Origin of the sequence: Vagococcus sp. (genome assembly GCF_036639995.1) — a bacterium.
Classification (GTDB): domain Bacteria; phylum Bacillota; class Bacilli; order Lactobacillales; family Vagococcaceae; genus Vagococcus.
Genome location: NZ_JAVWHO010000009.1, coordinates 7,620 through 55,742, shown reverse-complemented (window position 1 = coordinate 55,742; position 48,123 = coordinate 7,620). Strand labels below are relative to the sequence as shown.

The 48,123-nt window shown below is 33.6% G+C and carries 48 protein-coding genes and 2 riboswitches; of the genes, 35 read left to right on the top strand and 13 right to left on the bottom strand.

Annotated features, from left to right (window positions below):
* Window positions 1-102 precede the first annotated feature (102 nt).
* The 8 genes from rpsF (at window position 103) to RR554_RS04580 (ending at window position 6,429) form a co-directional block, all read left to right on the top strand.
* Window positions 103-402 carry a 30S ribosomal protein S6 gene (rpsF, locus tag RR554_RS04615; RefSeq protein WP_332463210.1) on the top strand — a complete coding sequence of 100 codons (300 nt, stop codon included), beginning with the start codon at window positions 103-105 and terminating at the stop codon, window positions 400-402.
* Between the two features lie 43 nt (window positions 403-445).
* Window positions 446-967, top strand: a complete 522-nt coding sequence (ssb, locus tag RR554_RS04610) for a single-stranded DNA-binding protein (RefSeq protein ID WP_332463209.1) — start codon at window positions 446-448, stop codon at window positions 965-967.
* A 24-nt stretch (window positions 968-991) separates the two neighbouring features.
* Complete coding sequence (rpsR, locus tag RR554_RS04605; protein ID WP_086340744.1) at window positions 992-1,234, top strand: 30S ribosomal protein S18; 243 nt, start codon at window positions 992-994, stop codon at window positions 1,232-1,234.
* 140 nt (window positions 1,235-1,374) lie between these two features.
* Window positions 1,375-1,827 (top strand): 50S ribosomal protein L9, encoded by a 453-nt coding sequence (gene rplI, locus RR554_RS04600; protein ID WP_332463208.1) that lies wholly within the window; start codon window positions 1,375-1,377, stop codon window positions 1,825-1,827.
* 28 nt (window positions 1,828-1,855) lie between these two features.
* Window positions 1,856-3,217, top strand: coding sequence for a replicative DNA helicase (gene dnaB, locus RR554_RS04595; protein WP_332463207.1), 1,362 nt, complete (start codon window positions 1,856-1,858; stop codon window positions 3,215-3,217).
* Window positions 3,218-3,335: 118 nt separating this feature from the next.
* A complete protein-coding gene (locus RR554_RS04590) occupies window positions 3,336-4,628 on the top strand; it encodes an adenylosuccinate synthase (protein WP_332463206.1) in 1,293 nt (430 codons plus the stop codon).
* Between the two features lie 82 nt (window positions 4,629-4,710).
* Entirely contained in the window at window positions 4,711-5,583 is an 873-nt protein-coding gene (locus tag RR554_RS04585) for a DegV family protein (protein WP_332463205.1), read from the top strand.
* Between the two features lie 111 nt (window positions 5,584-5,694).
* A complete protein-coding gene (locus tag RR554_RS04580) occupies window positions 5,695-6,429 on the top strand; it encodes a C39 family peptidase (RefSeq protein WP_332467513.1) in 735 nt (244 codons plus the stop codon).
* A 57-nt stretch (window positions 6,430-6,486) separates the two neighbouring features.
* On the opposite strand, the gene RR554_RS04575 is transcribed toward RR554_RS04580, so the two are convergent.
* The gene (locus RR554_RS04575) at window positions 6,487-8,106 is read right to left on the bottom strand and encodes an ABC-F family ATP-binding cassette domain-containing protein (RefSeq protein WP_332463203.1); all 1,620 of its coding nucleotides are present in this window, start codon (window positions 8,104-8,106) and stop codon (window positions 6,487-6,489) included.
* A gap of 163 nt (window positions 8,107-8,269) precedes the next feature.
* Window positions 8,270-8,448: riboswitch (cobalamin riboswitch) on the top strand.
* Window positions 8,449-8,575: 127 nt separating this feature from the next.
* Here RR554_RS04575 and RR554_RS04570 point away from each other — a divergent pair.
* Genes RR554_RS04570 through RR554_RS04550 form a run of 5 tightly spaced genes read left to right on the top strand, consistent with a single transcriptional unit; the run spans window position 8,576 to window position 13,951 of the window.
* Window positions 8,576-9,691, top strand: coding sequence for an ABC transporter substrate-binding protein (locus tag RR554_RS04570; RefSeq protein WP_332467512.1), 1,116 nt, complete (start codon window positions 8,576-8,578; stop codon window positions 9,689-9,691).
* A 14-nt stretch (window positions 9,692-9,705) separates the two neighbouring features.
* The gene (locus RR554_RS04565; protein WP_332463201.1) at window positions 9,706-10,719 is read left to right on the top strand and encodes a FecCD family ABC transporter permease; all 1,014 of its coding nucleotides are present in this window, start codon (window positions 9,706-9,708) and stop codon (window positions 10,717-10,719) included.
* Complete coding sequence (locus RR554_RS04560; protein ID WP_332467511.1) at window positions 10,716-11,504, top strand: ABC transporter ATP-binding protein; 789 nt, start codon at window positions 10,716-10,718, stop codon at window positions 11,502-11,504. Before RR554_RS04565 ends, RR554_RS04560 begins: the two co-directional genes overlap by 4 nt.
* Complete coding sequence (locus RR554_RS04555; RefSeq protein WP_332463199.1) at window positions 11,497-12,327, top strand: nitrogenase iron protein NifH; 831 nt, start codon at window positions 11,497-11,499, stop codon at window positions 12,325-12,327. Before RR554_RS04560 ends, RR554_RS04555 begins: the two co-directional genes overlap by 8 nt.
* A complete protein-coding gene (locus RR554_RS04550) occupies window positions 12,320-13,951 on the top strand; it encodes a nitrogenase component 1 (RefSeq protein ID WP_332463198.1) in 1,632 nt (543 codons plus the stop codon). The genes RR554_RS04555 and RR554_RS04550 overlap by 8 nt, the downstream gene beginning before the upstream one ends.
* A gap of 41 nt (window positions 13,952-13,992) precedes the next feature.
* Here the strand turns inward: RR554_RS04550 and RR554_RS04545 are convergent, their stop codons facing one another.
* From RR554_RS04545 to RR554_RS04535, 3 genes are all read right to left on the bottom strand, one after another.
* Window positions 13,993-14,979, bottom strand: coding sequence for a polyprenyl synthetase family protein (locus RR554_RS04545; RefSeq protein WP_332467510.1), 987 nt, complete (start codon window positions 14,977-14,979; stop codon window positions 13,993-13,995).
* A gap of 27 nt (window positions 14,980-15,006) precedes the next feature.
* Complete coding sequence (locus RR554_RS04540) at window positions 15,007-15,531, bottom strand: Gx transporter family protein (protein WP_332463196.1); 525 nt, start codon at window positions 15,529-15,531, stop codon at window positions 15,007-15,009.
* A gap of 107 nt (window positions 15,532-15,638) precedes the next feature.
* Window positions 15,639-17,585, bottom strand: coding sequence for an NAD(P)/FAD-dependent oxidoreductase (locus RR554_RS04535; protein ID WP_332463195.1), 1,947 nt, complete (start codon window positions 17,583-17,585; stop codon window positions 15,639-15,641).
* A gap of 281 nt (window positions 17,586-17,866) precedes the next feature.
* On the opposite strand from RR554_RS04535, the gene pplA reads away from it, so the two are divergent.
* From pplA to menA, 3 genes are all read left to right on the top strand, one after another.
* Window positions 17,867-18,799 (top strand): extracellular electron transfer flavoprotein PplA, encoded by a 933-nt coding sequence (pplA, locus tag RR554_RS04530; protein ID WP_332463194.1) that lies wholly within the window; start codon window positions 17,867-17,869, stop codon window positions 18,797-18,799.
* A 111-nt stretch (window positions 18,800-18,910) separates the two neighbouring features.
* Window positions 18,911-20,023 (top strand): FAD:protein FMN transferase, encoded by a 1,113-nt coding sequence (locus RR554_RS04525; RefSeq protein WP_332463193.1) that lies wholly within the window; start codon window positions 18,911-18,913, stop codon window positions 20,021-20,023.
* A gap of 16 nt (window positions 20,024-20,039) precedes the next feature.
* The gene (gene menA / locus RR554_RS04520; protein ID WP_332467509.1) at window positions 20,040-20,981 is read left to right on the top strand and encodes a 1,4-dihydroxy-2-naphthoate polyprenyltransferase; all 942 of its coding nucleotides are present in this window, start codon (window positions 20,040-20,042) and stop codon (window positions 20,979-20,981) included.
* 123 nt (window positions 20,982-21,104) lie between these two features.
* Here the strand turns inward: menA and RR554_RS04515 are convergent, their stop codons facing one another.
* Both RR554_RS04515 and RR554_RS04510 read right to left on the bottom strand, forming a co-directional pair.
* Window positions 21,105-22,274 carry an iron-containing alcohol dehydrogenase gene (locus RR554_RS04515; protein ID WP_332463191.1) on the bottom strand — a complete coding sequence of 390 codons (1,170 nt, stop codon included), beginning with the start codon at window positions 22,272-22,274 and terminating at the stop codon, window positions 21,105-21,107.
* Between the two features lie 66 nt (window positions 22,275-22,340).
* Window positions 22,341-23,105 carry a DeoR/GlpR family DNA-binding transcription regulator gene (locus RR554_RS04510; RefSeq protein WP_332463190.1) on the bottom strand — a complete coding sequence of 255 codons (765 nt, stop codon included), beginning with the start codon at window positions 23,103-23,105 and terminating at the stop codon, window positions 22,341-22,343.
* A 295-nt stretch (window positions 23,106-23,400) separates the two neighbouring features.
* On the opposite strand from RR554_RS04510, the gene RR554_RS04505 reads away from it, so the two are divergent.
* The 5 genes from RR554_RS04505 (at window position 23,401) to RR554_RS04485 (ending at window position 28,046) form a co-directional block, all read left to right on the top strand.
* Complete coding sequence (locus RR554_RS04505; protein WP_332463189.1) at window positions 23,401-24,753, top strand: Na+/H+ antiporter NhaC family protein; 1,353 nt, start codon at window positions 23,401-23,403, stop codon at window positions 24,751-24,753.
* A gap of 1 nt (window position 24,754) precedes the next feature.
* The gene (gene mtnK, locus RR554_RS04500) at window positions 24,755-25,957 is read left to right on the top strand and encodes an S-methyl-5-thioribose kinase (RefSeq protein WP_332467508.1); all 1,203 of its coding nucleotides are present in this window, start codon (window positions 24,755-24,757) and stop codon (window positions 25,955-25,957) included.
* 16 nt (window positions 25,958-25,973) lie between these two features.
* Window positions 25,974-27,026, top strand: a complete 1,053-nt coding sequence (locus RR554_RS04495) for a s-methyl-5-thioribose-1-phosphate isomerase (RefSeq protein ID WP_332463187.1) — start codon at window positions 25,974-25,976, stop codon at window positions 27,024-27,026.
* Window positions 27,027-27,095: 69 nt separating this feature from the next.
* The gene (locus RR554_RS04490; protein ID WP_332463186.1) at window positions 27,096-27,755 is read left to right on the top strand and encodes an L-fuculose-phosphate aldolase; all 660 of its coding nucleotides are present in this window, start codon (window positions 27,096-27,098) and stop codon (window positions 27,753-27,755) included.
* Window positions 27,756-27,833: 78 nt separating this feature from the next.
* On the top strand, window positions 27,834-28,046 hold the full coding sequence (locus tag RR554_RS04485; protein ID WP_332463185.1) for a zinc ribbon domain-containing protein: 213 nt from the start codon (window positions 27,834-27,836) through the stop codon (window positions 28,044-28,046).
* Between the two features lie 63 nt (window positions 28,047-28,109).
* Here the strand turns inward: RR554_RS04485 and RR554_RS04480 are convergent, their stop codons facing one another.
* Entirely contained in the window at window positions 28,110-29,207 is a 1,098-nt protein-coding gene (locus RR554_RS04480) for a helix-turn-helix domain-containing protein (RefSeq protein WP_332467507.1), read from the bottom strand.
* Window positions 29,208-29,415: 208 nt separating this feature from the next.
* On the opposite strand from RR554_RS04480, the gene RR554_RS04475 reads away from it, so the two are divergent.
* The 10 genes from RR554_RS04475 (at window position 29,416) to deoD (ending at window position 40,271) form a co-directional block, all read left to right on the top strand.
* Window positions 29,416-30,414, top strand: coding sequence for a LacI family DNA-binding transcriptional regulator (locus RR554_RS04475; RefSeq protein ID WP_332463183.1), 999 nt, complete (start codon window positions 29,416-29,418; stop codon window positions 30,412-30,414).
* Window positions 30,415-30,540: 126 nt separating this feature from the next.
* Window positions 30,541-31,842 (top strand): pyrimidine-nucleoside phosphorylase, encoded by a 1,302-nt coding sequence (locus tag RR554_RS04470; protein WP_332463182.1) that lies wholly within the window; start codon window positions 30,541-30,543, stop codon window positions 31,840-31,842.
* A gap of 480 nt (window positions 31,843-32,322) precedes the next feature.
* Window positions 32,323-32,721, top strand: a complete 399-nt coding sequence (locus RR554_RS04465; protein ID WP_332463212.1) for a cytidine deaminase — start codon at window positions 32,323-32,325, stop codon at window positions 32,719-32,721.
* Window positions 32,722-32,777: 56 nt separating this feature from the next.
* Window positions 32,778-33,839, top strand: coding sequence for a BMP family lipoprotein (locus RR554_RS04460; protein WP_332463181.1), 1,062 nt, complete (start codon window positions 32,778-32,780; stop codon window positions 33,837-33,839).
* 55 nt (window positions 33,840-33,894) lie between these two features.
* The gene (locus RR554_RS04455) at window positions 33,895-35,445 is read left to right on the top strand and encodes an ABC transporter ATP-binding protein (protein ID WP_443081214.1); all 1,551 of its coding nucleotides are present in this window, start codon (window positions 33,895-33,897) and stop codon (window positions 35,443-35,445) included.
* On the top strand, window positions 35,438-36,514 hold the full coding sequence (locus RR554_RS04450; RefSeq protein ID WP_332463180.1) for an ABC transporter permease: 1,077 nt from the start codon (window positions 35,438-35,440) through the stop codon (window positions 36,512-36,514). The genes RR554_RS04455 and RR554_RS04450 overlap by 8 nt, the downstream gene beginning before the upstream one ends.
* A gap of 3 nt (window positions 36,515-36,517) precedes the next feature.
* The gene (locus RR554_RS04445; RefSeq protein WP_332463179.1) at window positions 36,518-37,471 is read left to right on the top strand and encodes an ABC transporter permease; all 954 of its coding nucleotides are present in this window, start codon (window positions 36,518-36,520) and stop codon (window positions 37,469-37,471) included.
* A gap of 79 nt (window positions 37,472-37,550) precedes the next feature.
* Entirely contained in the window at window positions 37,551-38,723 is a 1,173-nt protein-coding gene (deoB, locus tag RR554_RS04440; protein WP_332463178.1) for a phosphopentomutase, read from the top strand.
* Between the two features lie 13 nt (window positions 38,724-38,736).
* On the top strand, window positions 38,737-39,552 hold the full coding sequence (locus RR554_RS04435) for a purine-nucleoside phosphorylase (protein ID WP_332463177.1): 816 nt from the start codon (window positions 38,737-38,739) through the stop codon (window positions 39,550-39,552).
* 11 nt (window positions 39,553-39,563) lie between these two features.
* Window positions 39,564-40,271: a purine-nucleoside phosphorylase gene (gene deoD / locus RR554_RS04430; protein WP_332463176.1), complete on the top strand. Its 708-nt coding sequence runs from the start codon at window positions 39,564-39,566 to the stop codon at window positions 40,269-40,271.
* 44 nt (window positions 40,272-40,315) lie between these two features.
* Here deoD and RR554_RS04425 read toward each other — a convergent pair whose 3' ends face one another.
* Window positions 40,316-40,522, bottom strand: a complete 207-nt coding sequence (locus RR554_RS04425; RefSeq protein WP_332467506.1) for a hypothetical protein — start codon at window positions 40,520-40,522, stop codon at window positions 40,316-40,318.
* Window positions 40,523-40,613: 91 nt separating this feature from the next.
* Here RR554_RS04425 and RR554_RS04420 point away from each other — a divergent pair, with 91 nt between their 5' ends.
* A complete protein-coding gene (locus RR554_RS04420; protein ID WP_332467505.1) occupies window positions 40,614-41,036 on the top strand; it encodes a VOC family protein in 423 nt (140 codons plus the stop codon).
* A gap of 30 nt (window positions 41,037-41,066) precedes the next feature.
* Here the strand turns inward: RR554_RS04420 and RR554_RS04415 are convergent, their stop codons facing one another.
* The 3 genes from RR554_RS04415 to RR554_RS04405 all read right to left on the bottom strand — a co-directional run bounded on the left by RR554_RS04415 (window position 41,067) and on the right by RR554_RS04405 (window position 43,462).
* The gene (locus RR554_RS04415; protein WP_332463173.1) at window positions 41,067-41,573 is read right to left on the bottom strand and encodes a ClbS/DfsB family four-helix bundle protein; all 507 of its coding nucleotides are present in this window, start codon (window positions 41,571-41,573) and stop codon (window positions 41,067-41,069) included.
* A complete protein-coding gene (locus RR554_RS04410) occupies window positions 41,573-42,394 on the bottom strand; it encodes a MerR family transcriptional regulator (protein ID WP_332463172.1) in 822 nt (273 codons plus the stop codon). Before RR554_RS04410 ends, RR554_RS04415 begins: the two co-directional genes overlap by 1 nt.
* Before the next feature lie 309 nt (window positions 42,395-42,703).
* Window positions 42,704-43,462, bottom strand: coding sequence for a hypothetical protein (locus RR554_RS04405; RefSeq protein WP_332463171.1), 759 nt, complete (start codon window positions 43,460-43,462; stop codon window positions 42,704-42,706).
* A gap of 101 nt (window positions 43,463-43,563) precedes the next feature.
* Window positions 43,564-43,649, top strand: a riboswitch (SMK box riboswitch).
* Between RR554_RS04405 and metK the strand changes: the two genes are divergently transcribed.
* The gene (gene metK / locus RR554_RS04400) at window positions 43,647-44,834 is read left to right on the top strand and encodes a methionine adenosyltransferase (protein WP_332463170.1); all 1,188 of its coding nucleotides are present in this window, start codon (window positions 43,647-43,649) and stop codon (window positions 44,832-44,834) included. (Overlaps the previous riboswitch by 3 nt.)
* 64 nt (window positions 44,835-44,898) lie before the next feature.
* A complete protein-coding gene (locus tag RR554_RS04395) occupies window positions 44,899-46,368 on the top strand; it encodes an MDR family MFS transporter (RefSeq protein WP_332463169.1) in 1,470 nt (489 codons plus the stop codon).
* 76 nt (window positions 46,369-46,444) lie between these two features.
* Here the strand turns inward: RR554_RS04395 and RR554_RS04390 are convergent, their stop codons facing one another.
* On the bottom strand, window positions 46,445-46,852 hold the full coding sequence (locus tag RR554_RS04390; RefSeq protein ID WP_332467504.1) for a GNAT family N-acetyltransferase: 408 nt from the start codon (window positions 46,850-46,852) through the stop codon (window positions 46,445-46,447).
* 17 nt (window positions 46,853-46,869) lie between these two features.
* Window positions 46,870-47,685: an MBL fold metallo-hydrolase gene (locus RR554_RS04385; RefSeq protein ID WP_332463167.1), complete on the bottom strand. Its 816-nt coding sequence runs from the start codon at window positions 47,683-47,685 to the stop codon at window positions 46,870-46,872.
* A gap of 163 nt (window positions 47,686-47,848) precedes the next feature.
* On the opposite strand from RR554_RS04385, the gene RR554_RS04380 reads away from it, so the two are divergent.
* A partial coding sequence (locus RR554_RS04380; RefSeq protein WP_332467503.1) for a helix-turn-helix domain-containing protein occupies window positions 47,849-48,123 on the top strand: 275 nt, incomplete at its 3' end.

The following is a 48,123-nucleotide window of genomic DNA, read 5'->3' as shown; positions in this document are numbered from 1 at the left end:
GTAAGAATGTAGTAAAATTATGAAATGTGAGTAAACAAATTGTTTACTTTCCTTGTTCCTAAGAAATTTAGGAACCTTTAGTCCATAAGGAGGTGAAAATCAATGAATAAGGCAACAAACTACGAAATTATGTACATAATTCGTCCTAACATTGATGAGGAAGCAAAAACTGCTCTTGTAGATCGTTTCGATTCAATTTTGAAAGAGAACGGTGCAGAAGTATTGGAGTCTAAGTTATGGGGCAAACGCCGCTTAGCATATGAAATCCAAGATTTCCGCGAAGGAATCTACCATATCGTTAAAGTTTCTTCAACAGATGTTGTGGCTATCAATGAATTTGATCGTTTAGCTAAAATCAATGGCGATATTTTACGTCATATGGTTGTAAAAGAAGAAAACTAAAATGTTTCACGTGAAACATCAATAACGAAGGGGAGAACGACAAATGATTAACAACGTTGTGCTAGTAGGAAGACTTACTCGAGACCCAGAATTAAGATTTACATCTAATGGATCAGCTGTGGCTACATTCAACTTGGCTATTAATCGTAACTTTACTAATCAAAGTGGAGAACGTGAAGCGGATTTTGTTAATTGTGTTATTTGGAGAAAACCAGCAGAAACACTTGCTAATTATGCTAAAAAAGGTACTTTACTAGGTGTGGTTGGACGTATTCAAACTCGTAATTATGAAAATCAACAAGGTCAAAAAGTGTATGTTACAGAAGTAGTATGTGATAATTTCCAATTATTAGAATCACGTAATGTATCTGAGCAAAGACAGCAACAAGGCGGTTTTGGCAATCAGGATGCAGGAAGCAATTCTAATAATTTTTCTCAAAATCAAAACAGTCAATCATTTGGCCAATCTCAAAGTAAAAATGAAATGCCGAACTTCGATCGTGATAGTGATCCATTTGGAAGCTCATCACAGATAGATATTTCGGATGACGATTTACCATTCTAAAAATAGAATAGGAGGGGCAAAACAATGGCAGCTCAACAAAGAAGAGGCGGAAGAAAACGTCGTAAAGTATGTTACTTTACAGCTAACCATATCGATAACATCGATTATAAAGATGTTGAATTATTATCAAGATTTATCTCTGAAAGAGGTAAAATTTTACCACGTCGTGTGACTGGTACTTGTGCTAAACACCAAAGAAAATTAACTATTGCAATTAAACGTGCAAGAATTATGGGATTATTACCATTCGTTGGTGAAGAACAATAAAAAAATGAGACATTCACTTTATGTGAATGTCTTTTTTGTTTCACGTGAAACATTGATAAAAGTTTTATGAAACCTTATTATTATGTTAAAATGGTAAAGTAATGAATTAAAGTTTATATATAGATAAGGAGTGACCCTCTATGAAGGTTATATTTTTACAAGATGTTAAAGGTAAAGGTAAAAAAGGTGAAGTTAAAGATGTTGCTGTAGGTTATGCACAAAATTTTCTGTTAAAAAAAGGTTTGGCAGTTGAAGCAACAGCTAAAAGTTTAAGTGAACTACAAGGTAAAACAAAAGCAAAAGAAAAAGAAGATGCAGAAACTTTAGCTGATGCAAACAAGTTAAAAGAAGTCATGGAAGCAGAAGGCTTTGAAGTTATTATTAAATCTAAAGCTGGTGAAGATAGTCGTTTATTTGGTTCAATTCCTTCAAAACAAATTGCTGATGCTTTAGAAAAACAACATAAAATAAAAGTTGATAAACGTAAAATGGATTTGAAACAACCAATTAAGGCGTTAGGTTATACAACTGTACCAACTAAATTACATAAAGATGTTACCGTTAAGTTACGTGTTCATGTGGTTTCTGAATAAAAAAATAGGATAGGGGAATTATAAATAAATGGAACTTATCCAACAAGATAGAATTCCTCCACAAAGTATAGAAGCAGAACAAGCAGTTTTAGGTTCTGTTTTTTTAGACTCAGAGTCCATTGTGGAGGCTATGGAATACATAGAAGCAAAGGATTTTTATCGTAGATCCCATCAAACAATTTTTCAAATAATGATTGACTTAAATAATCGAAATGAAGCCATTGATGCTATTACAGTTAAAGAACAATTAGAACAGAAAAAAATGATAGAGGATATAGGCGGTGTTAGTTATTTATCTGAATTGACACTAAGTGTACCGACTGCAGCCAATGTAGGATATTATGCTCAAATTGTCGAACAAAAGGCGTTACTTCGAAATTTAATTCAAACAGCAACTGATATTGTTACAAGTGGATTTGAACAAGATGAAGATGTTGAAAGTATTCTAGATGAGGCCGAAAGAAAAATTTTGGAGGTCTCTGAAAAAAGAAATCGAAGTGGTTTTTTAGCAATTGCAGATGTATTGGGAGAATCAATCAATCAAATTGAAAGGCTATCTCAACAGGGCGAATCAATCACTGGTCTTCCTACCGGTTATCATGCATTGGATAAAATGACAGCAGGATTACAACCAGAAGAGTTAATTATTTTAGCTGCAAGACCTGCAGTAGGTAAAACAGCTTTTGCCTTAAATATAGCTCAAAATGTTGGAACAAAAACAGATCAATCTGTTGCTATATTTAGTTTGGAAATGAGTGCTGAATCTCTTGTTAATCGGATGTTATGTTCAGAAGGATTAGTAGAAGCTAGTCATTTAAAGACAGGGCAGCTATCTGATGAAGAATGGGATAATATTATTGTTGCCATGGGAAGTTTATCAAAAGCTAATATTTTTATTGATGATACTCCAGGAATTAAGATTTCTGAAATTAGAGCAAAATGTCGAAAACTTCACCAAGAACAAGGAGAGTTAGGATTAATACTAATTGACTACTTACAGTTGATTGAAGGAACTGGCCGAGAAAATAGACAACAAGAAGTTTCTGAAATATCGAGACAGTTAAAGAAATTAGCTAAAGAGTTGAAAGTACCAGTTATTGCTTTGTCACAGTTATCTCGTGGTGTGGAACAACGTCAGGATAAACGTCCCGTATTAAGTGATATTAGAGAATCTGGTTCTATCGAACAAGATGCTGATATTGTTGCTTTTCTTTACCGAGAAGATTATTATCGAAGTGAAGACGGAGAAGATGAAGAACCACAAGAAACAAATAATGTGATTGAAGTTATTATTGAAAAAAACCGTAGTGGGGCAAGAGGGACAGTCGAATTATTATTTATTAAAGAATATAATAAGTTTTCATCCCTATCACCAAGAGAAGAATTTTAATGTTCGTGTTTGAGTTGATTAAAAATGTTTTACAAAAATAACGTTCGATTTTATTGCGTATAAAAAATTTTTTTGTTAAAATAGTTAAGTATTTTAAATAATAGAATGGAGTGTTTATATGTCATCAGTTGTAGTAGTAGGAACTCAGTGGGGCGACGAAGGAAAAGGAAAGATTACAGACTTTTTAAGTGAAAATGCCGAAGTTATTGCGCGTTACCAAGGTGGAGATAACGCAGGTCACACAATTCAATTTGATGGAACAACGTATAAACTACATTTAATTCCTTCAGGTATTTTCTATAAAGAAAAAATTAGTGTCATTGGTAATGGTGTGGTAGTTAATCCTAAATCATTAACGAAAGAATTACAGTATTTAGCAGATCATCATATTGAAACAACGAATTTACGTATTTCTGATCGAGCACATGTTATACTGCCTTATCATATTAAACTTGATCAACTTCAAGAGGATGCTAAAGGGGAAAATAAAATTGGAACAACAATTAAAGGTATTGGCCCAGCTTATATGGATAAAGCGGCACGCGTCGGCATTAGAATTGCTGATTTATTAGATAAAGAAATTTTTGAAGAACGTTTGCGAGTTAATTTGGAAGAAAAGAACCGTCAGTTTACAAAAATGTTTGATTCAGAACCACTTAATTTTGACGAAATTTTTGACGAATATTATCAATATGGTCAAGAAATTAAAAAATATGTTACGGATACTTCAGTGATTTTAAATGATGCGTTGGATGATGGAAAACGTGTCTTATTTGAAGGAGCACAAGGTGTTATGCTTGATATTGATCAAGGAACGTATCCTTTTGTAACGTCATCTAATCCAGTCGCTGGAGGTGTTACTATCGGAAGTGGAGTAGGCCCTTCTAAGATTAATAAGGTAGTTGGCGTCTGTAAAGCTTATACTTCTCGTGTTGGAGATGGTCCGTTTCCAACTGAATTGTTCGATGAAACTGGTCAACAAATTAGAGAAGTAGGTCGTGAATATGGAACAACAACTGGACGTCCAAGACGTGTTGGATGGTTTGATACAGTTGTTATGAGACATTCAAAGAGAGTATCGGGCATCACGAACTTATCTTTAAATTCAATTGATGTATTAACAGGATTACCGACTGTTAAAATTTGTACAGCTTATGAATTAGATGGTGAAAAAATCTATCATTATCCAGCAAGCTTGAAAGAGTTATCTCGTTGTAAACCAATCTATGAAGAATTACCAGGTTGGACGGAGGATATTACTGGATGTAAAACATTATCAGATTTACCGGAAAATGCGAGAAATTATGTTCACCGTGTATCAGAACTTGTTGGTGTTAGAATTTCTACATTCTCAGTTGGTCCTGATAGAACACAAACAAATGTACTAGAAAGCGTTTGGGCGCAAATCTAATAGAAATAAATTAGGGAGAAGTTTAAATACTTCTTCTTTTTTGCTAGAAATGGTAGTAAGATGGTGTGAAGGAGGTAGTGGTATGACAAATAAATTTGATTTGTTAGTGGATTCTTGTTGTGATTTACCTTTAAGTTATTTAAAAGAAGAAGATGTTCAATTAGTTAGTATGATTATTAATTTAAATCATAAAGAATACATTGATGATTTAGGGAAAACATTTGATTATAATTGGTTTATGGAGCAACTTAAATCAGGAGAAATGCCAAGTACTTCGCAAATAAATATTGGTACTTATTCTGAAGTATTTAAACAATATATTAATAGTGATAAGCCTTTGCTATATATAGCTTTTTCATCAGAACTTAGTGGCTCACAAAGAAATGCTTTTTCAGCTTTGAGATTATTAGAAGAGGATAATGAGTCTGTTCATGTACACATCGTGGATTCAAAAGCAGCTTGCTTGGGAGAAGGATTACTAGTTAAAGAGGTTGTTAATCAAAGAAATCAAGGTAAGAGTCTAGAAGAAGTGTTAGCGTGGTTAGATGAAGCAATTAATAAAGTACACTCCTGGGTAACGGTAAATGACTTAAATCATTTAGAGCGAGGTGGCCGTATATCAAAAGCCTCAGCAGCTGTAGGAAGTCTGGTAAAGATAAAACCTATTATCAATGTTGATAGTACCGGAAAATTAGTGAGTGTAGGAAAAACAAGAGGTAGAAAAAAAGCCTTAGAAAAAATAGTGAACGAAACAAAAAGAACCATTTTAAATAGTGAAGAACAAACATTGTTAATTGCGTGTGCAGGAGATTTAGAAGCAGGAGAATATGTAAAAAAATTAATCGAAGAAATAATACCAGTTAAAGGTGTCGAGTTATTACCGATGGGACCTACCATTGCTAGTCATACAGGTTACGGAGCAATAGCTATCTTTTCATTTGGTATTGATCGTTAAAGAAATCGCAATGAGCGGTTTTTTTATTTTAAGTAATAAGTATCTCCTCTAGGAAAAAGTTCATATTTTTGGCATAATGGTAGAGAAGTATAAATACAGAGGATGAACTTAATGAAAAAAAAGGGCCCCATTTTTTTACTTGTGTTAAGTATGCTAACCGTTGTTTTTACATTCTTTTTCATGTATATGGACAACGTGTCTGCAAAACAAGAAAAAATTGCCGCAGAAAATAGAAAAAAACAGGCACTTGTCAAAAAGAAAAAAGTAGTCAAGAAATCTTATGAAGAAAAAGCTAATGAAAAAATTAATAATGGAAGTTTTTCTAATCGCATAAAAATACCCTTAATTCTTCAAACCGATGAAGAATGGAAAAAAGAATATTATGGTGTAGAAGATGGCGATCCTATTCAAAATACGTTAGAGATTAATGGATGTGCTATTGCCTCTTTAGCAATGGTTTCTTCTTATCTTGAACAAAAAGAAACAACCCCTTTAGACATTTTAGATTGGTCTGGTAATCGTTTTTTCTCTAAAGACCAGGGGACATCGTGGAGTATTTTTAATGAGTTTGCTGTAAAAAATGATTATTTATTTGAAGATTTGGAAGATAACATTGAGTTAGTAAAGGGGCATCTGAAAAAGGGACATCCTATTATTATTTCTGTTAAACCAGGGTACTTTACGGAAATTGGGCACATTATGGTATTGTCAGGCTACAATGAAGAAAAAAACACCTTTTGGTTAAATAATCCAAGCGACACAACAAAAAAAGGCCATTCGATAAAAGAGTTTACTCAAGAAGAATTACAGAAGGAAGCGATTCGTTATTGGGCTATTTATAAATAAAAAGCATTGCATGAAATCAGTTTTTGTCGCTGACTCATGCAATGCTTTTTCTATGTTTTAAAATAGTTTAGCTAGTTGTTCCTTCACTGTCTCATTATCTAAGAACTCATCATAGGTGGTTTCAGCACGGTCAACAACGCCATTATCAGAAACAGCAATAATTCTGTTGGCTGTAGTTTGAATAAACTGGTGATCATGAGAAGCAAACAGAATAGAGCCATTGAATGCGATTAAGCCATCATTTAATGCAGTGATAGATTCCAAGTCCAAGTGATTGGTTGGGTCATCTAAAACTAAAACATTTGCTTTTGAAAGCATTAATTTAGATAGCATACAGCGAACTTTTTCGCCCCCAGAAAGAACGTTAACAGATTTTAAAACGTCTTCTCCAGAAAATAGCATACGACCTAAGAAGCTTCTTAGGAATGTATTATCTGATTCTTCTTTAGATGCATATTGGCGTAACCAATCAACAATTGGTTGATCTGTATCAAATTCATGAGAGGTGTCTTTTGGTAAGTAAGCTTGGCTAGTCGTTACTCCCCAACGAATTGTTCCAGAGTCAGGTTCCATTTCTCCCATAATAATTTTGAAAAGAATGGTTGTTGTAATGTCGTCTTTAGCAATAAACGCAGCCTTGTCATCTTTTCTAAGAGTAAAAGAAACATTATCTAAAATTTTCTTACCATCAATCGTTTTTGAGATATTTTCAACTTGCAGTAAGTCGTTACCAATTTCACGTTCAGCTTTAAATCCAACGAAAGGATAGCGTCTAGATGATGGTTGGATATCGTCTAATTCAATTTTATCTAACATTTTTTTTCGAGATGTCGCTTGTTTAGATTTAGACGCATTGGCACTAAATCGAGCAATAAATTCTTGTAATTCTTTGACTTTTTCTTCTTTTTTCGCATTTTGATCAGATTGAAGTCTAGCAGCTAATTGACTAGATTCTAACCAGAAATCATAGTTACCAACAAATAATTTGATTTTACCAAAATCTAAATCGGCCATATGAGTACATACTTTGTTTAGGAAATGGCGGTCATGGGAAACAGTAATGATTGTATTTTCAGAGTTAATTAAAAATTCTTCTAACCACGCGATAGATTCACGGTCTAATCCGTTAGTAGGCTCATCTAATAGTAAAACATCAGGTTGACCAAAAAGAGCTTGAGCAAGTAAAACTTTCACTTTTTGACCAGCTGAAAGTTCAGCCATTTTTAAGTCATGTAATTCTTCAGGAATATTTAATCCTTGTAGAAGACTAGAGGCTTCAGGTTCAGCTTCCCAGCCGTTTAATTCTGCAAACTCACCTTCAAGTTCAGCAGCTTTAATGCCATCTTCGTCTGTAAAATCAGCTTTCATGTAGATAGCATCTTTTTCTTGCAATACTTCATACAGGCGTTTGTGTCCCATAATAACAGTGTTTAATACCGTGTATTCTTCATAATCAAAATGATTTTGTTTTAAAGTAGCAAGACGTTCATCAGGTCCTAATGTGACATTGCCTGTGGAAGGGTCAATGTCTCCTGATAAAATTTTTAAAAAGGTAGATTTACCGGCACCATTAGCACCAATTAATCCGTAGCAGTTTCCAGGAGTAAATTTGATATTAACATCTTCGAATAGTTTTCTATCTGGAAATTGCAGACTTACGTTAGATACAGTAATCATGTAATCCCTCACTTTTTTTATTTTGAAATCTTCGCATCTCCCCGATTATATCGGGTTTAACAATGGAATACAAGACGAAACCCTTTGTTTAATAAGTGAATGAGGGAACATCTTGATGTAATTGTGAAGTGAAATACTAATCAAACTCTAATGAAAGCGGTTATATTCAATGCTACAATGAGGCTATTAAAGATAGGTTGATTGGAAGTTGGTTAAAAACCAACACGGTGACCGCCACTGTAAGAGGGAGTATGTATCGATAAACACACTGGTTAATGCTGGGAAGTGGATACATTACAATGAACTCAAGTCAGGATACATCAACTTATTTTACTGGCTTACCTAACGGATTCATTAGGTGGTTTTTTAGTTTGTCTAAATTTTAGTCATGCAAAGAAAGACCAAGGAAACTGTTTATTTAGCTTCCTTGGTCTTTTTATTTATAAAAAATGGAAAAGGGGTCTTCAAAATGAAGAGTAAGAAGAAAAAATTAATTATGGGAATGGCGTTAAGTGGAGCGCTACTACTAGCAGGATGTAGTACATCAGGTGAGTCAAAAAAGGAAGAAACAGCAAAAAAAAGTAAGGATGATACCCACATTGTAAAAGATATCGCAGGTCATGAAGTAGAGGTACCTAAATCAATTAATGGCATGGCAATTACACCACTTCCTTGGTCAGCAATCGTTTATGCTATTGATGGTTCGGCTGATCATATTTTAGGTGCAAGAGAAGGAACAAAACAAGCGTATGATATTTCTATTTTGCCAAAGATGGAACCTAATATGGGGAAAATAGACACGTCTTATATTGATAACAATGGTGGTATCAATATGGAAGAAATAGCAAACGTTAAACCAGATGTGGCTCTTTTATGGGATAGTCAAACTGCTGAACGTGAGCAACTTGAAAAATTAGGAATTGCACCGGTTATGATAAATAGTGATACGATTGATAATTTAAAAGCGGGCTTTACGACAGTAGGTCAATTATTAGGTAAAGAAAAACGAGCTGATGAAGTGAATAAAAATTATGATGAAGCTCATGAGTATTTATTATCTAAAAAAGATAAAGTAAAAGAAGCTAAAAAGGTAAAAGTTTTATTTGTTAGAGGAGAAACATTACAGCTTCAATCTTTTAGTGAATATGTTAATGATACGGTGATTGAGCTATCAGGAGGAGAAAATGTAGCTCATGATTTAGTTGGTAAAGGTAATGTTGAGCTGAATATGGAACAAATTTACAAATGGAATCCTGATGTTATTTTCTTAACTAACTTTGATGAATCTAAGCCAAGTGATTTGTATGAGAATAAAATCGAAGGGCAAGATTGGAGTAAGATTTCAGCTGTTCAAAAAAAACAGGTCTACAAAACACCTAAAGGTATTTATCGTTGGGATGTAGCAGGAGTAGAAACTCCGTTAATGGTTAGATTTATGGCATCTAAAATTCAGCCAGAAATTTTCTCAGATGCTAACTTTGAAAAAGAAGTTGAGACATTTTATCAAGATTTTTTTGATTATAAGTTAACGACTGCTGACATGAATTTTATGACAAATTGTGAAGTGAATAAAGAAAGTAAATAGAAGAAGGAAAGCATGTGAAAAAGACAAATATAACATGGCTAATACTGGGGATGACGCTCTTACTTTGTTTAACAGCGTTGTTAGCACTTTGTATCGGAAGGTATTGGATTAGTCCTAAAGATGTGATTCGAGTTTTTCTAATTAAAATGAATGTGTTAGATCAAACATTAAGTGGAATGGAAGAAAGTGTTATTTTTACATTAAGATTACCAAGAATATTAGCAGCAATTTTAATTGGTAGTAGTTTGGCTTTGTCAGGTGCCGTGTACCAAGGGATTTTTAGAAATCCTTTGGTGTCTCCTGATATGTTAGGTGTTTCAGCAGGGGCATGTGTCGGCGCTGCTGCTGGGATTTTATTAGGTGTTGGTAGTCAATTAATTCAAGTAACAGCTTTTATTGGTGGATTAATAGCTGTTTGGTTGGCAATGTTTATTCCAAAATTAGTTAGAAACAACACAATGATTATCTTAGTTTTATCAGGTGTTATTGTGGGAGGCTTGATGACGGCTATCTTAGGAATGATTAAATATATGGCTGATGCTGAAACTGAATTAGCAGAGATTACTTATTGGCAGATGGGAAGTATTGCAAAAGTCTCTATGACAGATCTTACTAGAATTTTACCAGTGATTCTTTTAGCAACAGTGTTACTTTTAGGACTTAGTTGGCAAATTAACATTTTGTCTTTAGGTGTAGTAGAAGCTAAAACACTAGGTATTAATGTTAACCGAGTTCGAATGCTAGCCGTTTTAGGTGCGACTCTTTTAACTGCTTCTTCGGTATCAATAAGCGGAACAGTTGGGTGGGTAGGTCTTGTAATACCTCATTTAGGGCGAATGATTATTGGAGATGACAATAGGCGATTATTGCCAGTAGCTTGTTTATTAGGAGCTATTTTTATGATTGTCGTAGATACCTTAGCAAGGGTTTTAACAGCAGCAGAATTACCATTAAGTATTTTAACAGGATTAATAGGGGCACCGTTTTATGTCTTATTATTATTAAAACAAAGGACGCGATTAGTATGAGGCTAGAAGTAAGAGATTTATCTTTTGCGTATCCTAAATTAAACCCAACGTTTTCTAATGTGAATTTTCAACTTAATAGTGGAGAGAGTTTGGTTATTTTAGGTCCTAATGGTGCGGGAAAATCAACTCTTTTAAATTGTTTGGTTAATTTGTTAACACCAAATAAAGGAACGATAGAAATTGATGGCAAATCGATTCATAAAATGTCCCCAAAGGAAATTGCTCAAGAGATGGGATATGTTCAGCAGCAATTACTATCTGTTTTTTCCTATTCTGTAAGAGACTATGTTGTTATGGGGCGAGCTCCTTATATGAGTATGTTTAGTCAGCCAACAAAAGAAGATTATCAAGAAGTGGACCGGTTATTAGCAGAATTTGGCTTAAGTAAGATTGCGTATCACTCATACGCTGATTTAAGTGGTGGTGAGAGACAGAGAGTCGCAATTATTCGAACGCTTATTCAGTCACCTTCGATTATTTTATTAGATGAGCCAACTGCTCATTTAGATGTAGGGAATCAATATAAAACAGTTGAAAAGATTAAGGAATTAAAAAATCAAGGGTATGCAGTTATAATGACGACACATAATCCTGATCATGCTCTTATGTTAGATGATAAAACAGGAATTTTAGATGCAACTGGTGTGTTTAAATTTGGTGAAGCAAGAGAAATTATTAGTGAGCAATTGTTAAATGAGTTGTATCATTGTAATTTAGCGTTGAAGGAAATGCCTGAGTTAAACCGACAAATTTGTGTGTATATGGGAGGTACAATAAATGACTAAAAAAATTGCTTTTTATGGTAAGGGTGGTATAGGTAAATCAACTGTAGCAAGTAATGTGTCTGCGACTTTAGCTAAGCAAGGTTACCGAGTACTTCATATTGGATGTGATCCAAAGGCAGACTCTGTTCGAACGCTTGTGGGTAAGAGGGTACCAACTATTTTACAACAAATTAAAGAAAAAGGTAGAGACATCAAACGAGAAGACATTGTTTTTGATGGTGTATTTGGTATTCAGTGTGTAGAAGCAGGTGGACCCACGGCTGGTGTGGGCTGTGCAGGTATTGGTATAACAACCATGATGAAAGAATTAACTCGTTTAGGTGTTTTTGAAGAGACTTGGGACTTTATTGTTTATGATGTGCTAGGGGATGTGGTTTGTGGTGGTTTTTCCCTTCCTATGAGAAAAGCCTATGCAGAAGAAATTTATATAGTTTCATCATCTGACTTTATGTCACTCTATGCGGCCAATAATATTATGAAAAGTTTGTTACATTTTGATAAAAGTGGTGAGACAATGGGTGGTATTATTCTAAATCGTTATCAGGATGAGATGGATGAAAAAATTGTGTCTAATTATCTTGAGAAAGTTCAGGCAACGTGTACAGGTCGTATTCATGACTCTAATTTTTTGAAAAAAGCAGATTATCAGCAAAAAACCATCGCACAAGAATATCCTGATTCGTTAGCTGCTAAAGAATTTGAGGCAATTTGTGACTTTATTAAAGCACCTATAAAAGAGTTAATTATTCAACCTCTTGATGAGGATGCACTTTATGATTGGCGAGAGTCTTTAATTAAAGAAGAGGGATTAATCAATGGTTGATTTAAAACGAAAAATAAAAAATAGCTGTCAACAGGCTACTAAAAGTGTGACAGATTGTTTGCTTGAGTTAGAAAATGTGGGGATCATCTGTATCGGACCTTCTTCTTGTTTGAGAACCTTTTACTTTAAAGAAGGTGAACTAGATTGTTTGGAACAGGTGTTTTTATGCCAGCTAGATCAAACAGACTATCTAACAGGAGAGATTTATCCAAAGTTAGAAAAAGTGGCTAAACAAGCTGTAAAGTTACCTAATATTAAAGGTGTGGTTCTTTTTGCTGGTTGTTCAGATTATATCATTCAAACGGACTATGAGGCGATGATAACGGAGCTAGAAGCAACTTTTTCTATTCCTTTCTTTCAAATATGGAGAGGTCCAATTGCTAAATGTCAGCACAATAGTAAAGAAGAAATTAAAGAAATAGCAGAATTACTAGCGTTAAAATCACCAGTTATTTTATCTGAGAAGCAGTCAAATAAAACGCGGTTACCTGTTTTAGCAAGTGATATTTCTGGTGTGGCTTCTTTAATTGAAACATGGGATTGCTTCACTTTTTTATATACACCTGGAAGTTGCACGGAGTCTTTTTATGACGCGTCAACACTTCAATGGCAACCTCACTTTTATCATACACAATTTACAGATATTGATCTATCTTTAGGCGGAACAGAAGACATCATTAAAGGAATTACTGATGTGTATGATGGTAAAAAAGAAATTTGTCTATTGGGCACGCCTTTGAATCATTTTGTACATGGGGATTATGAAGAGTTGGAAAGTTTGCTAAGAGAAAAAGAAATACCTTGTTTATCATTTGTAACAGAAGGTTTTGAAGAAGCACCTATAGGTATATCTAATGCTCTATTAAAGGCTGGAAAGTACTATTTACATAATGAGTTAAGAGACAAAAAAGCAATAAAAAAACAAATTAATTTAATAGGCTATACGTCATTAACTTTTGGAAATAGTCTTAACATGAAACAATTAACTGATTTATTTAAAGAGCTAGGTTACTCCTTAAATGTCATAACGGGTAATTTAAAACAGACATTAGAATCTGCCTTATGTGCTCAAGTCAATTGGGTGGTAAGTGACGAAGGATTAGCATTAGCTAAATGGTTAGAAGAAGAATTTGAGATACCTTATATCAAAGATTTGCCTATTGGTTTGATTGGACTTTCAGAGTGTCTAAAACAATTATCAGTTTTTTGTAACTCGGACTTATTAGTTAATCTTAAAAAGAAAGAAGAACAAGATAAATTATTGATAGACAGGTCGGTGTTACTTTTAGGTGAGCCTAGTGTAAATGAAGGTCTTGAAAGATATTTACGTGTTAATGAAGGCGTTGCTAAAGTAACGAAGAAGACCTATTTACCAACAGATAATTTGAATTACTTTTATAATTATCAAATTTCAGGATTCACAGAGGTTGAAGACTTGTTAGAGGATAACTTAAGGTATGATGTTATTATCGGAGATGCTGTTTTTCAGGCAATATGCCAAGAAAATCATCCAGAGAGCTTGTTTATTCCGCTAGCATATGGTGTATTAAGTGGTAGTGTTAAAGAAGGACAATCATTAGTTGGTGACTGTGCGAGGAACTGGTTAGAAGAGCATTTAAAATAAAAAAAAGTTTTTAGAATCCACATGAGAATTCTAAAAACTTTTTAATTTTTTCGGTCAAGAATATTTTTAGTAATGTCATAAATAGTTTGTTTAGTGTTTGTTTTGTTATTTGGTAGTTTTTGAATAAGGTCAAGGGCTTTTTTAGTATAGTGATCAGCTAATTCATAAGCCTTTTCAACACCACCAAAATCAATGACCCCCTGATGTACTTTCATTGTATCTTCATTTGTCATTTTATCTTTTTTCATTAATAAAGGTTCAAAAAAAGTTTTATTTTCTTCTAAGGCACAAATAAGCGGTAAACTATATACTCCTTGTTTCACGTCTTCAAGCACAGGTTTCCCAATATTTTTTTCTGATTGAGAATAATCAAGAATATCATCTACAATTTGGAATGCAAGACCAATAGATTTACCGATTTCTCGGCAAGTATCAGCAACAGTTGCAGAACCACCATTTTCATAATAACCAAGAAAGCAACTTAAAGCGAAAAGCTCAGCTGTTTTTCCAGAAATATTTTGAATGTACTCTTCTACAGTAATATCAATATGATAGCGGGTATTCATTTGACCAAGTTCACCAAGTAATACTTTTTCCATACTGGCTGTGTTTAGTTTGATACTTCTTAATGAATCAGTATATTTTATGAGTATTTTAAAACAAACAATGAATAGATAATCCCCTGAATAAACAGCCACATCTTTATCAAATTTAGTTTGAAGTGTGGTCACACCTCGTCTTAATTCAGCTTCATCAATGATATCATCATGAATTAAAGTAGCTGTATGTAAAGTTTCCATTGCAGCGGCCAGTGCAATACTTTTTTTCTTATCTGTTTTTTTCCCAAGTTCTGAAAAAAGTAGTAGATAAGCTGGTCGAAGTAATTTTCCACCTGAGTGAAATAGTTCGATAATGGTCTGTTCAATCTCTTTGTTAGGTAGTGAGATGGAAGAAGACATTAAATCAAGGGTTTTTGCTAAATCTTTTTTTAGTGTAGGATAATCATCCCACATTGAATGAATTTGCATAAGTAAACTCCTTTAAAAGTTCGTAGGTTATTCGTAGTCTAATTTAAATTCTTGAATCGTTTTAACATGTTCCATGATGTAATTAGCAGCAATTCCGATAGCAATTCCAGCTAAAATACCTATCCAAGAAAGAACAGGTAAATACAACATAACGTTCCACGATCGAGCAATCCAACTAGCAACAACCAACTGACCAACGTTGTGAAGAAATCCTCCCATGGCACTAATACCAATGGTACTAATTTTTTTAGGACCTAATTGTTTCAGTAATAACATGCCAAGATAACTAAAAATAGCACCAGCTGCACTATAGAGTAAGGTAGAGATCGTTCCTCCTAGTAGAGTGGTTAAAAAAAGCCTTAAAATAACTAATAAAAAACTATCTTTAACAGGCATGGTAAAAATGGCGATGATTGTAATTAAATTGGCTAAGCCTAATTTGGCACCTGGTGCAAAGGCAAAAGGAAAAGGAATCATGTTTTCTAGCAACCCAATAATAACACCTTGAGCCACGAGTAGTGCAATGTATATTAATTTTTTATTTTTATTCATGTTAAAAAAATTCTCCTATCATAGTGAGAATACTATCAATTAAATGAGAAAGCAATATAAAAGAAAGTTCTAGAAGAAGGTTTCTTCTAGAACTTTAAATTTATTGGTTAAGCACTTTCGCCATATCTTGACTTAACGTCACCATACCACCACTTACCGGCAGTTTTTTGAATCCATGGGATAACCCACTTATCTAAACCAAAGGCGCGTCCAGATCCGTTCATTAATGCAAAGGCAACAAATAAGAACCAAATGTTAACCCAATAGAACATACCTGATAGACAGAACATAACAACTAAAACGATGGTTGCAGCATTAGCTAACCATGTAAATAATCCAGCAATAATAGCTAAAGCAATTAAAACTTCAACGATTGTCATGAATTTTTGCATGAATAACGCAACATCTTGGTTAGGCATAATGAATTCCATAATAGATGAGAACCATTTTGGCATTGATTTAAAGACAGTCATAGGTTCTTCACCATAAGCATAACTTAAACCAAATGTTGGATCAGGAACAGCAGCGGCAGCACCAGCAGCTGCGTCAACCGCACCGCTTGCACCAGTTGTTGCTTCAGCAGCGCCACTTGCACCACTAGTTGCATCAGCAGCTTGTTGTAACCATGGGAATGGGAAGACAACAGTATCTGTAAACCAAGAACCTTCACCAAACCAAGTGCTTGGACTTAACACTTTACCGTTACCAACGATTTTCTTCATTGATTCAACTAACCAAACTGAACCGTAGAAAACACGTAATGGCACTGACCATAAAACATTACTGTTACGTGAAGAATGTCCACGTAAGATGTTTCGTTGGTCGCCAATTCTAAAGAATTCATGCATAATGTATTGGAACATATAATATCCTGAACGAATATCAAAGAAATAACGTAAGTTAATAATGTGTTTCATTGCCATTGCAAAGAAACCACTCATATGATACTTATCAAAGACACAAGCTACAGCATATTTAGAGCCGATAGATACCATGAACCCATCGTATTTACCTTTATAAGCTTCTTTTTCAGTTCCGTTGATATCAGCTAAAATATTTTTAGCTGCACAATGGCCTGTTTGTTCAGCAGCTTGAACAATTTGTGGTGTTGGTGTGTTTTCTTTTTCTTCAAAGTAAACTAAGTCACCAATCACATAAATATTTTTATCTTCATAACCTTTAGCTTGCATGTACTCATTAGCTACTAAACGAGCTGCACGAGCTGATTCCATTTCAAACTCTTCTGCATCACTGTTAGCTTTAACACCAGCAGTCCAGATTAATGTGTGAGTTGGAATTTTTTCACCAGATTTAAGAACGATATGATCAGCAGCTACTTCAACGATAGGTGTATCTTTTAAGATTTTAACACCTTTTTTAGTTAAGTATTTTTCAGCTTTTCCAGCATCGTTACGGTCTAGCATGTTTAAAATAGTAGGTGCAGCTTCAACTACCATTAAGTTGATTTCGCTTGGATCGATTTTATTTAGTTTCGCTAATTTATCTTTCCAATCAATTAATTCTCCTACCATTTCGATTCCTGTAAATCCAGAACCACAGACGACAAAGTTTAACATTGCTTTGCGTTTTTCTGCATCAGGTTCCATTGAAGCTAAAGTTACTGTTTTTTGGATATGTTCGCGAATTTTAATCGCATCGTCCATAGACCAAAGAGTGAAACCATTTTCTTTAACGCCAGGAGTACCAAAGTCGTTAGGCTCGCCGCCCATACCTAATACTAAATAATCGAATGAATAAGTGCCTTTTTCGGTTTTGACAACTTTGTTTTCCTTATCAACATTAACCACTGAGTCAGTAACAACACTAACATTTTTTCTTTTACAGAATAATCTTTGTAAATCGTATTGGATCGCTTCTGGCTCAACGCGTCCACCCGCTACTTCATGTAATTCAGTCATCATTGTTTGATATGAATGACGATCAATTAAGGTAATATGGATGTCGCTATTTTTCTTTAATTTCTTAGATAGCATCTTAGTTGCTGCTATCCCAGAATATCCAGCACCGACTACAACAATTTCTGTTTTAGCCATGATAAATTTCTCCCCTTTTCTTAAAAAGAATATAATATAATAAAAAATGATTACGTGAAAAAAAATACACAATCGTACCTATTATAAAGCCTGAGGTTTAAAAAGTCTAATTAAATTTAGTTGTTTTGAATTAAAAAACAAGATTAAATTTTTAATCAGAATATTTGTGAAAAAATGAATAAGTTAAATAAAAAGAATTGCTTTTTAAAGAGGAATAAGTTAAAATTAGTCCTGTAAAATAGTTCACATGATTAAAAAAAACAAAGGATGGTTTTATAGTTATGAAAATGAAAAAATTAATTACTGGCGTAACGGTTTTAGCAATGTCAACTTTATTGTTAGCGGCTTGTGGCGGAAGCAAAGATAAAGATACAAAAGATTCATCAGCAGCATCTTCATCAGTTGCAAAAGATACAAAAGAGTCTAAAAAAGAAGAAGCTCCTAAAAAACAAATCGCTGGTGGCGAACTTAAAGACGGCGAATACACATTAGAAGAAAAAAATGAAAACCAAGATTACCGTGCGACATTCACTATGGTAGTAAAAGACGGTAAAATTGCAGAATCTAAATATGATAACATCAACAAAGATGGCAAATCAAAAACAGAAGATGCTAAATACAATGAAATGATGGAAGAAAAAGCAAAAACTAGCCCAGAAAAATTCATTCCAGAATTAAACGAATCTCTAGTTGCTGCACAATCTGCTGATGGTGTTGAAGTTGTAACAGGCGCAACTCATTCAGCTGAATCTTTCAAAAACTATGCACAACAATTAATTCAAGCAGCTCAAGCTGGTAAAACAGATAAAATCGAAATCGATAACGGTGCTAAATTAAAAGACGGTGACTACACATTAGAAGAAAAAAATGAATCTAATGGTTACCGCACAGTTTTCACATTAGTTGTAAAAGATGGCAAAATTGCAGAATCTAAATATGATAACATCAACAAAGATGGCAAATCAAAAACAGAAGATGCTAAATACAACGATATGATGAAAGAACAAGCAAAAACAAATCCAAAAGAATTTATTCCAGCTTTAAACAAAGCATTAGTTGAAGCAAAAGAACAAAAACCTTCAGAAGTTGAAGTGGTAACAGGTGCAACTCATTCAACTCATTCATTCCAAATGTATGCTGAACAATTAATCAATGCTGCTGAAAAAGGCGACACTGCTAAAATTGAAGTAGACAACATTGTATTTGAAAACTAATTTTTGAATTATGGTAGGCGGCAAGTCATCTGGCTTGTTGCCTTTTTTTATTTGAAATAAATAAGAATTTATAGTTAAATAGGTAAGGAAATTAAAACTGGGGGAAAAACGATGAAATTACACAAGAAACACTGGTTCACATTATTTTTAGTACCAATGGCAACACTTGTATTAGCATCATGTTCATCTGATTCAAAAGACTCAACGAATACTAAGAAAGAAACCAACCAGTCAGGAACTGTCTTGAAAGAAGCCTATAAAAAAGAAGAGTTCTTAATGGGCACCTATGTTAGAGTTCAAATTTTTGATGAAGGTAAAGAAGATGTTTTAGATAAAGTCTTTGACCGTATCAAAGAATTAGATAAAAAAATAACTGTTAATCAAAAAGGCTCTGAGGTAGATGAAATCAATGACCAAGCGGGAATAAAGCCTGTTAAAGTGTCAGATGATGTTTACCGATTAACAGAAGATTCCCTTTATTATAGTAAAGACTCAAAAGGTGGCTTTGATTTAACCATTGGACCCATCACAAGTTTGTGGCACATTGGTTTTGATGATGCAAGAAAACCAGAACAAAAAGAAATTGATGAGAAACTTAAATTTGTTGATTATGAAAAAGTAAAACTAAATAAAAAAGATCAAACAGTTTTCTTGGAAGAAAAAGGAATGGAATTAGATTTAGGTGCCATTGCTAAAGGTTTTATTACAGATGAAGCCATTAAAGTTTTGAAAGAAAATGGTGTAACAACTGCTATTGTTGATTTAGGTGGCAATGTTTTTGTTTTAGGCGATAGTCAAAAAGGTGAAAACGGCCAGTGGAAAGTTGGAATACAAGATCCCAATGAAGCAAGAAATACGATTGCAGGTTCAGTGAAAGAAAAAAATATGTCCCTTGTTACTTCTGGAATTTATGAACGAAATCTGGAAGTTGATGGAAAAATGTACCATCATTTATTTGATTCTAAAACAGGCTATCCTTTTGAAAATGAAATAGCCGGAGTAACAATAATTTCAAAAACATCAGTTGCTGGGGATGGTCTTTCGACAGGTGTCTTTTCAATGGGTGTTAAAAATGGCATGAAATACGTTGAGGAACGTGATGACATTGAAGCTATTTTTATTACTAAGGATGACCATATTTATTTGAGTAGTGGCATTAAAGACAACTTTGAATTAAATGAAGAATCACCTTATAAAGTAAAAGATATTAAAGATTTAAACTAAAGAATGAGGCATAAAAATGACAATGAAAGTTTTTTTTGAGTTAGTAGAAATTCGGACCAAGCTTGCTAGTTTGTTTCCGTTTTTAGTTGGTTTATTATTTTCAGCCTTTTATTTTGACCAAGTGAATGCTGAAAATATGATTTTATTCTTTGCCGCAATGCTTGTTTTCGATATGGCAACAACTGCGATTAACAACTTGATGGATTTTAAAAAAGCTAAAAATGACCACTATCAAGAGAATACGAATATTGTAGGAAGTGCTAAATTAAGTGAAAAAAAAGTTAGTTATTTGATTTATAGCATGATTGCTTTTTCAAGTTTGGTTGGAATTTATTTAACGTATCGAACAAGCTTGTTACTTCTAGCAATGGGAGGCATATGTTTCTTAATTGGTATTTTCTATACGTTTGGACCAGTTCCTTTATCTCGAATGCCATTAGGAGAAATATTTAGTGGCGTAACCATGGGCTTTGGTATTTTCTTCATTACGATCTATTTAAATATTGCTAATTTAGATGTGTTGCGTCTGTCATTTGTTGATGGTCAGTTCATGATTTATGGTAAAATAAAAGAACTAATTTTTATTGTGTGGGCGTCAGTCCCAATGATTTTTACAATTGCCAATATCATGCTAGCCAATAATTTATGCGATTTGGAACAAGATATTAGTAATCATCGCTATACACTACCTTATTATATTGGTAAAGAAAACGGTGTGAAATTATTTCAACTGTTAATGTATAGTTGCTATTTCTTTATTGTAGGTGGTGTTATTATTGGTATTTATCATTGGGCAATGTTAATTGTTTTATTAACATTACCAATCATCTATAAAAACTTAACGATATTTAAAGAAAAACAAGAAAAAGCAACAACATTTGGGATTTCCATTAAAAATTTAATATTATTTAATGGAGCACAAGTTGTTGGATTAATTTTAAGTTTAATTATTAAGTAAGGAATGAAGAGATTAACTTTTTATAGTTAGTCTTTTTTTTTGAAAAAAAAAGGGGTAAAAGGTTGATATACCAAGGAAAAATTAAAATCAGCTATTCCGTTTTAGAATAGCTGATTTTTAATTTTATAAGGCTAATTCTAAAATAGCCACAATATCTGATGCTGATAAAGCTTTTAGATGACCAACTGTTTGTGAGTCATTTTTAGTAGCTCGTTGCGCCATTTCTTCAAAATGAGTTTGGTCAATATCAAAGTCAGATAGAGTTTGGCGCATACCCATTGCTTTAAAGAAATCGCGAGTTTTTTCAATACCTAAAGCGATGATTTCTTCATTTGTATAAGCAAAGGGATCAATATTAAAAATACGGACACCGTATTGAACAAAAATATCAGGATAGAATTTACTTACGTAAGTCATCCAGGCAGGGAAAATAACGGCCATTCCTTCACCGTGGACAATGCCGTATTGTCCGCTAACTTCATGTTCAATTCTGTGAGACGCCCAATCAGGTTCACGTCCAAGTTCTAAACTATTGTTATGAGCCATTGAGGCTGTCCACATAATTTCAGCACGTAATTCATAATTTTCTAAATCATCGATTAAGTGGGTGCCGTTAATAATTAAAGATTTTGCTGCTCCTTCTAATAAAAAATCAGTTAAATTAACATGTTTAACACGAGTAAAGTATCGCTCTAATAGATGAGTTAAGATATCTGATACACCAACGCCTGTGTGGTATTTTGGTAATTTTAACGTATACGCTGGATTTAAAATAGAGAACTTCGGAATAATTAAATTAGTTTCAACACCTAGTTTATGCTTTTCTTTAGAGACAATGGTGGCATTTGACATTTCTGAGCCAGATGAAGCCACTGTTGCAATAGCACCAATTGGTAAGGCTTCGGTAACTTCTTCTTTTCCTAAAAAGAAATCCCAAGTATCCCCTTTATAAAGTGACCCAAAAGATAGAGCTTTCGCTGTATCAATAACGCTACCACCACCAACTGCTAAAATAAAATCAATGTTGTTTGCGATAACTTCTTTTTCTAGTGATTGAATTAAGCTTAGTTCAGGATTTGGTACAACATCTCCATTTTTGAATAAATTGATGTCAAACTCTCGACATTCTTCTTCGATAGTTTGGTAAATATTTAAGTCAAAAATATAGTCACCACTATATAACACTAAAACATTTTTTGATTGGGTATATTGATTAATTAATTGTCCGACTTTTTTTTCTTCACCTTGTCCAAAGTAAATATTTGCAGGATTGTGATAGTTAAAATTTTGCATGAGTAGTATCTCCCTTATTAATCGTATTTTTAGTTGGAAGAAATACATTTAATAAAGAGTAATCATTTAATATATTAATCGAATGTTTTCATTTTCAAAGAAAGAAAGCCATTCGTCATTAATCGGTTTTTTATCTGTAATAACTGTTTGAACTTTTGAAAAATCACTAATCAAATGAATGGTTCTAAAATCAAATTTTGTGTGATCAACTACTAAAATATTATGTTTTGATTGCACCATAAATTGCTTTCTAACAAGAGATTCAACTTCACTATTGTCTGTTGGTCCAATGCCTAAAGATAGTCCAGAGCTACTGATAAAGGACTTATCGATTAAATATCTGGCAATGTCAGATTGAGCGTTAGCGCCAACAAAAGAGTGAGATACTCGTCTAAAATTCCCACCAATACCAATTAAATCAATGCGAGGATTGCCCTTTAAGCAATTAAAGATATCAATAGAATTAGTTATAACCGTAATTCTTAATTGCGTATCTAATAATTGATTAGCAATGGCCAAACAAGTGGTTGAACTATCTAGGGCAATAGAGTCACTGTCTTCAATTAAGTCAACAGCGTGTTTGGCCATAACCTCTTTTTCTTCCATATACATGGACTCTCTTAAAGGAAGAGGAACTTCTTTGTCTTTGATATTTGGCATAAAGGCGCCACCACGGACACGCTTTAATTTTTTTTCGCCTTCAAGTGTGTCCAAATCTTTTCTAATTGTTTCTTCTGTAACACCAAGCATTAAACTAAGGTCGGTTACTTTTACGCTACCTGTCTTTTCTAATAGAGTAAGGATAGCGTTTAGTCTATCGTATTTTATCATGATTATCTTTCCTTATCTTAAGGTTTTTCGCTACCTTTATCTTAACAAAAAAAAAGAAAAAGTAAAGATTAAAAAGAAATAATTCAAAATTATTCAAAGAAAAACAAAGAATATAATTAACTATTTTTTTGAATTTCTTCGAAATGTCTTGTTTTTCTTTTTTTATTTATGTATAATTCAATTAGTTGGAAGCGAATACATTTATTTTTTTCAAGGGGGATGAGTTTAAAAATAGTATTCTATTAAGCTTTTGTAGTAAAAATAATATCATTTACTGAAATGGGGAGAACAAAAAATGGAAAAAAAGAAAAAAGGGCACTTTATGGGGATGGTACCTCTTATTATCTTTTTAATTTTGTATATGACAACAGGGTTGGTTTCAGGAAGTTTTGAGAATATGCCGTTAATGGTGGGGATTTTAATTGCCTCATCTATCGCGTTATTAATGAATAATAAGGATAATCCGACAACGTTTGAAGACCGTGTCATGATGTTTTGTAAGGGCGGGGGCGACTCTGGTTTAATGTTAATGGTGGTTATCTTCATCTTAGCGGGTGCTTTTTACGGAGTGGCTAATGGGATGAACGCTGTGGATTCTATTACGAATTTAGGATTAAGCGTCTTACCTTCAAATTTAATTTTACCAGGACTATTTGTTATTGGATGTATCTTAAGTTTTGCGATGGGAACATCTATGGGAACGGTAGCGGCGTTAGCACCAATTGCCATTGATATAGCTGAAAAAACGGGCAGCAATGTGGCGTTAGTTTGTGGTATTGTTGTTGGGGGAGCAATGTTTGGAGATAATTTATCATTTATCTCAGATACAACGATTGCAGCAACAAGAAGTCAGGGAGTATCAATGAAAGATAAATTTAGAGCCAATATTTTGATGGTTCTACCAGCTGTGGTTATCAATTTAATTTTGTTAGCATTGCAACCAATTGATGCCACAGCTCTTTCAACAGCAACACATGACTATAATTTAGTTAATATTATTCCATATATTTTAGTTATTATTCTTTCTTTAGTAGGTGTTCAAGTATTACTGGTAATGGTAGCAGGTATACTATCAGGAATGGTAATTGGGTTAATCCATGGTGATTTTAACATTATTGAGTTTATGAAAATTGCTCATGATGGAATGAAAGGTATGGAAGACATGGCAATTATTGCTGTTTTAGTGGGTGGTTTAGTGGCTTTAATGAATTACTTAGGTGGGATTGATTGGTTACTAGAATTATTAACTAAGAACACAAAAAGTGCACGTGGCGGGGAACTTTCAATTGCTGCCTTGGTTAGTTTGATGGATATTGCCACAACTAATAATACTATTTCAATTATTGCAGCAGGACCTCTAGCTAAAGATATTTCTGATCAATTTGGTATTTCAAGAGCAAGAACAGCTAGTTTACTAGATATTTTCTCTTCAGCTTTTAATGGGTTACTCCCATATGCAGGACAACTTCTAGTAATTGGTGGTATGGCAGGCGTTTCTCCTGTTAGTATCATGCCTTATAATTGGTATTCAATTTTAATGATTGTTATTAGTTTAGTATCAATTGCTATTGGTTTTCCAAAAGGGAAATTATCTGATCATAAAGGATTAGTAAAAAAAGAAACAGTTGTTGTAGAAGGAGAAGCTTAAAATGGAAAAATTTAATACGCATTTTTTAATGTCACACGAAGATGTAAAAGAATATGTTACAAAAAAATTATCTTTGTTTTCTGAAGAGGCAGAGTTAACTATTAAAGAAGTCGGTGATGGTAATATTAATTATGTTTTTATCGTTGAAGATACAGTAACTAAAAAAAGTGTTGTAGTAAAACAAGCTGACGTTTTATTACGTTCTTCTGGTCGCCCATTAGATATTAATCGAAATAAAATTGAAGCAGACATTCTAAAAATTCAGTATGATTTAGTTCCAGCGTTTATTCCGGAAATTTATTATTATGATGAAAAAATGGCTGCTTTGACAATGGAAGATATCTCAGCTTACAAAAATTTACGTTACGAATTAGAGGCACAAAAAACATTTCCAAAATTAGCTGATGAGATAAGTACCTTTTTAGTTGAAACACTGCTGTCAACGACTGATTTAGTATGGGATAGACAAGATAAAAAAAATCAGGTGAAAAACTTTGTAAACATTGATATGTGTGATATTAGTGAAGACTTAGTATTTACTGAACCATATAATGATTATAAAAAACAAAATGTTATTATAGAAGAAAATCAAGCATTTGTTGAGAGCTTTATTTATAGTAACCAAGCATTAATAGCAGAAGTTGCTAAATTGAGAAATAATTACATGAACAATGCGCAAGCATTAGTTCATGGTGATTTACATTCTGGTTCTATCTTTGTTAATCAAGAAGGAATGAAAGTAATCGATCCAGAATTTGCCTTTTACGGTCCGATGGGTTATGACATTGGTAATGTGATCGGCAATCTTTTCTTCCCGTTAGCTAAAAATGAGTATTTTGATGAAAATGCAGAGTTTGGTTCATGGTTAAAGGAAACAATTCAATCGATTTATGATCAGATAAAGGAAAAGATGCAAGTAGCTTTTGAAGAAAAAGTAACACTATCTCTTTATCAAGAAGAGTTGTTTAAAACAAATTATATCAATGATATTATGGCAGATACGCTAGGTTACGCAGGTACTGAGATTATCCGCCGTGTCATTGGAGATTCTAAAGTAAAAGAAGTATCTAATGCACCTTTAGGAAGTGCGCGTGTGGCAATGGAGCGTGCGTTATTAAAAGTGGGGATGACTTTTATTTTACACCGTGATGAATTAACTTCAGGTGAGGATGTTGTTAAAGTATTTGATTTAGTTAAAGCCTAAGAACAGGAGAGAAACCATGAAAAGAGCAGATTATAACATGCCTTTCCTTTTACAATATGAAAACGTTGCGTGGTATGAAGAGGGAAAAGTAAGAATTTTAGACAGAAGAATTTATCCTACTACTATTGAGTTTGTAGAGTGTTACACCCATCAAGAAGTAGCTCAAGCAATTACAGATATGGTGACACAAAGTGCCGGACCATATACAGCTGCTGGCATGGGGATGGCGTTAGCCGCGTATGAAGCTAAAGATCTGACAAAAGAAGAACAACTTGATTTTCTAAAAAAAGCGGCGCATACCATTGGATACGCTCGTCCAACAACAGCTAATCGTATGACTCAGATTACTAATAATTGTTATGAAGTTGGAAAAAAAGCATTGGAAAATAGTGAGTCGGCGATTGAAGCAATTTTTGATACAACGATTGATTCTTTGAATCGCCGTTATACGATTATGGACAAGGTTGGCCGAACATTACTTAAAAAAATTCCTAAAAAAGGAAAAATACTTACGCAATGTTTTGGTGAAACGATTGTTGGAACTCTATTAAGAGCAGCTAAAGAAGAAAATTATGAGTTAGAAGTATATTGTGCTGAAACAAGACCGTACTTACAAGGGGCTAGATTAACGTCAAGTTGTGCAGCTGATTTAGGGTTTAAAACAACCGTCATTACTGATAATATGGTAGCTTATGTGATGGAAAATAAAGGCATTGATGTGTTTACATCAGCTGCAGATTCGATTGCAAGAGATGGTCATATTGCTAATAAAATTGGTACAAATCAAATAGCAATTTTAGCCCAACATTACGAGGTTCCTTATTTTGTGACAGGTATTCCTGATAGTGATAAATTTGGCAGACAAGATATCGTGATAGAAGAACGCGATCCAAAACAGGTGCTGGAGTATCGCGGCATTCCTAATACGTTACCAAGTGTTAATGGTATTTATCCGTCATTTGATATTACAGCTCCATCAAGAATTAGTGGAATTGTGACTGATAAAGGTATCTATTCACCTTATGATTTAGAAGAATATTTTACAGAAGAACAAACACGCTTTTATTAAACTGGTTAAGTATGACCATATACACTAAGTCAGTGTTTGTTGAGGAAAAGAGAAAAAGGATGGTTCACCATGAAGTATTTAGAGGAAAGAAAACAATTAGTGGCATATGGTAAAAAGATGTTAGACGAAAGATTAACTACTGGAACAGGTGGCAATCTTAGTATTTATATTAGAGAAGACAATGTTATGTTAATTACACCAAGTGGTATTCCTTATAATGAAACAATCGAGGAAGATATCGTGTTAATGACATTAGAAGGAGAGGTATTAGAAGGAGAGAGAAACCCGTCAAGTGAATATGACATGCACCGTGTTTTTTATCAAAAAACAGAGCATGTTAATTCTGTGGTTCATACTCATTCAGAATTTGCGACTGTATTTGCTTGTTTGCAAGAAGATATTTTACCTCTTCATTATATTATTGGTTCTGTTGGAAACCGAATTAGATGTTGTCGCTACGAAACATTTGGCACAGCTAAATTAGCGGATGTAGCTTTTGAAGCTATGCAAGAAGATAAAGGAATTTTACTTGGTAATCATGGTACATTAGCTATTGGAGAAGATTTAGCTTCAGCATTTTCAGTAGCAAAAGATATCGAATTTATCGCTAAATTATATTACCGAGCAAGATCAATTGGAACACCTGTCTTGTTAGATGATAGCCAATTAGATGAAGTTATCGAAAAATTCGGGACGTATGGGCAACTTAGAATTCACGGCCAAAAATAAACCAGACTTTAGATGTATAGCGTTTCATTTATTAGCATGATAAACTTTTCTCAAAAGAAATAAGGGAGAATGAATATTATGGAAAAGAAACAATATCAATGTGAAAAGTGTGGCCACAATCATTATATTTCAGACCAGTTTCAAGCAACAGGTGGTAACTTTGCTAAAATTTTTGATGTGCAAAATAAAAAATTTATAACTATTAGTTGTGAAAAGTGTGGGTTTACAGAATTGTACCGCGCAGATACATCAGATGGTTGGAATGTATTAGACTTTTTAATTGGTGGTTAGACGTTGGTAGATAACTATCAAAATTTTAAGAGACTGAGACTTGATATGTCCCAGTCTCTTTTCTTATGAGTGTAACCGCCTGTGATCATTGATTAATTGGTTATATTGACTATCACCTAATCCATAATCAGGGAAAAGTAGCATTAATTTTATTAGCAATTCATTATCTGTTAAGGCGTCATTCATCTGAATAAATTGTCTGATTGGATTAGCAGGATTACTTAAATCTAAATAATGTTTGATTCCCTGGTGAAGAACAGGCAAAGGAGCATTGTTTTGATATCTCTTATTTAAAATAACGTCTTTATAAAGAGCTGTGTAGACACCTAGTGTGAGTTTATATTCATTGATGCTATAATTTTTTTCATGAATTGCGTGATAGTAAATATCACCCTTGTATTGAATTTGTTCTAAATAAGCTAGAATAGTCAGTAAGTTTATTTGACAAAACATATCGTCACCAAACCATAAAACTAGACATTCATACTCTTTGTCTTGAAGAATTTTTAGAGGCGCCCAAACTTTTTTTATGTAGTTTTCTGGGGTGCTTTTGTGACCAGTGGCCCTTGTTTTGATAAATTTAGAAGAAAAAATGGGATACGTACTTTCATTACTACACATTGCTTCATTAAAAGGAACGTAGTCACTGTTTCCCATGAGTTGATTATTTTTGAAATCATGATACATGAACTCGCCGTTTAAAATATTTAAGATGGCTGTGTCATAAGTAGCCTGTCTATTCTCTTGTTTAGCAGCAAGTTCTATTTTTTTTGACCCATCAATCATATAATCACCTATTTCTTTCTTTAGTTTTAATGTGTGATAGTTCTGAATTAATTTTTTAGATTGGCGATAATTGTAAGGAGTAATGCCATACATAGACTTAAAACTTCTGGAAAAAGCCTCTTGAGAAGAGTAACCATAGTTTATGGCGATAGTAATAATTGGTAAATTAGGTTGTTGGATCAACTCTTGACTAGCTAGAAATAATAACCGGCGCTGAATATATTTTTTTAAAGTAATACCAGTCTGTTGGTGAAATTTAAAGGAGCAGTAATAAGGTGAGTACCCCATCACTTTTCCTAAATCTTGAATAGAAAAGTTTTCAACGAGATGCTCTTCAATCAAGTCGATCATTAGTTGAATGATTTCTGTATTCATAGTTTCCTCCTGTCTTTTCTTTGATTTTATTTGAAATAGACTAGAAAATCTTGATAATTGTTGTGTTTTATTAAATAAAAAGCCAATTATCTATCAATTATTATAAACTGAAATGGGAAATTAACGTGTTTATTTTTATAAAAAAACGCTACCTTTTCTGTTTAATCTTTGATATGATGACTTTGGAAATAGAAGGGGAGAATGAATCGTGAAAATAACCATTAAAGATATTGCTGAAATTGCAGGCGTTTCAACAACAACTGTCTCTCAAATTTTAAATAATAAAGGTCAACGTTTTAGTGAAGATACAAAACGTAGAGTTTTGAAAGCGGTTGAAGAACACGACTACAATCCAGATTATTTTGCCAAAAACATGATTAATAGGGAATCTAAAACAGTCGGAATGATTGTTCCAGATGTAACAGATTTATTTTTCTCAAAAGTTATTGAAGGCGTAGAAGCATACTTAACAAAAAAAGATTATATGATTTTATTATGTAATTCTAATCACTCAAATGAAATGGAAAAAGATTACATTAAACAATTATTAAATCGTTCAGTAGCAGGAATTATTTTAGCAAGCCCAAATGCTTTAGAGCTAGAAACAAGTTTAAAATCAAGCCCTTATATTTTAATTGATAGAGGGATAAATACTCGAGTTGAAGGAAATCTATTGGTAAAAGAGTACGATGGTAGTTATGAGTCTGTTCAATATCTAATTGATTCAGGGCATCGAAAAATTGGTATGTTAACAAATGAGTATGGCTATTATGAAATGACAGATCGCTATGACGCTTATTGTCAGTGCCTAAAAGATAATAATATCCCTTATAATAAAGAGTACTTGGAAGATGGACCGGTAACAATTGAAGGCGGTTACGAAGCAGCTAAACGTGTTCTAGAAAGAACAGATGTTACTGCACTTTGTTGTGGGAATGATCAAATGGCTATTGGGGCTTACCGAGCGGCTTATGAGTTAGGCTTAAGAATACCAGATGATCTATCTGTCATTGGATTTGATAATCTTGAAATATCGGCTTATTTGAATCCGCCGTTAACAACCGTTGCACAACCAGCTTTTGAAATTGGCTATACAGCAGCGACTTATTTGTTTCAATCAATCAATAATCCAGAACAAAAAATACCAAATAGAACGTTTGAGACCGAATTTATTTTAAGAGGAAGCACAACACCTATTGACAAATAAAAACAAACGTGATAAATTCTATATGTAAGCGTTATTAGTTTCATAACTACGGAAGGTAAAACGGTTTACTTTTTTATTTCGTTAAATGTAAAACGGTTTACTAAAAAAGAATTGAGGTTATTATTCATGAGAATGGTAGATTTAATTAAGAAAAAAAGAGACGGTGGCACACTTTCTGAAGAGGAAATCAAATTCATCATTTCAGGTTATACATCTGGAGATATTACTGATTACCAAATGAGTGCTTTCTTGATGTCAGTTTATTTTGAAGATATGACAGATGAAGAGATTACTTGTTTAACAATGGCAATGAGTCAATCAGGTGATGTGATTGATTTATCAGAAATTAAAGGTGTCAAAGTAGATAAACACTCAACAGGTGGTGTTGGTGATACAACAACTTTAGTATTAGCACCATTAGTTGCTTCAGTTGGAGCAGCAGTTGCTAAAATGAGTGGCCGTGGTTTAGGACACACAGGTGGAACAATTGATAAATTAGAAGCAATTCCAGGATTCCAAGTTGAAATTCCAAATGATGATTTTATTCGTCTAGTTAATGAAAGCTATGTCGCAGTGACTGGTCAATCTGGAGATTTAGCTCCAGCAGATAAAAAAATATATGCTTTACGTGATGTAACAGCAACAGTGGATTCAATTCCACTTATTGCAAGCTCAATCATGAGTAAAAAAATCGCTTCAGGCGCAGATGCTATCGTTTTAGATGTAACAACTGGTGACGGCGCATTTATGAAAAACATTGAAGATGCTGAACGTTTGGCTCATACAATGGTTCGTATTGGTAAATTAGCTAATCGTCAAACAATGGCTATTATTTCAGATATGTCTCAGCCTTTAGGAAATGCTATCGGAAATGCTAACGAAATCAAAGAAGCAATTGATGCTCTTAAAGGTGACGGCCCAGAAGATTTAATGGAAATGGTTTACACATTAGGTAGTCAAATGGTTGTTTTAGCTAAAAAAGCTGAAACGTTAGAAGAAGCAAGAGTTATGCTTGAAGAAAACGTTAAAAATGGTAAAGCAACAGATAAATTCAAAGAAATGATTAGAAACCAAGGTGGCGATGATTCAGTTGTTGATCATCCTGAAAAATTACCGCAAGCTAAATATGTTATTGAAGTACCATCTAAAGAATCAGGCGTTATTTCTAAAATGGTAGCAGATCAAATTGGTATTGCTGCAATGTTACTTGGTGCAGGACGTAGAACAAAAGAAGAGCCAATCGATTACGCTGTAGGTTTATACTTAAATAAAAAAGTTGGTGACAGTGTAGAAGAAGGGGAATCATTAGTTACTATCTATGCTAACCGTGAAGAAGTAGAAGACGTTAAAAAAGTATTATATGAAAACATTATCATTGGTACTGAAGGCGTTGAACCAACTTTAATTCACAAAGTAATTACCGAATAATAATTACTTGTATATATAACAACGTTCACAAAAACAACATCGAATATTAATTGTTAATCTTAAAAGCACTAACCTGTTTTTAAGATTAACATTAATTGAAGGTCTTTTTCACTTGATTTTGCTGTAAGGAAATGAAGAAAGATTTTATAATGATAGTTTTTTAATGTTAACAATTAAGAGATATCATTATAAAAAGCATATTTTTATTTTTGTCTTTAATTTTACTGAATATTATTTTAAAAAATGGTAAAATTGAGAGGGCTTTAAAAAGTGAAAGGAGGCTAAAAATTCGTTAGAATTATTTTCTAATCATCTTAGATGAATTGGGAAGTTGGAATGTTGCCTATTCTAACTTTGTCATTTGTTTTGTCTAATGTTTTGTGAACAAGTTTCCAGTATCAAAAGAGGTATAGCTAAACTGTTTTACTAACTATTAAGTAAGCGGTTTAAAAACCAAATGAAATATAAAAGGGGAAGCATATTATGCCAGCAAAACAAGAATGGATTGATACAGCACTTAAAGCAATGGATAAAGCCTATGTGCCTTATTCAAAATTTCCAGTTGGAGCTGCTTTAATTACTGAAACAGGTGAAATTTTTCAAGGATGTAATATTGAAAATGCATCGTTTGGTTTAACAAACTGTGCAGAGAGAACCGCTTTTTTCAAAGCAGTCTCTGAGGGTAACGTATCATTTAGTCATTTGGTTGTTGCAGGAGAAACTAAAGAGCCAATTTCTCCATGTGGCGCGTGTCGTCAGGTAATGGTTGAATTTTGTGATCCAAATATGCCGGTGACACTAGTTAACACAAAAGGCGATACTAAAGAAACAACAGTTTCTAGTCTTTTACCGTATTCATTTGAAAGCCATCAAATGTAATACATGAATTATGGTGTTTAAAAATTTTATATAAAAATTCTGGAGGGAATAACACAATGAAAAAAAGTACATTATTAAAAGCAGGTTTAGCAGTAGCATTAACATTAACGCTAACAGCTTGTGGCGGAAACGCTAAGAAAGACGATGCTAAAAAAGACGGCGGAAAAGGCGATGCTAACCATTCAGTAGCATTAGTTACTGACGTTGGTGGGGTAGATGATAAATCATTTAACCAATCAGCATGGGAAGGTTTACAAGAATGGGGTAAGGATAACAAAAAAGAAAAAGGAAAAGATGGTTTCAACTATTACCAATCTAACTCTGACTCTGATTTCTTACCTAACTTAAACCAAGCAATCAATGATGGATTCAAAACTATCTTTGGTATTGGATTCAAATTACAACCAGCTATCGAAGAAATTGCTGATAGCAAAAAAGATAACAACTTTGTAATTATTGACTCTGTAGTAGAAGGTAAAGAAAATGTTGCATCTGTTGTCTTTAAAGATAACGAAGCTGCTTACTTAGCTGGTATTGCTGCTGCTAAAACAACTCAAACTAAAAAAGTTGGATTTGTTGGTGGACAAGAAGGTGAAGTTATCGGACGTTTCGAAGCTGGATTTAAAGCTGGTGTTGAATCTGTAGATAAAGATATTAAAATTGACTCACAATATGCTGGATCATTTGGTGATGCTGCTAAAGGTAAATCAATCGCTGCTGCAATGTACAAAAATGGCGTAGACGTAATTTTCCATGCTTCTGGTGATACTGGTAACGGTGTGTTCTCTGAAGCTCGTGACATCATGAAGAGCAACCCTAAAGACAAAGTTTGGGTAATCGGTGTTGACCGTGACCAAGAAGACGAAGGTAAATATGATGGCGGAAACGTTACATTAACTTCAACTCTTAAAGGTGTTGGTACAGTAGTTAAAGATATCTCTAACAAAGCAAACGAAGACAAATTCCCTGGTAAAGAAACATTAGTTTACGGATTAAAAGAAGAAGGTGTTGACTTAACTAAAGGTCAATTATCTGACGACGTACAAAAAGCTGTAGACGAAGCTAAACAACAAGTTATTGATGGAAAAGTTGAAGTTCCAGAAAAACCTGAAAAATAATTCGTTAGTTATTTAGTTCAAAGTATTTATCCGAAATAGTTAGGAAGTGAAGAAAGTGAATGAATCACAGTACGTGATTGAAATGAAAAATATTACTAAAGCTTTTGGAACCTTTAAAGCCAATGATAATATTAATTTAAAAGTTAAAAAAGGTGAGATTCACGCGTTATTGGGTGAAAATGGTGCCGGTAAATCGACATTAATGAATATCCTATCTGGTTTATTAGAGCCAACTTCAGGAGCTATTCACATTAATGGTAAAGAAGAAAAAATCGCTAACCCCACTGTTGCTAATAAGCTAGGAATAGGAATGGTGCATCAACATTTTATGTTGATCGACAATTTTACAGTTGAAGAAAATATTGTTTTAGGTAGTGAGCCGACAAAATCTGGTGTAATTGACAAAAAGAAAGCTTTTGAAGACATCATGGCTGTTTCGGATAGATATGGATTTAAGATTGATCCTAATGAACTGGTAAGTAACATATCAGTTGGGATGCAACAACGTGTAGAAATCTTAAAAACTCTTTATCGTGGGGCAGAGATTCTTATCTTCGATGAGCCGACTGCTGTATTAACTCCCCAAGAAATTGATGAGTTAATTGAAATTATGCATGGTTTGGTTAACGAAGGTAAATCAATTGTTTTAATCACGCATAAATTAGATGAAATTAAAGCCGTAGCGGACCGCTGTACAGTTATCCGCCGTGGACAAAGTATTGATACAGTTAATGTTGCAGATGTTTCCCAACAAGAATTAGCAGATTTAATGGTAGGTCGCTCGGTGTCATTTAAGACACCGAAAGGCCCATCAGATCCTAAAAACCCAGTTTTGAAAATCAACGATTTAGTTGTAAAAGAAAATAGAGGTTTAGATGCAGTCAAAGGATTGAATCTAGAAGTTCGTGCTGGAGAGGTTGTGGGAATTGCTGGTATCGATGGTAATGGTCAAAGTGAATTGCTACAAGCTATCGCAGGAATGCGTAAAGTAGAAAGTGGATCGATTGAAATTAATGGTCAAGATATGACTAATAAACGTCCACGTGAAATCACTGAAAATAGTATGGGACATGTTCCAGAGGACCGTCATCGTTTTGGTTTAGTCTTACCAATGACTTTATCAGAAAACATTGCTCTACAAACTTATTACAAAGAACCGTTAAGTAAAAATGGGTTATTAAATTACAAAGAAATTAATTCCCATGCAAGAAAATTGATCGAAGAATTCGACGTTAGAACACCAAATGAGTTAGTTCCAGCATCAGCTTTATCTGGAGGTAACCAACAAAAAGCAATTATCGCTCGTGAGATTGATCGCGATCCAGATATGTTAATGGTTGCTCAACCGACACGTGGTTTGGACGTTGGTGCGATTGAATATATCCATAAACGTTTGATTGAACAACGTGATAATGGTAAGGGTGTTTTAGTAGTCAGCTTTGAGTTAGATGAAATTTTAAACGTATCAGATCGTATTGCTGTAATGTTTGATGGTAATATTACTGGTATCGTAAAAGCATCAGAAACAAATGAACAAGAATTAGGTATGCTAATGGCTGGTGTACCACTTGAAGAAGTAAGGAAAGGGGCTGTTGCTGGTGAATAAGCAAGACTCTACAATTAAAAATTTAGCGGTGCCTGTTCTTTCCGTTGTATTCGGTTTATTATTAGGTGCAATTATTATGTTAGCATTCGGATACAGTCCAGCAGCTGGATATGGCGCAATGTTAAATGGAGCTTTAGGTAGCACATATAATATTGGTGAAGTTATCCGTTTAGCAACACCATTAATCTTAACTGGTTTAGGATTCTCAGTGGCTAATACAGCTGGATTCTTCAATATTGGTTTGTCAGGGCAAGCGTTATGTGGCTGGATCGTTTCTATTTGGTTAGCTATGTTATTCCCAGATTTATCAAAAATAATTTTAGTTCCATTATGTGTTATTGCAGGAACATTAGCAGGTGCTTTATGGGCTGGTATTGCCGGATTCTTAAAAGCACAATTTGGAACAAGTGAAGTTATTGTAACAATTATGTTAAACTACACAATTTTACATATTAGTAATCACTTAGTTCGTAATGTCTTTACAAACGACGCAGATACAACGCAACAAATTAGTCAAAATGCAAGTCTAAGAGCTGATTTCTTAACTCAAATGACAGGTGGATCTCGTTTAAATATGGGTATCTTCTTAGCAATAGTGATGATTTTTGTTGTATGGGTATTAATGAATCGTACAACAGTAGGTTTTGAATTAAGATCAGTAGGTTTGAACCCAGACGCTTCTGAATATGCTGGTATGAACTCTAAGAAAAACATTGTTTTAGCAATGTTAATTTCAGGTGGTTTAGCTGGTATGGGTGGTGTTGTTGAAGGACTTGGAACATTCCAAAACCTTTACGTATTAGGTTCAGTTCCAACCATCGGATTTGATGGTATGGCGGTATCATTACTTGGTAGTGGTAGTCCAATTGGTATTTTAGTTTCAGCTTTATTATTTGGTGTATTGAAAATCGGTGGATTAAGTATGCCAGGTAGCGCGGGCGTGCCAAACGAAATCGTAGAAATCGTTATTGCTTCTATTATCTTCTTCGTTGGTATTAGTTACGCTATCCGTTACTTACTTGATAAAGCAGCCCCTAAAAAGCAAGAGATTAAGAAAGGAGATGCTTAAGTTATGGTATCAATGTTAGCAATTATTGTATCTTCAGCACTTGTATACTCAGCTCCTTTAATCTTTACAGCTTTAGGAGGAACTTTCTCAGAACGAAGTGGTGTTGTAAACGTTGGTTTGGAAGGTATTATGACAGTTGGTGCGTTTAGTGCTACAGTGTTTAACCTTTCAACAGCTGGAACTTTTGGTTCTATGACACCTTGGATTTCAATGTTATTTGGTGGATTTATCGGAATTTTATTCGCATTAATCCATGCAGTAGCAACTGTTAACTTACGTGCAGACCATATTGTCAGTGGTACTGTTATTAACTTAATGGCACCTGGTTTGACAGTATTCTTAACAAAAATGATGTTTGATGGTCATGGACAAACAGATATGATTAAACAAACATTTGGTAAATTCAGTTTCCCAATTTTAAAAGATATTCCAGTACTTGGACCAATCTTCTTTAAAGATACATCAGCACCAGCCTATGTAGCAATTCTTGTTGCATTACTTGCTTACTTTGTTATCTTTAAAACAAAATTTGGTTTAAGATTACGTTCAGTAGGTGAAAACCCACAAGCAGCAGATACTTTAGGGATTAATGTTTACGGCATGAAATATGCTGGTGTATTAATTTCAGGTTTCTTAGGCGGTATGGGTGGAGCTGTAGCTGTACAATCTATCTCAGGTCAGTTCTCAATTTCAACAATTGCAGGACAAGGGTTCATTTCAATGGCGGCAATGATCTTTGGTAAATGGAATCCAATTAGTGTTATGTTTGCAGCGATTTTCTTTGGACTTTCTCAAAGTTTAGCTGTAATCGGAAACTTAATTCCTGGTATTAAAGAATTACCAGCTGTCTACTTACAAGCAGCACCATATGTATTAACAGTACTTGTACTAGTAATATTTATTGGTAAATCACAAGGACCAAAAGCAATTGGTAAAACTTATGTGAAATCAAAATAATTATGAACGTGCCAGGGGTAGTTAATTATCTTTGGCACGTTTGTTATAAACAAAAATTTTTGGAAGAAGGCGGAACTTTATGTTTAAAAGAGTTCATTTAGTAGTACTAGATTCAGTAGGAATCGGAGAAGCACCAGATGCTGAAAAATTTGGTGATGTTGGAAGTCATACATTAGGTCATATTGCAGAAGTTGCTGGTATAAATGTTCCAAATATGGAAAATCTAGGTTTAGGAACAATTGAACCACTTAAAGGTGTTAAAGCTGTAGAAAACCACCAAGGTTATGCAACTAAATTAGAAGAAATTTCAGTTGGTAAAGATACAATGACAGGTCACTGGGAAATTATGGGATTAAACATCCAAACACCATTTAGAGTATTTCCAGAAGGCTTCCCTCAAGAATTATTAGATAAAATCACTGAATTTTCTGGTCGTGGTGTCATTATGGGTGCAAACAAACCATACAGTGGTACTGCAGTTATTGATGATTTTGGTGAAGAACAAATGAAAACTGGCGACTTGATTATCTACACATCAGCTGACCCTGTTCTTCAAATTGCAGCTCACGAAGACGTTATTCCTTTAGAAGAATTATATAAAATTTGTGAGTTCACACGTGAGTACACTAAAAATGATCCTTATATGATTGGTCGTATTATCGCGCGTCCTTACGTTGGTGAACCAGGTAACTTTACACGTACACCAAACCGTCATGACTATGCCTTAGATCCATTTGGCAAAACCGTTTTAGACTCATTAAAAGATGCTGGCAAAGATGTCATTGCAGTTGGTAAAATCAACGATATCTTTAACGGACAAGGTATGACAGAAGCTGTTAGAACTAAATCTAACATGGATGGCGTGGATCAATTATTAAATGTTATGAAAAAAGACTTTACAGGCTTAAGTTTCACTAACTTAGTAGACTTTGATGCATTATTTGGTCATCGTCGTGATGTTGAAGGTTATGGTAAAGCGTTAGAAGATTTTGATGCTCGTTTACCTGAAATTTACGAAGCAATGGGTGAAGATGATTTATTATTAATCACAGCAGATCATGGTAATGACCCAACGTTCCCTGGAACAGATCATACAAGAGAATATGTACCATTATTAGCTTATAGCAAAAAAATGACTGGCCAAGGTAAAATTAACCAAGGATTCTATTCAGATATTTCAGCAACTATCGCTGAAAACTTTGGTGTAAAACAAACGGAAAACGGAAAGAGTTTCTTAGAACAATTAAAATAAGGAGTTATTAACAATGACATTGAGCGAAAAATTAAACGAAACAGCTAAGTATATTCAAAGTAAAGGAGTAGGTGCCATTGATTTTGGTTTAATCCTAGGTTCTGGACTTGGCGAATTAGCTGATGAAATTACGGATAAAGTTGTTATTCCTTATGGCGAAATACCTAACTTCCCGGTTTCTACAGTTGTAGGACATGCTGGTCAATTAGTTTATGGAACATTATCTGGTAAAAAAGTATTAGCGATGCAAGGTCGTTTCCATTATTATGAAGGCCATTCTATGCAAACTGTTACTTTCCCAGTACGTGTAATGAAAGCTTTAGGAGCTGACTCGTTAGTAGTAACTAACGCTGCTGGTGGTGTGAATACATCATTTTCACCTGGAGATTTAATGTTAATCACAGATCAAATCAACTACACTGGGGACAACCCATTAATGGGACTAAACGAAGATGACTTAGGACCACGCTTCCCTGATATGTCAGAAGCATACGACAAAGCTTACGGAAAAGTAGCTAAAGAAGTAGCAGACGAATTAAAAGTAACTTTACAAAAAGGTGTATACATGGGATTCTCAGGACCAACTTACGAAACACCTGCAGAAGTTAGAATGTCTCGCATGTTAGGTGCTGATGCTGTTGGTATGTCAACAGTTCCTGAAGTAATCGTGGCTAACCATATGTCTATGCGTGTGCTAGGTATTACTTGTGTAACTAATTTAGCTGCTGGTATGCAAGCTAACTTAAACCATGAAGAAGTAGTAGAAACAACTGAACGCGTGAAAGCTGACTTTAAAGAGTTAGTGAAACGTACATTAGAAAGAATCTAAGGAGCGATCATATGAGTGTCCATATTGGTGCTAAAAAAGGCGATATTGCAGATAAAATTTTATTACCAGGAGATCCATTAAGAGCTAAATACATTGCAGAAAAATTCTTAGAAAATCCAGTTTGCTACAATGAAGTTCGTGGTATGCTTGGGTTTACAGGAACATACAAAGGACACAAAGTATCTGTTCAAGGAACAGGTATGGGAATTCCTTCAGCTTCAATTTATATTAATGAATTGATTCGTGAATACGATGTGAAAAAACTATTGCGTGTTGGAACATGTGGTGCTTTGAAAAAAGATGTTCATGTTCGTGATTTAGTTTTAGCACAAGCAGCAGCAACAAATTCAGCATTTATGAAAGCAGATTTTCCAAATCACGTTTTCCCTCCAATTGCTGATTTTGATTTACTTCACACAGCATATGCTGTAGCAAAAGAACAAGGATTTAATATTCATGTAGGGAATGTGTTATCAGATGATAGTTTCTATAAAGATGATTTATCTGATACATTTAAACTAGGTGAGCATGGTGTTCTTGGCGTTGAGATGGAAGCCGCTGTTCTTTACTACTTAGCAGCTAAATACGGCGTACAAGCACTAGCATTAATGACTGTTAGCGATCATATGATTACTGGTGAAGAAACGACATCAGAAGAACGTCAATCAACATTTGATGAAATGATGATTGTTGGTCTTGAAACATTAATTAAAGAATAAAAAAGCTACCTATCAGATGGAAAATCATTTGATAGGTAGTTTTTTTAGGTATTAACGCCAAAAAATACAATAAATAGAAGGCTATAAAGACCTAAAATTAAAGAACAAAGGCCAGTAATAAGTAAAAAGAAAACGAGCAGTTTACTCTTTTGTTTAATTTTAAATAGACTGACAATCATAAAAACACCTAAAAGAACAAGGGTAAGAGCGAGTAGAATAAAAAACCATCTGTCTACTAGTAAATGTAACATGTGTATCACTCTCCTAAATGTTTCTTTTCAAAGGTAATCAATAGCTATAGATAAAAATGTTATAATAATCTAAAAAGAAAAGGTGTTTTAGATGAAACAAAATATTGTCCATATTGCCCTAGTGGTTGATGATTATGATGAAGCTATAGCTTTTTATACGACTAAGCTAAACTTTGTTTTACTTGAAGACACGTATCAACTAGAACAAAACAAACGGTGGGTAGTGGTTTCTCCACCTAATTCACAGGGAACAACAATTTTATTGGCGAAAGCGTCAACACCTGTACAAGAAAATTTTGTCGGTAATCAAGCAGGCGGACGCGTATTTCTCTTTTTAGGAACGGATGATTTTTACCGAGATTATGAACAAATGTACGAACGTGGCATTGAATTTGTTCGAGAACCTAAAGAAGCAGATTATGGAACTGTTGCTGTGTTTAAAGATTTATACGGTAACTTGTGGGACTTAATTCAGTTTAGTGATAGTCATCCTAATAGCAAACGCTTCAGGTAATTAGAAAAAATTATTTGAATATTTTTTTCTTTATTTCAAGCTACGCTTATATTTTTTGATAATTTTTAATGCCCAATCATAATGAGAGGAAGTAGCGGAAATAGCGTAACTACCAAGGCTAGTTGTTCCTGTCCATTTGTAATATTTTTTAGTAAATAACTCTTCATTAGAATAAGAATTGATAACATCAAGACAGTCTTCGTGACTCTGCTGAAGCATAGTAATAGCTTCTTTTAAAGGTGTGTTTTGATGTTTTTCCCAAAACTTATTATTCATATCAGGGTAGTTTTTCCAATTGTATGGTGCAGGTAAAAAGGGAGAGGTATTTCCTTTTTCATTTTCTTTTACCCAGTTTAAGAAAAGTTGGTGCCATTCATAGAGGTGAACAAAACAATCTCTAGGTTGCTTATCACGAAGTTCAAAAGGAAAAAGTCCGATTTGTTCTTCGTCAGATAAATCATTAAATAGTGCCATTAATTTATCAAAATTGTCTGCTGCTTGTTTAAGCAGTTCTTCTTTATTTGTTGGTCGAGCCATTATAATTCCTCCTTTTGTGAGACGACAAGACAACTTTCAGTAATCCAATTGTCAGGGTTTTTATCTTGTGCGTAAGAAACGTGGAAAATATTAATCATCGGTCCAGAAATGACTAAGTTATTAGCTTCAATCCATTGTCCTAGTGCTTCCATAACAAGAGGCATTTGATTAAAGTCACCGTGGAAAGTTGTAGAAGCAATGGTCATGTTTGGTACAGTTTTGAATGTGACTGTCTCGGTATCTCGATAATTGCCCACAACACTACTTTGGATTTCAATATCAATTTTTTGATCTTCATAAGCTTCGTCATGATAGATTGACATACCTAGAGGTGGATTTGAGAAGACAATTTGTTGGGCAAGATATTCGGCGTAAAGCTCGTTCCAAAGATTGTGCTCTTGTTCATAATTAGTAACGATTTTTCGTAAGCTCATAACGTTTCTTTCGGGTAATTCTTTTAAGAGAACATGATAATCTAAATAACGCTGATCTTCTACTATAACGGCAGAAACGGTTTGTAAGAGAGTGTGTTGTTGTTCAATTTTTTTTAGTTGTTCTTCTAAAAAATCTTTTTGTAGAGAAAAATAAGTATCTAGCTCAAGTGGATTTTTTTTATTGATAATTTCTTTAATGATAGCTAAAGAAAAACCCATTTCTTGGAGCGTTTTAATTTGGGCAACGCGTTGGAGTTCTTTGGCTGAGTAGTCTCGGTAATTATTATTTTCAGTGGAACGAGAGACTTCTAGTAAACCAACTTTTTCATAATGACGGAGCATTCTGACACTTGTATTAGATAGTTTTGAAAAATGACTAATTTTCATTTTGAATTCCTCCTTTTATTAATCTAGTATAAAGGATGACACTGTGTGAAGGTAAAGAAAAACAGACTAAAAAAATGATAGTCTGTTTTTACATGTATTTATAAATAAGCATGGCAATAAGAATACCAATACCTAATGAAACGGTTCGGTAAATATATTCCTTTCTAGGGTTGCGATTGTTGTTGTTCATTTTTAAAAGGCCTCCTTAGCTTATTATTTACTGTTTATATTATCTTAATTATAAGCTATTTTTCAGTGTTTAGCCAAAAATAATTAAAAGAAAAACCTCTAATTAAGAGGTTTTTTTCGTTAGAAATAATAAATAAATAAACTGATTAAAGCAAATATATTAAGCAATAATTCTTTCTTTTTGGCATTTTTTGATTTTAAAAAAAAATAAATAGCACCTATATTACATATAACAAAAAGAATTAGTTTCCATAGGACTGTTTCTTGTGCCATAAATTGTGAGATGAGTAAATAATAGAGTAATCCCAAACTAACAATACCCAGCAAGAAAAACCAAGCATGCCTTGAAAGAAATGAATACATTCCTTGGGTTAAAATAGTGATAAATAAAATGAGTGCAAAAGCAAAAATAAACGGTTTTATTAAACTGAAACTATAATCAAAAGGATAGTTAATAGTCAGTAATTGATTGAAAACAATTCCTTTAAAGAATGCATTTAAAAGTGAATAAAAGACAGAATCAATATAGAAGAATTGTTTTGAGAAAATCAGTAGCTGGAATAGCTCATAAGCAATTAAAATAATTGCAAATTGATAGGCCGTTTGTTTGGCAATCATAAAGATTAACACGCAAGAAACGATAAGTTTGATGGCATAAATAGGGATTGGAATAAATGACCCCTTTTTGTAAGATGCCTTTCCAATTAGTTGGAAAAAATCGCTAAGTAATAAGTAGATGACCATGTAAGTTAGAATGGCAGGACCTCTGCTACTATCACGTAAAAATAAAATGCCAGGTAGCAATGAAATAGTGGTTTGTAAGAGTGTTATGCTTACCATAAAGGGTAAAGCCAAGACACTTTGTTTTGTTTTGTTCAATGAATTAACCTCTTTTTTTAGTCTTATATAGATACTTTATTGTAAGAAAGTGGAAAGGTCAACATTTATGTAGGTAAAAAAAGTTTTATCTGTTATACTACTGGTGTTGCAAGATTCCCGATAGGATTTACGTTAAATTGTAAAATTGCCTTGTAACCGACTAATATTTAGGGGGAATTCCAAAATGGAAGAAAGAAAATTATTTACATCAGAATCAGTATCAGAAGGGCATCCAGATAAAATAGCTGATCAAATTAGTGACGCAATTTTAGATGCGATGTTAGAAAAAGACCCATATGCTCGTGTAGCGTGTGAAACATCTGTCACAACAGGACTTGTTCTTGTTTTTGGAGAAATCACAACAACTGCATATGTGGACATTCAAAAAGTAGTAAGAGACACAATTAAAGGCATTGGTTATACACGTGCTAAGTATGGTTTTGATGGCGACACATGTGCTGTCATGGTAGCCATTGATGAACAGTCACCAGATATCGCTCAAGGTGTGGACGCTTCTTTAGAGTCAAGACAGAGCGGCCAAGAACAAGAGGATTTAGGTGCTGGAGATCAAGGATTAATGTTTGGTTTTGCTATCAACGAAACACCAGAACTTATGCCGCTACCTATTGCATTGAGTCATAGACTAACAGAAAAATTAGCTGAGCTGAGGAAAAATGAAACACTTGAGTACTTACGCCCAGATGCAAAATCTCAAGTGACGGTTGAATACAATGAAGCAGGAAAACCTGTAAGAGTTGATACGATTGTTGTGAGCACACAACATGATGACAATGTAACACTAGAGAAAATTACAGAAGATGTTAAAGAGTTAGTTATTAAAGAAGTCATCCCAAGTGAGTTACTTGATGATGATACAAAATATTTCATTAATCCAACAGGTCGATTTGTTATTGGTGGACCTCAAGGTGATTCAGGGTTAACAGGCCGTAAGATTATTGTTGATACTTATGGTGGCTATGCAAGACACGGTGGTGGTGCTTTTTCTGGAAAAGACGCAACTAAAGTGGACCGCTCAGCTAGTTATGCTGCTCGCTATATTGCTAAAAACATTGTTGCTGCTGAATTAGCAGATAAATGCGAAGTTCAACTAGCTTATGCAATCGGTGTAGCACAACCCGTTTCGATATCTGTTGAAACTTTTGGAACAGGAAAAGTCTCAGAAAGTCGCTTAATTGAAGCGATTCGCGAAAACTTTAACTTGTCTCCAATGGGAATTATTGAGATGCTTGATTTAAGACGCCCAATCTATCAAAAAACAGCTGCATATGGTCATTTTGGCCGTGAAGATGCTGATTTCACGTGGGAAAAATTAGATAAAGTCTCAGCATTAAAAACAAGTTTAGGCATTTAAAACAATGAATCCTTGTTAGAGAGCTTTCTCTAATGAGGATTTTTTATAATTTTGGAGGAATGACATGGTAAAACAAAGAGAAACAAATGTAAAAATTATCACCGTATGCGTTTTTATTGCAACGTTTATGACAGCAGTAGAAGGAACGATTGTTTCAACGGCAATGCCAACAATAGTAGGATCGCTTAAAGGAATATCGATTATGAACTGGGTATTCTCAATTTATTTATTAACAAATGCGATGATGACCCCAATTTATGGGAAATTAGCAGATAAAATTGGTCGAAAACCAATTTATTTAATAGGTATTATTATCTTTATTATTGGTTCAGCATTATCTGGATTGAGTCAAAATATGATGCAGTTGATTATATTTAGAGCGATACAAGGAATAGGAGCCGGTTCAATTGTACCAGTGTCTCTAACTATTATTGCTGATATCTACCCACCAGAAAAAAGAGCAAGTATTTTAGGGTTAAATAGTGCAGCCTGGGGGATAGCTAGTATTATAGGACCTCTAGCGGGAGGCTTCATTGTGGATGTATTAAGCTGGCATTGGATCTTTTTAATAAATGTACCAATTGGTATTGTACTCATGATTTTAGTTTGGATTTATTTAATAGAAGAAAAACGAGAAGTAGAGAAAGCACCGATAGATTATTTGGGTAGTGTCTTTTTAGTTGTTATGCTACTTTCTTTATTATATGGTTTCCAAACGGTTAGTGAAGGCGTTAGTTTTATTACTTTTCTTTCCTTTTCTATTTTTGTGATTGGCTTGATTAGCTTTATAAAAGTTGAAAAAGCAGCGCAAGACCCAATTATTTCATTAGACTTATTTAAGAATAAAACGTTTGTTTTAGTGAATTTAATAGCTGCTTTAGTCAGTGGCTTTTTAATGGGGGTGGAAGTTTATATTCCTATGTGGATGCAAGGAGTGTTAGGTAAATCAGCAGCACTAGGTGGTATTGTGTTAGCACCAATGTCTGTTATTTGGATGTTTGGTTCATTTGCTGGTGGAAGAGCCATGCAAAAATGGTCAGCCAAAAAATCAATTTTTATTAGTATGATACCTATTTTAATTGGAGGAGTTTTCTTAAGTTTGGCTCAAATGGATACTGAATATGCTATTTTCTTTGTATTTTCAGCCATTTTAGGTGTTGGATTTGGGATGACAATGACGATTTTAACTGTTTTAGCACAAACATCTGTTGATAGTCACCACACAGGTGTTGCGACATCATTCTTCACTTTATCAAGAACAATTGGTCAAACAATTATGATTTCAGTATTTGGTTTAGTATTAAATGCTTCAATGAATCAAGGTCTTGCTGAAAAGAAAAGTTTAGGAGTAACCAAGGATATGATGAATAAATTAATTAATCCTCATACTGTAAGTTCCCTACCTCAAGAGTTAGTGGGAGATTTACGAGAAATTCTTTATAATAACTTACACCAAGTTTACTTAGTGGGAATTGTATTAGTTGTGTTATCATTTGTACTAAATTATTTTCAGAAAACAGAAGAGTTGTCGTAGAAAATATTGAAAATGAATAGACAGAAAAAAGAATCCTTAGTTGAGGATTCTTTTTTTGTAATTTTAACTGTTTTTTTTAAAATTCTTTGTAAAAAGAAACTAAAGTTCCTTTGTCACATGAGGTAAAATTGAATTTTTGGTAAAACTTTCTGAGGCTAGGTACGTCTTCTGTTAAAAGAACTTTCTGTCTGACATTAGCATATTCATTTAGCATACTAGTCATTAAGGTTGTTCCAATTCCTAGATGTTGAAAATTAGGATGAATTAAAATATCTTGAATATATATAATGGTTTTTCCATCACCCACAACTCTAATTAATCCAATTAACTCATCTTTATTCCAAGCAGTCATAGTTGATAATGAGTTTATAAGAGCATCTTCTAATAACGACATATTTTTAGTATAAGATACCCACCCAACACTCGTATATAATTTTTTTAACTCTTCTTTCACTAATGTGCTATCTTTTCTATAAGTTATCATATTTTCCTCCAATTTATTTAATAATATAAAACATCTCCAGTAGATAGATAATTTAATTTATGGCTTAATATCGGTTTTAAAAGATCGAAAGCTTTTAATCCTGTACAGTGACAAGTATAAAAATGGTTAATCTCAAAATTATTCAATTTATACCCAATAGATTTAATTTCTTTCTTACTCATACCTAGATTATTTAAATAGGGAATACCAATCATATGAAATCCACCAATCACATTTTTTATGAGACAGTTAGAAAATTCTTCTTTTACTTGATTAAGTATATTAATTATTCCATGATGGCTACATCCTGTGAACACTGTTAACTTGTTAGCGTTTTTTATTATTAAAATAAGTTCATCTGAAAAATCATCTAATACTTTTTGATGGTTAGTAAGTTTGTACAAATTGCTTGTTGTAAGATTTGTAGACTTTAAAGGTATTAAAAAAATATTTGGATAAATTTGAGTTGTTTTTAATATACGACTAAACGAACAACTATTTACTTCTTTAGGAATACCAACATATTTATCGAAACCCAATAGACGTAAATATTTAGGGGAGTCTATTTCTTTACCACAGTAGATTATTTGATTTTCAGTGTCTAAGTACCGTAATCCATTTGTGTGATCTGAATGAGAATGAGACAGAACTACAGCGTCTAAATTAGTAATATCAATTGTTAGTTGTTCTGCATTGTGGAGAAAAAAATTATTTGGACCAGTATCAAAGAGTATCTTTTTATTATTATATTCAATTAAAAGAGAGAGACCATGAGCATGTTTTAAATTTTTTTTATAGGAGACATTATCTAAAAGCATAGTAACTTTATTCATATTTTCACCTCTTAGCACTTATTATTATACCATCAAAAACGTAAAAAAAGCCTATTAAATAGAGATGGAAGTAATTGTAGCAAACAAAATGACGAGTGTTGCTTTTTATTTCTAGCCAACTAAAGTACACTTTAGTTATTATTAACTCAAGGAAGTGATTCTAGTGAACATCGGAAAAATTATTAAAGAAAACCGTTTAACAAAAAATATGACTCAAGAAGATTTGGCTAGTGAATTTTTTGTTAGTCGGCAATTAATATCTAAATGGGAAAACGGAAAAAGCTATCCTGATTTAGAACAATTGATAAAACTAAGTGATTTTTTTGATTTGACACTTGATGAGCTGATGAGAGGAGATAAAAAAATGACTAAAAAATTAAATATTGATATTAAAAAGAAAAAAATGTTAGGTCTTTTAAGTATTTGTTTAATTATTGT

Bases quoted from the DNA above. Each gene is read 5' to 3' on its own strand.
- rpsF (WP_332463210.1), top strand. From the start codon at position 103: ATGAATAAGGCAACAAACTACGAAATTATGTACATAATTCGTCCTAAC.
- mtnK (WP_332467508.1), top strand. From the start codon at position 24,755: ATGGAAAAATTTAATACGCATTTTTTAATGTCACACGAAGATGTAAAA.
- pplA (WP_332463194.1), top strand. From the start codon at position 17,867: ATGAAAATGAAAAAATTAATTACTGGCGTAACGGTTTTAGCAATGTCA.
- RR554_RS04590 (WP_332463206.1), top strand. From the start codon at position 3,336: ATGTCATCAGTTGTAGTAGTAGGAACTCAGTGGGGCGACGAAGGAAAA.
- RR554_RS04505 (WP_332463189.1), top strand. From the start codon at position 23,401: ATGGAAAAAAAGAAAAAAGGGCACTTTATGGGGATGGTACCTCTTATT.
- RR554_RS04570 (WP_332467512.1), top strand. From the start codon at position 8,576: ATGAAGAGTAAGAAGAAAAAATTAATTATGGGAATGGCGTTAAGTGGA.
- RR554_RS04510 (WP_332463190.1), bottom strand. From the start codon at position 23,105: ATGATAAAATACGATAGACTAAACGCTATCCTTACTCTATTAGAAAAG.
- rpsR (WP_086340744.1), top strand. From the start codon at position 992: ATGGCAGCTCAACAAAGAAGAGGCGGAAGAAAACGTCGTAAAGTATGT.
- RR554_RS04485 (WP_332463185.1), top strand. From the start codon at position 27,834: ATGGAAAAGAAACAATATCAATGTGAAAAGTGTGGCCACAATCATTAT.
- RR554_RS04525 (WP_332463193.1), top strand. From the start codon at position 18,911: ATGAAATTACACAAGAAACACTGGTTCACATTATTTTTAGTACCAATG.
- RR554_RS04410 (WP_332463172.1), bottom strand. From the start codon at position 42,394: ATGAAAATTAGTCATTTTTCAAAACTATCTAATACAAGTGTCAGAATG.
- RR554_RS04580 (WP_332467513.1), top strand. From the start codon at position 5,695: ATGAAAAAAAAGGGCCCCATTTTTTTACTTGTGTTAAGTATGCTAACC.
- RR554_RS04435 (WP_332463177.1), top strand. From the start codon at position 38,737: ATGACATTGAGCGAAAAATTAAACGAAACAGCTAAGTATATTCAAAGT.
- RR554_RS04550 (WP_332463198.1), top strand. From the start codon at position 12,320: ATGGTTGATTTAAAACGAAAAATAAAAAATAGCTGTCAACAGGCTACT.
- RR554_RS04515 (WP_332463191.1), bottom strand. From the start codon at position 22,274: ATGCAAAATTTTAACTATCACAATCCTGCAAATATTTACTTTGGACAA.
- RR554_RS04470 (WP_332463182.1), top strand. From the start codon at position 30,541: ATGAGAATGGTAGATTTAATTAAGAAAAAAAGAGACGGTGGCACACTT.
- RR554_RS04585 (WP_332463205.1), top strand. From the start codon at position 4,711: ATGACAAATAAATTTGATTTGTTAGTGGATTCTTGTTGTGATTTACCT.
- RR554_RS04545 (WP_332467510.1), bottom strand. From the start codon at position 14,979: ATGCAAATTCATTCAATGTGGGATGATTATCCTACACTAAAAAAAGAT.
- RR554_RS04480 (WP_332467507.1), bottom strand. From the start codon at position 29,207: ATGAATACAGAAATCATTCAACTAATGATCGACTTGATTGAAGAGCAT.
- RR554_RS04445 (WP_332463179.1), top strand. From the start codon at position 36,518: ATGGTATCAATGTTAGCAATTATTGTATCTTCAGCACTTGTATACTCA.
- RR554_RS04460 (WP_332463181.1), top strand. From the start codon at position 32,778: ATGAAAAAAAGTACATTATTAAAAGCAGGTTTAGCAGTAGCATTAACA.
- dnaB (WP_332463207.1), top strand. From the start codon at position 1,856: ATGGAACTTATCCAACAAGATAGAATTCCTCCACAAAGTATAGAAGCA.
- RR554_RS04560 (WP_332467511.1), top strand. From the start codon at position 10,716: ATGAGGCTAGAAGTAAGAGATTTATCTTTTGCGTATCCTAAATTAAAC.
- RR554_RS04490 (WP_332463186.1), top strand. From the start codon at position 27,096: ATGAAGTATTTAGAGGAAAGAAAACAATTAGTGGCATATGGTAAAAAG.
- RR554_RS04535 (WP_332463195.1), bottom strand. From the start codon at position 17,585: ATGGCTAAAACAGAAATTGTTGTAGTCGGTGCTGGATATTCTGGGATA.
- rplI (WP_332463208.1), top strand. From the start codon at position 1,375: ATGAAGGTTATATTTTTACAAGATGTTAAAGGTAAAGGTAAAAAAGGT.
- menA (WP_332467509.1), top strand. From the start codon at position 20,040: ATGACAATGAAAGTTTTTTTTGAGTTAGTAGAAATTCGGACCAAGCTT.
- RR554_RS04390 (WP_332467504.1), bottom strand. From the start codon at position 46,852: ATGATAACTTATAGAAAAGATAGCACATTAGTGAAAGAAGAGTTAAAA.
- RR554_RS04540 (WP_332463196.1), bottom strand. From the start codon at position 15,531: ATGAATAAAAATAAAAAATTAATATACATTGCACTACTCGTGGCTCAA.
- RR554_RS04420 (WP_332467505.1), top strand. From the start codon at position 40,614: ATGAAACAAAATATTGTCCATATTGCCCTAGTGGTTGATGATTATGAT.
- RR554_RS04425 (WP_332467506.1), bottom strand. From the start codon at position 40,522: ATGTTACATTTACTAGTAGACAGATGGTTTTTTATTCTACTCGCTCTT.
- metK (WP_332463170.1), top strand. From the start codon at position 43,647: ATGGAAGAAAGAAAATTATTTACATCAGAATCAGTATCAGAAGGGCAT.
- RR554_RS04575 (WP_332463203.1), bottom strand. From the start codon at position 8,106: ATGATTACTGTATCTAACGTAAGTCTGCAATTTCCAGATAGAAAACTA.
- RR554_RS04555 (WP_332463199.1), top strand. From the start codon at position 11,497: ATGACTAAAAAAATTGCTTTTTATGGTAAGGGTGGTATAGGTAAATCA.
- deoD (WP_332463176.1), top strand. From the start codon at position 39,564: ATGAGTGTCCATATTGGTGCTAAAAAAGGCGATATTGCAGATAAAATT.
- RR554_RS04385 (WP_332463167.1), bottom strand. From the start codon at position 47,685: ATGAATAAAGTTACTATGCTTTTAGATAATGTCTCCTATAAAAAAAAT.
- RR554_RS04495 (WP_332463187.1), top strand. From the start codon at position 25,974: ATGAAAAGAGCAGATTATAACATGCCTTTCCTTTTACAATATGAAAAC.
- RR554_RS04415 (WP_332463173.1), bottom strand. From the start codon at position 41,573: ATGGCTCGACCAACAAATAAAGAAGAACTGCTTAAACAAGCAGCAGAC.
- ssb (WP_332463209.1), top strand. From the start codon at position 446: ATGATTAACAACGTTGTGCTAGTAGGAAGACTTACTCGAGACCCAGAA.
- deoB (WP_332463178.1), top strand. From the start codon at position 37,551: ATGTTTAAAAGAGTTCATTTAGTAGTACTAGATTCAGTAGGAATCGGA.
- RR554_RS04395 (WP_332463169.1), top strand. From the start codon at position 44,899: ATGGTAAAACAAAGAGAAACAAATGTAAAAATTATCACCGTATGCGTT.